Here is a 45,586-nt window from a genome sequence, read left to right as displayed (position 1 = left end):
AAAGGAACCTCGCCCTCCCGGAATCGGGAGAGACGGGGTATCAACATATCTGGCGTTGATTTTTGGCACGCTGTTGAGTTCTCAAGGAACGGACGCTTCCTTTGTACTCACCCGAGAGACTCTCTCGCGGCTTTCCTCCGGGCGCTTCCCTTCGGTGTTTCCGACTCTATCAGATCTTTTTCCGATCCGATTTCCTCGGTGCTTTCCAGGTCAGATGCTTTCGCGCTTCCCTTTCCGGCGGTTCCGACTTTATCAGATCCTTTCGGGCCTGATTCCCAGTCGGAGGGTCTTTGTCGGCGGGCTTTTCGCCTTTCGACGTTCACTACGTTAGCCGATTCCCTCGGGAAACTCATAATCGAGTTCCGTGGGCACGGAATTCAGGCATGCGGGCACACCGAATTCGCCCCTGCTGAGGGGAGCCGTAGGTAGTGGGTTGGCCGCTTCCGGCTGCTGACTAAACGCAGTACCCGGTTCAAGCGGCTCGGGCTACATTACGGAGCTCGCGGGGACGCGTCAAGTTCGGCGGCGGCGGGGTGCGTGTGCCCGGTACGGGCTCACTGTGGGGTCGTCGGCGATCCAGTAACGCCAGGGGTGGGTGCCTCCGTCGCCCGCGACGCCGGTGCGGGGGCCGTTTCGTACCTGGTCGGGGGCTGCGGGAGTACCGGTCAGGATGGCGAAGGGACTGTCGGGACCGCCGCAGACGTCCGCACCGTCGAGGGCCCGGTCCACGCCCAGGGCCATGGTCAGGCGGGCCGGACCTTTGGCCAGTTCCCTGTCGCTCCGGGCCGAGACTCGACGTTTGCGGGCGAGTTCAGCGCCGACTGTGACGTCGCCGGCCCGCAGCAGCACCGCGCTCGCCCGGCCCTCCGGGCCGCACACCAAGTTCATGCAGTGCCACATGCCGTAGGTGAAGTAGACGTACACGTGGCCGGGCGGACCGAACATCACGTCGTTTCGGGCTGTGCGACCGCGGTAGGCGTGGGAGCCGGGGTCGTTCTCTCCGTCGTATGCCTCGACCTCAGTGAGGCGGAGTTCGATCGGACCGTCCGGGGTGGTGCGTACGAGGACGCGGCCCAGGAGGTCCGGTGCGACCTCAAGGACAGGTCGGTCGAAGAACTCCCGGGTGAGGGGCGTACGGTCGGGGGTCGCGATCATGGCGTAGGAGCGTAGTCCAGACGGGTGGGTACCGGCGGGTGGTCAGGTGGCGTCCGCCTTGGAAGGGTAAGGGCGCGGAACCGGGCGCGGCTGGATCGCGTTTCTAGGGATCAAGGATCCGTACGGAACAGGGCTTCATAGACGGCACAGGCGTTGCCTGGGGAGGAAGAGACATGGGGTTCAAGCGGCTGCTCGCGAGCCTGGGAGCCGGTGGTGCTTCGGTCGAGACGGTGCTGACCGAGGTCAACGTCGTGCCGGGCGGCGTCGTCCAGGGTGAGGTGCGTATCCAGGGCGGCTCGGTGGATCAGCAGATCGAGGGACTCTCGGTCGGGCTGCAGGCCAAGGTCGAAGTCGAGGGCCAGGACACGGAGTACAAGCAGGACATCGAGTTCACGAAGGTGCAACTCGGTGGGGCCTTCGAGCTGAAGGCCGAGGCGGTCCACGCCGTGCCGTTCGGTCTGGAGATCCCCTGGGAGACGCCGGTCACGATGATCGACGGTCAGGCGCTGCGCGGCATGAACGTCGGTGTGACGACCGAGTTGGCGATCGCCCGGGCCATCGACTCCGGTGACCTGGACCCGATCAACGTGCACCCGCTGCCGGCGCAGCAGGCGCTCCTGGACGCCTTCATCCAGCTCGGCTTCCGCTTCAAGAACGCGGACCTGGAGCGCGGGCACATCCGGGGTACGCGGCAGAGGCTGCCCTTCTACCAGGAGATCGAGTTCTTCCCGCCGCAGCAGTACCGCGGCCTGCACCAGGTCGAGCTGAGCTTCGTGGCGGACGAACACGAGATGGACGTCGTACTGGAGATGGACAAGAAGCCGGGTCTGTTCAGCGAGGGCAGCGACACCTTCCGTTCCTTCCAGGTGGGGCTGAACAACTACCAGGGCACCGACTGGACCGCGTACCTGAACCAGTGGCTGTCGGAGGTCGGCAGCAAGCGCAACTGGTTCTAGGCTCAGGAACCAGCGATTCCGACCCACCAGGAGGTACCGAGGTGACCGAGCCCAGCAGGCCGCCGCTTCCCCATGACTTTCATCCGGTCGTGCCGTCGTTCACGGTCACGAGCGAGGACGTCGAGCCGGGGGCGACGCTGAAGGACGCTCAGGTCTACGCGGCGGGGAACACCTCGCCGCAGCTGCGCTGGGAGGGCTTCCCGCCGGAGACCAAGAGTTTCGCCGTGACGTGCTACGACCCGGATGCCCCGACCGGGAGCGGGTTCTGGCACTGGGTGGTGTTCGACATCCCTGCCTCCGTCACGGAGTTGCCGGCAGGTGCGGGCACGGGAAAGTTCGAGGGGCTGCCGGAGGGCGCGGTACACGCGCGCAACGACTACGGGACGAAGGACTTCGGCGGTGCCGCACCGCCGCCCGGAGACCCGGCGCACCGCTATGTGTTCACGGTGTACGCCGTGGACCAGGAGAAGCTCGGCCCGGACCCGGACGCCTCGCCCGCGGTGGTGGGGTTCAATCTGCGCTTCCACACGCTGGCGCGGGCTCAGCTGATCGGTGAATACGAGGCTGTCGCCGACAGCTGAGCTGATGCGGATCGCCGCAGACTGACGTTCATGGAACGTTTGCTCGCCTCTGGTCTTGGAATTGATCAGAGGCGGGCATTTTTTTATTGCGTTGTCCATCTCGGCGTGCCCGGCCAGAGTTGATCCAAGTCCGCCAGGGGGTGGGCGGTGCGCAGGAGGTGGGCTGGAATGCGGGACACGCTGGTACTGAACGCGAGCTTCGAGCCGCTGTCGACGGTGACGCTCAACCGCGCCGTCGTACTGGTGCTGCAGGACAAGGCCGTCGTGGAGCAGGCCCACCCCGAACTGCGCATGCGCGGAGCCGCGGTCGACATACCGGCGCCCCGGGTGATCAGACTCTGCAGGTACGTACGGGTGCCGTTCCGAAGACAAGCTCCGTGGTCGAGGCGGGGGGTCCTGGTGCGCGACCGGCACAGGTGCGCGTACTGCGGCAGGCGGGCGACGACCGTGGACCATGTGGTGCCGCGTTCGCGGGGCGGTGGGGACACCTGGCTGAACACGGTGGCCTCGTGCGCGGAGGACAACCACCGCAAGGCGGACCGTACGCCGGAGCAGGCGGGTATGCCGTTGCTGCGGCAGCCGTTCGAGCCGACGCCTGCTGATGCGATGTTGCTGGCCCTGGGGCAGGACGACCTTGAGGCTCTGCCGGATTGGCTGGGTCAGTCGGCCGCGTAGGGGTTCATGAGGTTTTCGGGGAACTGCGGGCCGTTCGTAGCTGGTCGCGCAGTTCCCCGCGCCCCTTTCGGGGAGCGACCCCTCAGTCCGTGATCGACGGCTTCTCTCGGCGTTCCATGCCGGTAGCCGGGGCGGGAACCGTGCCCTGGCCGCCTGAACCGCCGGTCATCGGGCCGAAGTTGCCGATGGCTCCGGAGAGGCCCTTGAGGGCGTCGCCGATTTCACTGGGGACGATCCAGAGCTTGTTGGCGTCGCCCTCGGCGATCTTCGGCAGCATCTGGAGGTACTGGTACGAGAGCAGCTTCTGGTCGGGGTCTCCGGCGTGGATGGACTCGAAGACCGTACGGATGGCCTGGGCCTCGCCCTCGGCCTTCAGGGCCGCGGCCTTGGCCTCACCTTCGGCGCGCAGGATCGCGGACTGCTTCTCACCTTCGGCGGTGAGGATCTGCGACTGGCGGATACCTTCGGCGGTGAGGATCGCGGCGCGCTTGTCACGGTCGGCGCGCATCTGCTTCTCCATCGAGTCCTGGATGGAGGTCGGGGGCTCGATGGCCTTGAGCTCCACGCGGTTGACGCGGATGCCCCACTTGCCGGTGGCCTCGTCGAGGACTCCTCGCAGGGCCGCGTTGATCTCCTCGCGGGAGGTCAGGGTCCGCTCCAGGTCCATGCCACCGATGATGTTGCGGAGGGTGGTGACGGTGAGCTGCTCGATCGCCTGGATGTAGCTGGCGACCTCGTAGGTGGCGGCGCGCGCGTCGGTCACCTGGTAGTAGATGACGGTGTCGATGTTGACGACCAGGTTGTCCTGGGTGATCACCGGCTGGGGTGGGAACGGTACGACCTGTTCGCGCAGGTCGATGCGGTTGCGGATGGTGTCTATGAACGGGACCACGATGTTCAGGCCCGCGTTGAGTGTTCGTGTGTAACGGCCGAAGCGCTCGACGATGGCGGCGCTGGCCTGTGGGATGACCTGGATGGTCTTGATCAACGCGATGAAGACCAACACCACCAGAATGATCAGGACGATGACGATCGGTCCCATCGTGGCTTCCCCGTACCCTTCTCCGCTTCGGCGCTTCGGGAGGATCTTATGCTTGTTGAAGATCTTGCTGGACGAGTCTGACAGAACACAGACTCCCAGGTGGGGCCTTCGGCCCAGTTCCGTCGTGCGAGATCACATGATGATCGCCGTGGCGCCCTCAATCTCCACAACGTCCACTTCCTGACCCACTTCGTAGGTCTGAGCGGCGTCGAGAGCGCGTGCCGACCAGACTTCCCCGGCGAGCTTGATCCGGCCGCCTCTGCCGTCGACCCGTTCCAGTACGACGGCGTGCTTGCCCTTCAACGCGTCGATACCGGTGGAGTGTTGGGGCCTCTGGGAGCGGTGCCGGGCCGCGATGGGGCGTACGACGGCGATGAGTGCGACCGAGACGACGGCGAACACGACCACCTGGAGCACGACACCCCCACCGAGCCCCGCGGTCACGGCGCCTGCGACGGCGCCTACAGCGAGCATGCCCAGCTCCGGCATCGCGGTCACGACGAGCGCGACCCCGAGCCCGGCCGCGGCAACCAGCCACCACACCCATGCGTCGATGCTGTCCACATGGCCATGGTAGGACCGCAACGGTCCCGCGGACAGAGCGCGTGATCAAGTTGTGGCTGCCCGGGCCGGGTTGTGCGGTCGGACGGTCCAACTCTCGGGCGGACGCGAGGGCTTGACGGTCAGGTCAGCGGAAGGCCCTGGGCGGTCCAGCGGTCCCCGACCTGTTCGACGACCAGCGGGAGGCCGAAGCACAGGGAGAGGTTGCGCGAGGTGAGCTCCAGCTCCAGCGGGCCCGCCGCGAGGACCTTGCCCTGGCGGATCATGAGGACGTGGGTGAAGCCCGGCGGGATCTCCTCGACGTGGTGCGTGACCATGATCATGGAGGGCGCGATCGGGTCGCGGGCCAGGCGGCCGAGACGGCGTACGAGATCCTCGCGGCCGCCGAGGTCGAGGCCGGCGGCCGGCTCGTCGAGGAGCAGCAGCTCGGGGTCGACCATCAGCGCGCGGGCGATGAGGGTGCGCTTGCGCTCGCCCTCGGAGAGGGTGCCGAACCGGCGGTCCACGTACTCGGTCATGCCGAGGCGGTCGAGGAAGGCGCGGGCGCGGTGCTCGTCGACCTCTTCGTAGTCCTCGTTCCAGGTGGCCGTCATGCCGTAGGCGGCGGTCAGCACGGTCTGCAGGACGGTCTGGCGCTTGGGGAGCTTCTCGGCCATGGCGATACCCGCCACGCCGATGCGCGGGCGCAGCTCGAAGACATCGACCTTGCCGAGGGTGTCGCCGAGGATGGTGGCGGTGCCCTTGCTGGGGAAGAGGTAGCTGGAGGCGAGGTTCAGGAGGGTGGTTTTCCCGGCGCCGTTGGGGCCGAGGATGACCCAGCGCTCGCCCTCCTTGACCGACCAGGAGACCTGGTCCACCAGAGCCCGGCCCTCCCGGACCACGGATACGTCCTCCAGCTCCAGAACATCGCTCATGAGCGCGCTGTCTCCCCTTGCAGTGTCGGCCTGTCTCGGTGTCGGCCTGGTCTCGGCTGTGGCGTACGCCTGTGGGCGCCGCCGCCTGTGGTGCGCGGCCCCCAGGGAAATCTACGCCACCGGTCGGTCGGTCCATCCCATCGGTCGGTCCTTAGGGTGGGGGGCATGCTCTCGGAACCACGTTCAGGACGCCTCGCCGCATGGGGAAATGCCCTCTTGGCCGGACTTGTCTCACCGGATGACGCGGTGCTCGCGATCGTCGGGGAGGACGCCGTGCACCGGGTCGACGGGCTGCCCGGGGAGTCGGGGCCGGTCGGTCTGACGCTGGCACTGGGGCGGCTGCGCTCGCTGGGTGCGAGCGGGTTGCGGGTGGCGCTGCCCGCGCCGGGGCATCCGCTGGGGCTGAGCGGGCCGCCTGAGTTCAATGCGCGGGCGCTGGACGCGGAGCAGGCGGTGATCTGCCGCGGGGCCGCTCTGGGGCTCGTGCCGGAGGTGTACGAGGCCGGGCCGGACGGCGATGTGCATGTGGAGGTCGTCTGGCACTGTCTGGCGGTGCGGGAGGCTCCGCCGGCCGACGTGCCGTCCCTCGGGGAGGCCGAGCGGGAGCTGGCGGAGGCGTTGCGGGAGGCGACGGAGGTGCTGTCGCGGCTGGACGTGGCGGCTTCGGGGCCGGTGGCGGAGGCGGCGGTCGACGCCTACCGGGCGCGGGCCGAGCGCGGGCGTGAGGTGCTGGCGCCGGGGTACCCCCCGCGGGCGGTACGGGTGCTGGAGCTTGCCCAGCGGGTGGGGTTGCTGATCTCGGTGGCGTACGAGCGGGGGCACGGGGGTGCGGTGAGCGCCTCGGAGATGGCCGCGCGGGCGTCGGCCCTGCGGCCCGTGGAGCGGACGGCTCGGCGGGCGCAGGTGGCGGCGTACAACTCCGTGGTGGAGGAGCGGGAGCGGGGGGTGCGCTGAGCGGGGGGTGTTCGCCCCTGCCGCCTCTGCCCTCCCCCGAGCTCTCGGCTCCGCTCGATCGAACAGGGGACCCTCATCATCCCTGGGCGCTGCGCCCCCAGGGGTCTGCCGGGAGGCGGGGGTGAGTGGGTACGCACGACAGACCGGCCTCCGGGAGGCTGCTCCCGCGAGGCCGGTGGTCGTTCGTGGTCCGGGCAGACCTCAGTGATTGACGCCCAGGTTGCCGAAGGCCGGGTTCAGGACGCCGATGACGTTCACGGAGTTGCCGACCGCGTTCACGGGGACGTGGACCGGAGCCTGGACGAGGTTGCCCGAGAGGACACCCGGCGAGCCGATGGCCTTGCCGCTCGCGTGCGCCCCACCGTCGGTCGCGGAAGCCATCCCGGCACCGGCGGCAACCAGGCCACCGGCCACGAGGGTGACGGCAGCGGCCTTCTTCAGGTTCTTCACTTCTCAGTCCTCCTTGGCGATCGCTGCGGCAAGGCGCCGCAGCACGCCATGGAAAACGGCCCGGCCCCGGCAGGGGATACGCCATCCGGGGGACATACACACGACGGTATGAATCTCAGCCTGGAGCGTAACTTTCTGAATTGCCGCTCATGTCATTAATCCCACTGGTCATCCCGTCACACCATGGCGTACCGCCCACAGCGCGGCCTGGGTGCGGTCGGCCAGGTCCAGCTTCATCAGGATGTTCGAGACATGGGTCTTGACCGTCTTCTCGGAGAGGACGAGGGCGCGGGCGATCTCGCGGTTCGAGCGGCCGTCCGCGATCAGGCCGAGCACCTCGCGCTCCCGCTCGGTGAGTGAACCGCCTCTGCCCTGGCCCGAGTTGGCCTCCTCCTGGGAGAGGAGAGCGCCGGCCACCTCCGGCTGGAGCAGGATGTGCCCGGCGTGCACCGACCGGATGGCGCCCGCGAGCGCATCGGGGTCCACGTCCTTGTAGACGTACCCGGCGGCGCCGGCACGCAGGGCCGGGACCACCGTGCGCTGCTCGGTGAAGCTGGTGACGATCAGCACGCGCGCGGGGTTGTCGAGTGAGCGCAGCCTGCGCAGGGCCTCGACGCCGTCCATGCCCGGCATCTTGATGTCCATGAGGACGATGTCGGGCCTCAGCTCCTCGGCGCGGGCGACTCCTTCGGCGCCGTCGGCCGCCTCGCCCACGACCTCGATGTCGTCCTGCACCTCCAGGAAGGTGCGCAGTCCGCGCCGGACCACCTGGTGGTCGTCGACGAGCAGCACCTTGATTGCGTCAGCCACCAGGGACCTCCATTTCGATCGTGGTGCCCTTTCCGGGCGCCGACTCCACCGTCAGGCGGCCGCCGACCCCGCTCGCCCGGTCGCGCATGGAGACCAGCCCGAGGTGGCGTCCCGCGCGGCGTACGGTCGCCGGTTGGAAGCCGCTGCCGTCGTCCCTGACGCGCAGGACCGCCGTGGCGTCGCGCCGCTCCAGGGTCACCTCGACCCGATCGGCCCCCGAGTGGCGCAGCGCGTTGTGCAGGGCCTCCTGGGCGACGCGGAGCATGGCCTCCTCCTGTGCGGCGGGCAGGGCGCGGACGCCGCAGCTGGTGAAGGTCACGCGCGCGGTGTGGGCGCGGTCCAGGACGTGGACCTGGGTGCGCAGGGTGGCGACGAGGCCGTCCTCGTCGAGGCCCGCGGGGCGGAGCTCGACCACGGCGGCGCGCAGTTCGTCGGCGGCCTCGGCGGCGAGCATGGCCACCTGGTGGAGCTCTCCCTTGGCGCGGCGGGGGTCGCGGTCGACCAGGGCGGCCGCGGCCTGGGCGGTCAGGCGCAGGGAGAAGAGCTTCTGGCTGACGGCGTCGTGCAGTTCGTGAGCGAGGCGGGAGCGCTCCTCGGCGATGGTGAGCTCGCGGCTGCGCTCGTAGAGCCTCGCGTTCGTCAGGGCGATCGCGGCGTGCTGGGCGAGGATCGACAGCAGTTCCTCGTCCTCCTCGGTGAATCCGCAGCCGCCCACCGGCTTGGGGCACCGCTTGTTGGCGAGGAAGAGGGCGCCGATGACCTCGTCGCCGTCACGGATGGGCAGGCCCAGGAAGTCGGCCAGATCGGGGTGGGCGCTCGGCCAGCCCTCGAAACGGGGGTCCTTGCGCACATCGGCCAGGCGCTCCGCCTTGGCCTCGTGGAGCATCGCGGCCAGGATGCCGTGCTGGCGCGGGAGTGGGCCGATGGCCTTCCACTGCTCGTCGGTGACGCCGTCGACCACGAACTGGGCGAAGCCACCGTGGTCGTCGGGCACGCCCAGTGCCGCGTACTCCGCGTCGAGCAGCTCGCGTGCGGAGGCCACGATCGTCTTGAGGACGTCGCGCACCTCCAGGTGTCTGCTCATGGCCAGCAGCGCGGAACTCACCGCGGCGAGGCCGGACCGTGGACCTTGGCTCATGACCTCACGGTACCTGCGGGGTGTGACACCGCGGATCGGACCTGTGACGGCCTCCGCCTGGGCCGCGGGCCCTAGGGCGAAGGGCCCTGGCGCATTGCGGCCCGCGCACGAGGCGGGCGGGACGGCCCGGTTCCTACGGTGAAGGCGTCCGCTGAGGCGGGTTCGGCGGCCGGTGCCTGAGGGCGGTCGGCGGCCGGGAACACACGCCGGGAGCGGCGGTCACGCGACGAGGGGACGGATGGCATGCCAGTAGCGATCATCACGGGAGCTTCGAAGGGGCTGGGGCAGGCACTCGGCGCCGCCCTGGCGGAACGCGGCTGGGACCTGGTGCTCGACGCCAGAACCGCGGACGTGCTCCAGGAGACGGCGAAGGAACTGTCGGCGTACGGGACCCGGGTGGAGGCCCTGGCGGGGGACGTCACGGACGCCGGGCACCGGGCCGCTCTGGTGGCGGCGGCACATCGGCTGGGCGGTGTGGACCTGCTGGTGAACAACGCGAGCGCGCTGGGCGCCGAACCGCTCGTACGGCTGGACGAGCTGCCGCTGGAGGGGCTGAGGCGGGCGCTGGAGGTGAACGTGGTCGCCGCGCTGGGTCTCGTCCAGGAGGCGCTGCCGCTGCTGCGGGCCTCCGGGGCGGGCGCGGTCATCGACGTCAGCTCGGACGCGGCCGCGGAGGCGTACGAGACGTGGGGCGGGTACGGGGCGTCGAAGGCGGCACTGGACCACCTGTCGGCGGTGCTCGCCGAGGAGGAGCCCGGGCTGCGGGTGTGGGCGGTCGATCCCGGGGACATGGCCACGGACCTGTATGCGGCGGCCGTACCGGACGACGACGATCCCCGGCCGGAGCCGGCCGACGTCGTACCGGCCTTCCTGCGGCTGATCGACGAGCGTCCGGCCAGTGGCCGCTATGGTGCGCCGTCCCTGCTGGAGCGTCGATGACGACCGCGCTGCGGGTTCCGGAGGAGTTGTCGGCGCGAGTGCCGGCCGAGCAGCGCGGACCCGGCCTGGAACGGGACGCGGTGCGGCTGCTCGTCTCGCGCGGCGCCGAGGTGTCGCACCACCAGTTCGTGGAGTTGCCGCGGCTGCTGCGGGCCGGGGACCTGCTCGTCGTCAACACCTCCCCCACGCTGGCGGCCGCTGTGGACGGTCATGTGGGGCACGCGCGCGTGGTGGTGCATTTCTCGACGTGGGGTGACGACGGGCGGTGGGCCGTCGAGCTGCGGGATCCGGACGGGACGGGCACCACGCGCGCGCGTGCGGGAGGACCCGCGGGGACAGAGGTGCGCCTGCCCGAGGACGTACGGCTGGTAGTGGAGGAGCCGCTGAGCGCGGACAGTGCTCGGCTGTGGTGGGCGCGCGTGTCGGCCCCCACGGGTCCGGACGACGGTCCGGACGTGCTGGGGCTGCTGCGGGAGCACGGGCGGCCCATACGGTACGCGTACACGGAACGGGACCAGCCGCTGTCGGCGCACCAGACGGTGTTCGCGCTGCTGTCGGCCGACGGGGCAGGCAGTGCGGAGATGCCGAGTGCGGCGCGGCCCTTCACGGCGCGTCTGGTGGCGGAGCTGGTGAGCCGGGGCGTGCAGTTCGCGCCGGTCACGCTGCACACGGGGGTGGCGTCGACCGAGGCGCACGAGCCGCCGTACCCGGAGCGCTTCGCGGTGCCGGAGGCGTCGGCCCGGCTGATCAACGCGGCGGGAGCCGGAGGGGGGCGGATCGTCGCGGTGGGTACGACGGCGGTGCGGGCCGTGGAGTCGGCGACCGGGCCCGACGGGGTGGTGCGGGCCACGGAGGGCTGGACCGGTCTCGTGGTCACCCCGGAGCGCGGGGTGCGGGTGGTGGACGGGCTGCTGACCGGACTGCACGAGCCGGAGGCCTCGCACCTGCTGATGCTGGAGGCGGTCGCGGGACGGGCGGCGGTCGACCGGGCGTACGAGGAGGCGCTGCGCGGGCGCTACCTGTGGCACGAGTTCGGGGACGTGCACCTCATTCTCCCGGAGCGCGCGATCGACAACGTCGACAGCGCCTGCTGAGGCCGGCGCGCGGGTCTCGGAAACGCCGCAGGGCGGCACCCCACCGGGGGTGCCGCCCTGCTCGTGCCGGGACACGGTGTCCGGGAACTACTTGCGCATGACCTCCGGCTCGTGGCGGCGCAGGAAGCGGGCCACGAGGACGCCACAGATCGCGCCGAGGGCAATCAGGGCGATCATGTCCAGCGTCCAGATGCCGACCGTGTGGTCCCACAGCGGGTCGGTCTGGGTCGGATCGTCCTTGTTCGGGTTGACCAGGTTGAAGTCCAGCGTGGCGCCCGCGGCGGCGACGGCCCAGCGGGACGGCATCAGGTACGAGAACTCGTTGACGCCCAGGGCGCCGTTCAGCGTGAAGAGGCAGCCGGTGAAGACGACCTGGATGATCGCGAACATCACCAGCAGCGGCATGGTCTTCTCGGACGTCTTCACCAGCGCGGAGATCACCAGACCGAACATCATCGAGGTGAAGCCGAGCGCCATGATCGGCAGGCAGAGTTCCAGCTTGGTGAGGGTGCCGAGGACCAGGCCCTCCGCGGGGACCTCGCGCGCACCGAAGCCGATTCCGCCGACGATCAGGCCCTGGACCATGGTGATCATGCCGAGCACGATGACCTTGGACATCAGGTAGGCCGAGCGGGACAGGCCCGTCGCGCGCTCCCGTTCGTAGATCACCCGTTCCTTGATCAGCTCACGGACGGAGTTGGCCGCCCCGGCGAAACAGGCGCCGACGGCGAGGATCAGAAGGACGGTGGTGGCGGTGCCGTTGGGCGCCCTCAGACCGCCCGCGCGCGGCTCGTTGGGCAGCAGGTCGTTGCCGGATTCGATGAGCAGGCTGACCGCGCCGAGCACGGCGGGCAGGATCAGCATCAGGGCCAGGAAGCCCTTGTCGGACACGATGACCGAGACGTACCGCCGGACCAGGGTCAGCAGCTGCGAGCCCCAGCCCTGCGGCTTGGGCTGGCGCATCTGCTGTGGCGGAGGCATGTGTACGGACTGCGGGGCGACCGCGTCGATGTCCGCGGCGTACATCTGGTAGTGCTGCGAGCCCTTCCAGCGGCCCGCCCAGTCGTAGTCGCGGTAGTTCTCGAAGGCGGAGAAGACGTCGGCCCAGGTGCCGTAGCCGAAGAAGTTGAGGGCCTCCTCCGGCGGGCCGAAGTAGGCGACGGCACCGCCGGGCGCCATCACCAGAAGCTTGTCGCACAGCGCGAGTTCGGCCACCGAGTGAGTGACGACGAGGACCGTACGGCCGTCGTCGGCGAGGCCGCGCAGCAGCTGCATGACGTCGCGGTCCATGCCCGGGTCGAGACCGGAGGTCGGCTCGTCCAGGAAGATCAGCGACGGCTTGGTGAGCAGCTCCAGGGCCACGGAGACACGCTTGCGCTGGCCGCCGGACAGGGACGTGACCTTCTTGTCCTTGTGGATGTCCAGCTTCAGCTCGCGCAGCACCTCGTCGATGCGGGCCTCGCGCTCCTGGGCCGTGGTGTCGGCGGGGAAGCGCAGCTTGGCCGCGTACTTGAGGGCCTTCTTGACGGTCAGCTCCTTGTGCAGGATGTCGTCCTGCGGGACCAGACCGATGCGCTGGCGCAGCTCGGCGAACTGCTTGTACAGGTTCCGGTTGTCGTAGAGAACGTCGCCCTGGTTGGCCGGGCGGTAACCGGTGAGGGCCTTCAGCAGCGTCGACTTGCCGGAGCCGGACGGGCCGATGACCGCGATCAGCGACTTCTCGGGGACACCGAAGGAGACGTCCTTCAGGATCTGCTTGCCGCCGTCCACGGTGACCGTCAGATGGCGGGCGGAGAAGGAGACCTCACCGGTGTCGACGAACTCCTCGAGGCGGTCGCCGACGAGACGGAACGTGGAGTGGCCGACGCCGACGATGTCGTTCGGGCCGAGCAGCGCCGAGCCGCTCTTGGCGATCGCCACACCGTTGACGAACGTGCCGTTGTGCGAACCGAGGTCACGGATCTCGTAGCGGCCGTCGGGCGTGGCGTGGAACTCGGCGTGGTGGCGCGAGACCTGGAGGTCGGAGACGACGAGTTCGTTCTCCAGCGCGCGGCCTATGCGCATGACGCGGCCGAGGGCCAGCTGGTGGAACGTGGTCGGGCTGCGGTCGCCGTAGACCGGCGGCGCCCCCGCGACACCACCAGGTCCCTGCTGTGCGTGGCCCGCGGCCGGGCCCTGCTGGTGCGGGACCTGCGACTGCTGCGGCTGCCAGCCCTGCTGCGGGGCCGACTGCTGGGGTGCGGCCTGCTGCGGGGCCGACTGCTGGGGTGCGGCCTGCTGCGGGGCCGCTTGCTGGGCCGCCCACGCCGGGTTCGCCCCCTGGGCCGCGTACGGCTGCTGCGGCGGCTGCGCCTGCTGCTGTGCCTGGGGCGTGGCGGCGGATGCGGCCGAGCCTTTCAGGCTCAGGCGCGGGCCGTCGGTCGCGTTGCCGAGGTGCACGGCCGAGCCGGGGCCGATCTCCAGGTGGTGGATCCGCTGGCCCTGCACGAACGTGCCGTTGGTGCTGCCGTGGTCCTCGATGACCCAACTCCGGCCGCTCCAGCTGATCGTGGCGTGACGCCAGGACACTCTGGCGTCGTCGAACACGATGTCCCCCTGCGGATCGCGTCCGAGCGTGTATGCCCTGGACTGGTCGAGCGTCCAGGTTTGTCCATTGGATTCGAGTACGAGTTCCGGCACTCCATGCCCCACTGAGTTGTCCCCCGAATTGCCCCCATCACGGGGAGTCTAGGGATGTCGAACATCGGGGGGAACTATTTCAGGCTCGGCCCCCTGACTGAAATCCGGGCCTTGCGAAGCCCCCGAACCGGGGCGTCGGCCGGTCCCGTTGACGGGGTGGAAACCGGGCCGGAGAGTGGTAATCCGACGCGAGGGGGACATCCGCGGTGGAACGCCGCGGTGCGGATCGGGGGGTCTGACCATGAGTACGGGTACCTCGCACCAGGCCAGGAGCATCCCCTGGGGTGACGTCCTGCTCTCCGCGATCGCCGCCGTGAGCTGGGCGTTGATCGGTATGGCGGCGACGGCCGCGCTCGGTCTGCATCTGCTCGAAGCGGACTCGGCGGGCTCGCTCGGGCCGATGACCGCCGCGGTTGTGGCCCTTGGTGCGGGGGGTTCCGTCACCCCGTCGGGCGATGTCTCCGTCTTTGGCCTGGAAGGAGCGGACGCGACCACCGCCATCGAGATCTCGCCACTCGGTGTGGGGCTCGTGGGGGCGGTCCTGCTGTCGTGGTTCTTCCTGCGGTCCCTGCGCGGGGCGGGGGCTGTGATCGCGCCCGCCGAACTCCTCGCGCGCGCGGGCACGCTGCTCGTGCTGTTCGTCGCCGTGCTGGGCGGGCTCACCTGGGCCGGCCACAGTGTCATCACCCTCGACGGCGGCTCGCTGGGGCTCGACGACGTGCCCGGCGGGGACCGGTTGGGCGACGTCGAGGTGCCCGGTCTCGGAGACATCGGCGGGCTGTTGCCGGACCGGCTGGGCGACCTCGCGAACGCCCAGGCGAAGGTCGGCTTCACGGTGGACACAGGGCCCACGTTGCTGGGCGGCCTGATCTGGTGCGCGGGCGTCCTGGTGATCGCTCTGCTGGCCTCGCGCCGCACTCCCCTGCCGCCCGGCTGGGCCGCGGTGCACAAGGTGGTGCGGCCCGCCGTGTCCGCCCTGGTCAGCGTGTTGTTGATGGCGGTCCTCGCGGGCCTCGCGGCGGCGGCGTACGCGGCGATCGGCGACGACAACCCCGAGCGGATCGCGGGCGCGGCTCTGCTCGGTGCGCCGGGCGGGGTCTGGCTGGGCATCCCGATCGGTCTCCTCGTGCCGTGGAACGGGCGGGCCACCGGTGAACTGGCCCACCTGCTGCCCGACCCGCTCGACGAGCTGCTCCGCGCCGACTCCGGCCGCCCCGTCACGCTCGGCCGGCTGGCCGAACTGGACGGCAGGGTCTGGCTGTTGGGGGTGGGGGCGGCCCTCATGATGCTGTTCGCGGGGGTACTGACCGCCGTACGTACGCCCTATGTACGGGAATCGTCTGCCGTCGTCGGGGGAAAGCGGCCGGGTGCGGATGGACCAGGCGGGGGTCCGCTCGGGTTCGCGGGGCGCTGCGCAGTTCGGCTCGGGGTCGCGACGGCGCTGACACTGCCGCTGCTGGCCTGGCTGACGGAGGTGTCCGTGGACGCCTCGCTGTCGGTGCTCGGGTTCGACGCCTTCGGGGCCGGCATAGAGCTCCACGGGGACGTGGGGATGGCGCTGCTGCTGGGGGCGCTGTGGGGTGCGGGCGCCGGGGCCGCCGGGGCGTTGCTCGCGTGCGCGAGCGGGGCTGCGGGACGGAACGCTTCGGCTTGGGCGTGGGGGGCGCAGGGGCCGCATCCGTCGCAGGTATCACAGGGATCGCAGGGATCACGGATGTCGCAGGGATCGCAGGGATCACGGATGTCGCAGGGGTCGCAGGGATCACCATCAGGGCCCTACACGCCGAGTGCGTCGTACCGGCCGCCGAACCCGGACACCAATCCGTACCTGCGGCTGCCCGGGGAGCCACGGAGGCCCGGGGACGGGCGGTCGTCCTCGGGGGGCGCCTCGCAGCCCTGGGGCGGGGAGCAGCCCGGTGGCGGGGATCGGTCTGGTGGCGGGGATCAGTCCGGCGGCGGAGATCGGTCCGGCGGTGCCCCGCCGCCCGGTGCCGCGGGGCCCGCGCAGGAGCCCGACCTGTACGGGGCACCCACCGTGTCCCGGCCGTTCCCCCCGCCACCGCGGAGGCCTCCGCGACGCCCCCGGCCGGGTTCACGCGACTGGCCGGAGCCGCCGCCTCCCCCGGACGACGTGCCCCCGCCGCCTCCGTCACCGCCGAGGCCGCGGGGGCGTTGAGGGACCGGGAAGCGGGAAACCGTGAAGGACCAATGGCGCCGGGATTCGTGGACCGCCGCCCCGCGCGGCGCCGCGGATCAGAGGCACGGCGCCCACGATCCAGGCGTACGTCATCCGCCCGCAACCCAGTGTTCGCCGTCCGCTGGGGGGACCTCGGAGGCGACGCGCACTGAGTGCCGGATACGGTGGGAGCACCATGAGCGCTTCGCAGACCTCTGACGCCCCTACTCTCCTCGTCAAGATCTTCGGCAAGGACCGGCCGGGCATCACGGCCGGTCTCTTCGACACCCTCGCCGCCTACTCCGTCGACGTCGTCGACATCGAGCAGGTCGTCACCCGTGGCCGGATGGTGCTGTGCGCGCTCGTGACCGAGCCGCCCGGCGGGCGCGAGGGCGATCTGCGGGCCACCGTCCACAACTGGGCGGAGTCCATGAAGATGCAGGCGGAGATCATCTCCGGCCTCGGCGACAACCGCCCGCGTGGCCTCGGGCGCTCCCTCGTCACCGTGCTCGGGCACCCGCTGACCGCCGAGTCGACGGCCCGGATCGCCGCGCGGATCACCGCGACCGGCGGCAACATCGACCGTATCTTCCGGCTCGCCAAGTACCCGGTGACCGCGGTCGAGTTCGCGGTGTCCGGTACGGAGCCGGAGACGCTGCGCACGGCTCTCGTGACCGAGTCGGTGGCGCTGGGCGTGGACGTGGCGGTGGTGGCGGCCGGGCTGCACCGGCGGGCCCAGCGTCTTGTGGTCATGGACGTGGACTCGACGCTCATCCAGGACGAGGTGATCGAGCTCTTCGCCGCCCACGCCGGATGCGAGAAGGAGGTCGCCGAGGTGACGGCGGCCGCGATGCGCGGGGAACTGGACTTCGAGCAGTCACTGCACGCGCGCGTGGCGCTCCTCGAAGGGCTCGACGCCTCGGTGGTGGACAAGGTGCGCAGCGAGGTACGGCTCACGCCGGGGGCGCGCACACTGATCCGTACGCTGAAGCGGCTCGGCTTCCAGGTCGGGGTCGTCTCGGGTGGGTTCACCCAGGTCACGGACGATCTGAGGGAGCGGCTCGGGCTCGACTTCGCGCAGGCCAATACGCTGGAGATCGTCGACGGCAAGCTCACGGGCAGGGTCGTCGGCGAGATCGTGGACCGGGCGGGCAAGGCGCGGCTGCTGCGGCGCTTCGCGGCCGAGGCGGGCGTGCCGCTGGCGCAGACGGTGGCGATCGGTGACGGTGCGAACGACCTGGACATGCTGAACGCGGCCGGGCTGGGCGTCGCCTTCAACGCCAAGCCGGTGGTCCGGGAGGCCGCGCACACCGCGGTGAACTTCCCCTTCCTCGACACGGTCCTCTACCTGCTGGGTGTGACCCGGGAAGAGGTCGAGGCGGCGGACATGCACGACGGGGACGTCTGACGCGTCTGAGCCCGTTCCTGGCCCCCGTCCTGGACTCGTCCGACCCAGCACGAGTGGCTGTACGGGGGCGTAGAGAGCCGTACACCGTACAGGCGGCACGAGCAGGCCGCTCGGAGCGTACAGAGCTGTGGTGAAAAGGGCCCGGCACCGATGCGGTGCCGGGCCCTCGTCGTTGCGGTGCGTGCCCCTACTCCGTGGGCGCCCAGTAGTCGAGCAGCGTCGCCACGCCCGGCTCCAGGCCCTTCCAGGTGGCGTCGAAGGAGAGCACGGCGAAGGCCGCGGCGGGGAAACCGCGGCGGCTCATCCGTTCCCGGGCGTCGCTCTCGGAGCGGCCGGCCAGGATGTCGGCGAGGCCCTGGACGCCGGGGTTGTGGCCGATCAGGAGGATGTTCTGGGCGTCGTCGGGGAGCTCGTTGAGCACCTCGATCAGCTCGCCGGGCGAGGCCTCGTAGATCCGCTCCTCATAGACCGTTTTCGGCCGATGGGGCAGCTCCTGGACGGCGAGCTTCCAGGTCTCGCGGGTGCGGACCGCGGTGGAGCAGAGGGCCAGATCGAAGGGGATGCCGGAGTCGGCCAGCTTGCGACCCGCGACGGCGGCGTCCATGCGGCCCCGGTCGGCGAGAGGCCGCTCGTGGTCGGTCACCTGGGGCCAGTCGGCCTTCGCATGCCGGAAGAGAACAATCCTGCGGGGTTCTGCGACGCTCATGGGTCCCAGCTTCGCATGAAACACGCCATGGGGCGCAGGGAGTTGACGAGCGCCGCTGCGCCCCTTGTCAGGGCATGCCGTGCAGCAGGGCCTGCTGTATCAGCTCGAAGAGGTGGGTCAGCGCCGGGTCGGTGGTCGCCGCCTGGGCGTCCGAGGGGTTGAGGATCATGAGCAGGAGGGCGACGAAGGCGAGCATGGGCAGGACGAAGGCCCACCAGGGCAGCCGGACGCCGACGCCGCCCGTGGTCGCCGGGTGGGGCCGGGTGTGCGTACGGGCCGACATGCCGCCTCCGTGGGTCCTTGAGTGCTCCGTGGGCCGCTTCCTCGCGGCCACATCTCGAAGCTACGGAATGCGAGCCCCGCGACCCATCCGGTGATCCACCCACTTCACCCTGACCCTCGCCCCCTAGGGGATGGTGGGGCCAGCCCCACCATGAGCCCGCCCAGGACGCCCAAAGGCTCGCGGGCGCGGGACGGCCACGCGGATCGTCAAGGAAAGGCGAACGTCAGGGCGAGGCGATCGTCAGAGCAACGGCATCGTCACAGCGCGGCCATCGTCACGGCGAGGCGATCGTCGCGATGACTCCGATGATCACGAAGATGGCGAAGAACGCGCCGAACACGATCAGCATCTTCTTCTGGCCGTTCTGAGGGTTCGGCTCGAGCACAGGCATGTCGTCAGTCTCGCACCTTCGTCCGCCCGGCCGCCGCCGGGGGTCGGGCGGACGGCGGGATCAGCGCGCCGCCCGGCTCAGCGCACGGCTCTCGGCTCGGCGCGCGGCCTCGTCCTCCACGGTACCGGGCCGGCCCGCCAGAACGCCCACCACGATCTGCGGGATCATCAGGCCCGTCATCAGGGCGATCGGCAGGCCCCAGCCGCCGCTGTGCTGGTAGAGGACGCCGACCAGGAGCGGGCCCGGGATCGAGATCAGGTAGCCGGTGCTCTGCGCGAAGGCGGACAGCTTGGCGACGCCCGCGGAGGTCCTCGCCCGCATCCCCACCATCGTGAGAGCCAGCGGGAAGGCGCAGTTCGAGACGCCGATCAGCATCGCCCACGCCCAGGCACCGCCCGCCGGGGCGGCGTACAGACCCGCGTACCCGGCGAGGCCGCATACGCCCAGGACCACCACGATCGGGCCCTGGTGGGTCAGGCGCGTGGCGAGCCGGGGGATCACGAAGGCCAGCGGCACGCCCATCACCATCGTGACGGCGAGCAGCAGGCCCGCCGTGCCGGCCGGGACGCCCGCGTCGCGGAAGATCTGCGCCATCCAGCCCATCGCGATGTAGGCGGCGGTCGCCTGGAGCCCGAAGAACACGGCGAGCGCCCAGGCCGTACGGCTCCGGGTGATGCGCGGCGCGTCAGGGTCCTGCCGAGGCGACGGCACGCTCCGGGCGGCGTCGGTCGTGGTGACGGTCCCCCGCGCGCGTGCCATCGCCATCCACGGCAGCGTGGCCGCCGCCGCGAGGACCGCCCACGCGACGAGGCCCGACCGCCAGCTCCCACCGAGGGCGTCGGTCATGGGGACGGTGAGCGCCGCCGCGAGCGAGGTGCCGAGGGCGAGGGCCATCGAGTACAGGCCGGTCATGGAGCCCACGCGGTCGGGGAACCAGCGCTTGACGATCACCGGCATCAGGACGTTGCTGACGGCGATGCCCATCAGGGCGAGAGCGGTGGCGGCCAGGAAGCCCGCGGTGGTCCCGGCGTAGGGCCGGACCGCCAGGCCGGTGGCGATCGCCAGCATGCCCGCGCAGACCACCGCACCCGGCCCGAAGCGGCGGGCGAACCGGGGTGCCATGGCTCCGAAGAGCGCAAAACAGAGCGGCGGTACGGAGGTGAGGAGCCCGGCGACGCTGCCGCTCATGCCGAGCCCGTCGCGCACCTCTTCGAGGAGGGCTCCCAGGCTGGTGATGGCAGGGCGCAGGTTGAGGGCCGCGAGGACGATGCCGACGACCACGAGACGGGGCCCCCACGCGCGCGTGGGGGCCGTTTCGCCCGGAGAGGCGGCGTCCGGGGAGCCGGCCGGGCCGCGGACCCCGGGCCCAGTGCCCGCCGGGCCGTGTGCCCGGGGTTCGGTCCGGGTCGTGGGGGCCGTCGTCGTCCGTATCTCCTCGCGCGTCATGCCACCCATCATAGAATCATGGGATGATTGGTTGTCCACTCCCTGCGCTTCGCCGCCGGGGACTTCGTGCGAAGGTAACGCCATGCCGCTGAGCCATCCCCGCCGTTCGGCGCTGTCCGAGCAGGTCATCGCCGCGCTGCGGAACCAGATCGCCTCGGGTGAGTGGCCGGTCGGTTCCCGCATTCCCACCGAGCCCGAGCTGGTCGAGCAGCTGGGTGTGGCGCGCAACACGGTCCGCGAGGCCGTACGGGCCCTCGCGCACAACGGCCTGCTGGACATCCGCCAGGGTTCCGGCACGTACGTCGTCGCGACCAGCGAGCTGGCCGGAGTAATGCACCGACGCTTCGCGGACGCCGATCCGGAGCACATCGCCGAGCTGCGCTCCGCGCTGGAGTCGAGCGCCGCACGGCTGGCCGCCGAGCGGCGCACCGAGAAGGACCTCAAGCAGCTCGACGTCCTCCTCGTCCGGCGCGAGGAGGCCTGGGCGTCGGGCGACGCCGAGGCCTTCGTGGCCGCGGACGCGACGTTCCACATGGCGGTGGTGGCCGCGTCCCACAACGACCCCATGACGGCGATGTACGCGGATCTGGGCGAGGTGCTGCGGGACTGGCTGCGCTGGGACGTCGGCCAGGAGCTGACCCCGGGGACGTACATGGAGCACACCCGGCTCGTCGACGCGATCCGCGCGGGCGACGCGGAGGCGGCCGCCACGGAGGCCGCGAGCTATCCGTTCACGTGCCGTCCGGAGCGTCCGGGTCGTCCGGGTCGGCCGAAGAGGGCAGCAGCCTCTGGTGGCTGACCCACGCCGAGCGGACCTCCTTCCAGCAGCGGCCGGTGAGCCGCTCGGTCCGCGCGGGACCGACGTCCACCGGGGAGGCGTCGCTGTCGATGTCCCACCAGCGGTCGCACTCGATGTGGAGGCGTACGCGGTCGATGTCCACGTAGGCGTTGTGGCAGTACGCGACCACGCGGGAGCCGGTGATGTTCGTGCGGCACTCCGCCCCGAACGGATCGCCCTCGGCGGGCGGTCGGGCACCCGCGGGAGCATGGGGCACGGCCTCGTACGACAGCACGATCAGGAGGGCGGCGACGACCGCGGTCACCGGGGCGACGATGCGGAACAGACGCACAAGGGAGACCTCCTCGGCCGAGCTGGGGAGGACCACGTGGTGAACCCCTGATCACGTGGTGAAGGCGTAATCCCAGAGTGCGAGTCGTCCCCGTCGTCCGCCCGGCCGGATGGGCCGAACGGGGGACACAGGGCGACGCGCCGAGGGCCCGCATCCACGGGGACGCGGGCCCTCGGTCATCGGCCGGGCCTCAGCGGCAGCGGTCACGCACCGATCGCGTGCAGACCGCCGTCCACGTGGATGATCTCGCCGGTGGTCTTCGGGAACCAGTCGCTGAGCAGGGCGACGACGCCCTTGCCGGCCGGCTCGGGGTCCTTGAGGTCCCACTCCAGCGGGGAGCGGTGGTCCCAGACCGAGGCCAGCTCGCCGAAGCCGGGGATGGACTTGGCGGCCATCGAGGCGAGCGGGCCCGCGGAGACGAGGTTGCAGCGGATGTTCTGCTTGCCCAGGTCGCGCGCCATGTAGCGGCTGGTGGCCTCCAGGGCGGCCTTGGCCGGGCCCATCCAGTCGTACTGCGGCCAGGCGTACTGGGCGTCGAAGGTGAGACCGACGACCGAGCCGCCGTTCTGCATCAGCGGCAGGCAGGCCATGGTCAGCGACTTCAGGGAGTACGCCGAGACGTGCATGGCGGTCGCGACGGACTCGAACGGCGTGTTGAGGAAGTTGCCGCCGAGGGCGTCCTGAGGCGCGAAGCCGATGGAGTGCACGACGCCGTCCAGACCGCCGAGCTCCTCACCGACGACGTCGGCCAGCCGCCCGAGGTGCTCGTCGTTGGTGACGTCGAGCTCGATCACCTTGGTGGGCTTCGGGAGCTTCTTGGCGATGCGCTCGGTCAGGGTCGGCCGCGGGAACGCGGTGAGGATGATCTCGGCACCCTGCTCCTGCGCCAGCTTGGCGGTGTGGAAGGCGATGGAGGACTCCATCAGCACGCCGGTGATCAGGACACGCTTGCCCTCAAGGATTCCGCTCATGGTTCAGTGACCCATTCCCAGTCCGCCGTCTACGGGGATGACGGCTCCAGTGATGTACGAGGCGCCGTCCGAGGCGAGGAACCGCACCGTCGCGGCGACCTCCTCGGGCTGCGCGTACCGGCCGAGCGGCACCTGCGACACGATGTTCGCGCGCTGCTCGTCGGTGAGGACCTTGGTCATGTCGGTGTCGACGAAGCCGGGCGCGACGACGTTGAAGGTGATGTTGCGCGAGCCGAGCTCACGGGCCAGGGAGCGCGCGAAGCCGACCAGGGCGGCCTTGGAGGCGCCGTAGTTGGCCTGCCCCGCGCCACCGGACAGACCGATGACCGAGGAGATGAGGACGACGCGGCCCTTCTTGGCGCGCAGCATGCCGCGGTTGGCGCGCTTGACGACACGGAAGGCGCCGGTGAGGTTGGTGTCGATGACCGAGGTGAAGTCCTCCTCGGACATGCGCATAAGCAGCTGGTCCTTGGTGACGCCGGCGTTGGCGACGAGGACCTCGACGGGGCCGTGCTCGGCCTCGATCTCCTTGTAGGCCTGCTCCACCTGCTCGGTGTCCGTGATGTCGCACTTGACGGCGAGGAAGCCTTCCTTCTGAAGAGCCTCCGGGTCACCGGAACGGTATGTGATCGCGACCTTGTCGCCGGCATCGGCGAAAGCGCGGGCGATGGCGAGGCCGATGCCCCGGTTGCCTCCGGTGACGAGAACCGAGCGGCTCAACGGATCACCCTTTCAATAGCGGTCCGAACGCCCGCCCGACCAGCTGGCGGACAGGCGGCTTCTCCAAAAACCTATCGGTCCGCCCTGCCGCGCAGGGAATCGGGCACCGACAGTGGCACGGGGGACTCACTGTCGGGTCCCTACAGAAGGAGGCGCCCGCCAGACGGATCGGGGCGTGAGGAACTCGGCCGCTGAACGGAAAGATGTGGGCGTGGTGCCCGCGCGCGCGACATGATCGGACCCGACAGGCGACGACAGCAGGGAGACCTCGGTGCCTCATTCCATCGACGAAGCCTTCACGGCGCTGCCTCTACGGGCCTTGGCCGACGCCGCCCTGGCACGCGCGCGTGCCCTGGGGGCCGAGCACGCGGACTTCCGGTTCGAGCGGGTGCGCAGCGCGGCCTGGCGGCTGCGGGACGCCAAGCCGGCCGGGTCGTCCGACACGACCGACCTCGGGTACGCGGTGCGGGTGGTGCACGGCGGGACGTGGGGGTTCGCGTCCGGTGTGGACCTGACCATGGACGCGGCCGCGAAGGTCGCCGCGCAGGCCGTGGCCATGGCGAAGCTGTCCGCGCAGGTGATCCGGGCCGCCGGGTCCGAGGAGAGGGTGGAGCTGGCCGACGAGCCGGTGCACGCCGAGAAGACGTGGGTGTCCTCGTACGAGATCGATCCCTTCACCGTGCCCGACGAGGAGAAGTCGGGGCTGATGACCGAATGGAGCGCGCGGCTGCTCGCGGCCGACGGGGTCGACCACGTGGACGCCTCGCTGCTCACCGTGCACGAGAACAAGTTCTATGCGGATACGGCCGGGACCGTGACCACCCAGCAGCGGGTGCGTCTGCATCCGCAGCTCACCGCCGTGTCCGTCGACGAGTCCAGCGGTGAGTTCGACTCCATGCGCACCCTCGCGCCACCGGTCGGCCGCGGCTGGGAGTACCTGACGGGCACCGGCTGGGACTGGGACGGGGAACTGGCCCGGATCCCGGAGCTGCTCGCCGAGAAGATGCGGGCGCCGAGCGTCGAGGCGGGCGTCTACGACCTGGTCGTGGACCCGTCCAACCTGTGGCTGACGATCCACGAGTCCATCGGGCACGCCACGGAACTGGACCGCGCGCTCGGCTACGAGGCCGCGTACGCCGGCACGTCCTTCGCCACCTCCGACAAGCTCGGCAAGCTGAAGTACGGCTCCGAGCTCATGAACGTCACCGGTGACCGCACCGCCGAGCACGGCCTCGCGACGATCGGGTACGACGACGAGGGGGTCGAGGGGCAGTCGTGGGACCTGGTGAAAGACGGGACCCTGGTCGGCTACCAGCTCGACCGGCGCATCGCCCGGCTCACCGGCTTCGAGAGGTCCAACGGCTGCGCGTACGCCGACTCCCCCGGCCATGTGCCCGTGCAGCGCATGGCGAACGTGTCGCTCCAGCCGGACCCGGCCGGGATGTCGACCGAGGACCTGATCGGGAGCGTCGACCGCGGGATCTACGTCGTCGGTGACCGGTCGTGGTCCATCGACATGCAGCGGTACAACTTCCAGTTCACCGGGCAGCGGTTCTTCAAGATCGAGAACGGGCGGATCACGGGTCAGCTGCGGGATGTCGCGTACCAGGCGACGACCACTGACTTCTGGGGATCCCTGGCCGCCGTCGGCGGACCCCGGACGTATGTCCTCGGCGGTGCGTTCAACTGCGGCAAGGCCCAGCCCGGCCAGGTCGCAGCCGTCTCGCACGGCTGCCCGTCGGCTCTGTTCAAGGGCGTCAACATCCTCAACACCACGCAGGAGGCCGGTCGATGAAGGTCCAGTCCACGATCGGCTGGGGGTCCGGGGGTTACCCCCCGGGAAAACCCAGTCTCAACACGACCCAGGAGGCCGGTCGATGAGCGCTGCCGCGTCGACGAACCGTACGAACAAGCCGCACGAGGTCGTCGAGCGCGCCCTGGAGCTGTCCCGGGCCGACGGCTGTGTGGTGATCGCCGACGAGCACTCGACGGCCAACCTGCGGTGGGCGGGCAACGCGCTGACCACGAACGGGGTCACGCGCGGGCGCACACTGACGGTCATCGCGACCGTCGACGGCAAGGAGGGCACGGCTTCCGGCGTCGTGTCGCGGTCCGCCGTCACCGCCGACGAGCTGGAGCCGCTCGTCCGCGCCGCCGAGGCCGCCGCGCGCGGGGCGGGTCCTGCCGAGGACGCCCAGCCACTCGTGTCCGGCATCCCGGCGTCGCCCGACTTCACGGACGCGCCCGCCGAGACCTCGTCCGCCGTGTTCGCGGACTTCGCGCCGGCGCTCGGGGAGTCGTTCGCCCGCGCGCGGGAGGGCGGTCGCGAGCTGTACGGGTTCGCCAACCATGAGCTCGTCTCCAGCTACCTGGGTACGTCGACGGGGCTGCGCCTGAGGCACGACCAGCCGAACGGCACCCTGGAGCTGAACGCCAAGTCCCCGGACCGTACGCGCTCGGCGTGGGCCGGCAGGTCGACGCGCGACTTCAAGGACGTCGACCCGGCGGCGCTGGACGCGGAGCTGGCCGTACGGCTCGGCTGGGCCGCCCGGCGGGTCGAGCTGCCCGCCGGACGGTACGAGACGCTGCTGCCGCCCACGGCCGTGGCGGACCTGCTGATCTACCAGTTGTGGTCGGCGTCGGGCCGGGACGCCGCCGAGGGCCGCACGGTCTTCAGCAAGCCCGGCGGGGGCACACGGATCGGTGAGAAGCTGACCGAACTGCCACTGACGCTGCGCAGCGACCCGAACGAGCCGGGGCTGGAGTCCTCCCCCTTCGTGCTCGCGCACTCCTCCGGTGACGACGCGTCGGTGTTCGACAACGGACTGCCGCTGACGGCGACCGAGTGGGTCGGCGGGGGCGAGCTGCGGCACCTGACGACCACCCGGCACAGCGCGGGTCTGACCAGGCTGCCGGTGACGCCGTCGATCGGGAATCTGATCCTGGACGGGGGCGAGGACCTCTCCCTGGAGGAGATGGTCGCGAACACCGCGCGCGGGCTGCTGCTGACCTGCCTCTGGTACATCCGCGAGGTCGACCCGGCGACGCTGCTGCTGACCGGGCTGACCCGGGACGGCGTGTACCTCGTGGAGAACGGCGAGGTCACCGGCGAGGTGAACAACTTCCGGTTCAACGAGTCGCCGGTCAACCTGCTGGGCCGGGCCACTCAGGCCGGGCGCACGGAAAAGACGCTGCCCAGGGAGTGGAGCGACTGGTTCACCAGGGCCGCGATGCCCGCGCTGCGGGTGCCGGACTTCAATATGAGCTCTGTCAGTCAGGGCGTATAACCTCGTAGCGGTAGTCACTCGACTGCCCGCTGATCACCAAGGAGACACGAGAACCGTGACGGACATCGTCGACGAGCTGAAGTGGCGGGGCCTGTTCGCTCTGTCCACCGACGAGGACGCTTTGCGCAAGGCGCTCGCGGACGGTCCCGTCACGTTCTATTGCGGCTTCGACCCGACGGCGGCCAGCCTGCACGTGGGTCACCTGGTGCAGGTCCTCACCATGCGCCGGCTCCAGCAGGCGGGCCTGCGTCCGCTCGCCCTGGTGGGCGGGGCGACCGGCCAGATCGGCGACCCGCGCCCCACGGCGGAGCGCACGCTCAACGACCCGGAGACGGTCGCGAACTGGGTGACCCGGCTGCGCGGGCAGATCGAGCCGTTCCTGTCCTTCGAGGGCGAGAACGCCGCGGTGATGGTGAACAACCTGGACTGGACGGCCGGAATGTCGGCCATCGAGTTCCTCCGGGACATCGGCAAGCACTTCCGCGTCAACAAGATGCTGACCAAGGACTCGGTCGCCCGGCGCCTGGAGTCCGAAGAGGGCATCAGCTACACGGAGTTCAGCTACCAGTTGCTCCAGGGCATGGACTTCCTGGAGCTGTACCGACGGTACGGCTGCACGCTCCAGCAGGGCGGCAGCGACCAGTGGGGCAACCTCACGGCCGGGCTCGACCTGATCCACAGGCTGGAGCCGCACGCCCAGGTGCACGCACTGGCGACCCCGCTGATGACCAAGGCGGACGGGACCAAGTTCGGCAAGACCGAGGGCGGCGCCATCTGGCTCGACCCGGAGATGACGACGCCGTACGCGTTCTACCAGTTCTGGCTGAACGTGGACGACCGGGACATCTCCACGTACATGCGCATCCTGTCCTTCAGGTCCCGTGCGGAGCTCGAGGAACTGGAGCGGCAGACCGAGGAGCGTCCGCAGGCCCGGGCCGCGCAGCGTGCGCTGGCCGAGGAGCTGACAACGCTGGTGCACGGCGCGGACCAGACGGCCGCGGTGATCGCAGCGTCCAAGGCCCTCTTCGGTCAGGGTGAGCTGGCCGACCTCGACGACCGGACCCTGGCCGCGGCCCTCTCCGAGGTGCCGCACATCCAGGTCGCAGAGCCCGGTCTCGTCGTGGATCTCTTCGCCGAGGTCGGGCTCGTGCCCAGCAAGTCGGCCGCGCGGCGGACGGTGAAGGAGGGCGGGGCGTACGTGAACAACGTGAAGGTCACCGCGGAGGACTCCGTCCCCGCCAAGGAGGATCTGCTGCACGGGCGGTGGCTGGTGCTGCGGCGCGGGAAGAAGAACCTCGCCGCGGTGGAGGTCACCGGAGCCTGACCGCTCCGTGGGAGGGGCGGGCCGCGGGGAGCTCGGCGCTGGTTCTGCGCTCTTGCCGTGCGCACCCGTAGTGGGTGGTGGCGCCCACGCGGCGGGGCCGGACATCGACACGGCCCCGCGCTCCCGTCGACACGGACCCGAGTTCCTGTCGGGCGCCCCTCTCACCCCTTCCGTTTGCGGCCCCGTACCGACATGTACGCCATGTCGCCGAAGAAGACGATCACGATCGCCGCCACGAGCTGGAAGATGTGCCGGCCCCAGTCGATGCCCGGGGTCTCCGCGATTCCGAAGCCTCGGGCCACCGCGTTGCCGACGACGGCGCCGAGCATGCCGAAGATGGTCGTGAGCCAGAGCGGGCTGTGCTGCTTGCCCGGAATGATCGCCTTGGCCAGCAGCCCCAGGACGAGTCCCACGATGATCGCCCACAACCAGCCCATGGCTGCCTCCTCTTACGGCTCGACGTGAGCGGTACGCCCAGTCTCGGCCGGTTCGGAGTACGGCGCATGCCGGGCACAGCCGTACGCGGGAGTGCGCAGGCCGTGCGCTCCGGCAACAGGCGCCCCGGTCTCGTAGGCGGCGCGGACGCGGCGTAACGTGGAGGTTGTTCGGATCGCGGTCCCTGACCGGGTCCGGGCCCGGGTACGTGCCGGGGGAGCGTCCGATGCAGGCGGGTGGTGGAACGTGATGCGGAAGCGGAGCGGCGGCCAGGTCTTCCGGATCACCGGGGCCAGGCAGGGGCTCGACGACGACGTGCGCGGCAGGCAGCGGCGGTATGTCATCTCGATGTCGATCCGCACGCTGTCCGTGATCGCGGCGGCGGTCCTGTGGAACGTCGAGCGGCACGTGGCGATCGTCGCGCTGGTGCTCGGTGTGGTTCTCCCCTACATCGCGGTGGTGATCGCCAACGCGGGCCGGGAGAACACGCCCTCGCTGCCGTCGACGTTCGTGCGGGCCCCTCTGAAGCCGATGATCGAGCCCCCGTCGGACGGCGCCCCCGACCAGGGCGAGGCCGGCAGTGGGACGGGCTTCGCGGAATCGGTCCGGGAGGACGCCGCCGACCCCGCGGCCGCCTCGGCGGCGAGCCCCAGAAAGCCGTCCTGACCTCCGGAAACGGCAGGAAAGCGGAATCCGTTCGGCCGCCCGGCCCACGAAAAGCTCAGAACAATCGTGTTGTTCCGGTGCCGGGCGACGGGTTCCCCGTGACATACTTCGTACGCGCTCCGCATCCCCCGTCGGAGCGACAGACCGACGCCGGGCAGCTCCCCCCGTGGCTGCTCGGCGTCGCCTTTTCCCGGCACTTTTCCGTGGTGCGGGGCACGTTAGGGTCGGGGTGTGATGCTGAACGTCCCCGGTTCTGAACCGTCCTCACCCATCTGCTCCGCCAAGGGCTGCCGAGCCGACGCGGTGTGGGTGCTCGCGTGGAACAACCCGAAGCTGCACACCCCGGAGCGCCGCAAGACATGGCTCGCGTGCGAGGAACACCGTGAGCATCTTTCGCAGTTCCTCGGAGTGCGGGGGTTCTTGAAGGATGTCGTGAAGCTGACGGAGTGGCAGGCCCCCGAGGGCAGCGAGAGCCAGGGCGACGAGAGCTAGGGCGACGAGGCTGGATCGGCGAGGGTTGGACCGGCGAGGGCTCGTCAGCCCCCGATCGCCGACATCGGCCGGTCCGGCTGGACGAACGACGGGTCGTCCAGGCCCGCACCCGCCTTCTTGCCCCACATCGCAAGCCGCCAGATGCGGGCGATCTCCTCGTCGGGGGCACCGGAGCGGAGCGCGGCGCGCAGGTCGGTCTCCTCGCGGGCGAACAGGCAGGTGCGTATCTGGCCGTCGGCCGTGAGCCGTGTACGGTCGCAGGCCGCGCAGAACGGACGGGTGACCGAGGCGATCACGCCGACGCGGTGGGGGCCGCCGTCCACGATCCAGCGCTCGGCGGGGGCGGAGCCCCGTTCGTCGGCGCCCTCGGGTGTCAGCTCGAAGCGGGTGCGCAGGGAGGCCAGGATGTCGCCGGCGGTGACCATGCCCTCGCGCTTCCAGCCGTGCTGGGCGTCCAGGGGCATCTGCTCGATGAACCGCAGTTCGTAGTCGTGCTCCACGGCCCAGGCCAGCAGGTCCGGGGCCTCGTCCTCGTTCAGGTCCGGCATCAGGACCGAGTTGACCTTGACCGGGGTCAGGCCGGCCTCGCGGGCGGCGTGGAGGCCGTCGAGGACGTCCTTGTGGCGGTTCCGGCGGGTGAGGGTCTTGAAGACGTCGGGGCGGAGGGTGTCCAGCGAGACGTTCACCCGGTCCAGGCCCGCCGCCCTCAGGGCCGGTGCCGTGCGCTTGAGGCCGATGCCGTTGGTGGTGAGGGACATCTGGGGGCGCTGCTCCAGGGCGGCGACGCGCTCCACGATGCCGGCCAGGCCGGGGCGGAGCAGGGGTTCGCCGCCGGTGAAGCGGACCTCGGTGATGCCCAGCATCCGGACCGCGATGTCTATGAGGCGGACGATCTCGTCATCGGTGAGCAGGTCGGGCTTGGCCAGCCACTGCAGGCCCTCCTCGGGCATGCAGTACGTACAGCGCAGGTTGCACCGGTCGGTCAGCGAGACCCGTAGGTCGGTGGCCACTCGGCCGTAGGTGTCAATGAGCACGTGGGCCCCCTCCCGTGAACGGATCACCAATACTCCGACATCTGCGAGCCTACGTGACAGGACTGACAACACCAGTGGCCCTCGCCCCACGAGACGCGGCGGGGCCGCCGTAGATCCCCACGACGGCCGAAAACCGACGGCCCGTAGATCTCTGCGACGGCCCCGCGCGCTGTCGCGTTCTGTACCGGTGTACCGAAGCCCCGGCGGAACGCGCCCCTGAAGGGGAGCGCTCAGTGGGCCCCGGTGCCGGTGAGGGAACGCACCTCCAGCTCGGCGTACTTGCCGGCGTCGGGCTCCTCCTTGGACAGGACCGTGCCCAGCCAGCCCATCAGGAAGCCGAACGGGATGGAGATGATGCCCGGGTTCTTCAGCGGGAACCAGGCGAAGTCGACGTCCGGGAACATCGCCTTCGGGTCGCCGGAGACGACGGGCGAGAACAGCACCAGGCCCACGGCCACGATGAGACCACCGTAGATCGACCACAGCGCGCCCTGGGTGGTGAACTTCTTCCAGAACAGGCTGTAGAGGATGGTCGGCAGGTTGGCGGACGCGGCGACCGCGAAGGCCAGCGCGACCAGACCGGCCACGTTCAGATCGCGGGCGAGGGCACCCAGGGCGATGGAGACGATGCCGATGAACACGGTCGCCCAGCGGGCCGCCTTCATCTCCTCCTTCTCGGTGGCCTTCCCCTTGCGGATGACGTTGGCGTAGATGTCGTGCGCGAAGGAGGACGACGAGGCGAGGGTGAGACCGGCGACCACGGCGAGGATCGTCGCGAAGGCCACCGCCGAGATCGTCGCGAGCAGGATCGCGCCCCAGGCCGAGTCGACGCCGCCGAGGTGCAGGGCGAGCAGCGGTGCCGCCGTGTTGCCGGACGGGTTGGACTCGATGATCTCGTCCTGGGAGATCAGCGCGGCGGCGCCGAAGCCGAGGGCGATGGTCATCAGGTAGAAGGCGCCGATGATGCCGATCGCCCAGTTCACGGACTTCCGGGCGGCCTTGGCGTTGGGCACCGTGTAGAAGCGGATCAGGATGTGCGGCAGACCGGCGGTGCCGAGGACCAGCGCGATGCCGAGCGAGATGAAGTCCAGCTTGGAGGTGCCGGTCGCGCCGTACTGCAGGCCGGGCTCCAGGAAGGCTGCGCCCTTGCCGCTGTTCTCGGCGGCCGAGCCGAGCAGGTCGGAGATGTTGAAGTTGAACTTCAGCAGCACCAGGAAGGTGATCAGGAGGGTGCCGCCGATGAGCAGCACGGCCTTGACCATCTGGACCCAGGTGGTGCCCTTCATGCCGCCGATGGAGACGTACACGATCATCAGGAGGCCGACGAGGGCGACGATGGCGATCTTGCCCGCGTCCGAGGTGATGCCGAGCAGCAGCGAGACGAGGACGCCCGCGCCCGCCATCTGGGCCAGCAGGTAGAAGATCGAGACGACGATCGTGGAGGTGCCGGCCGCCGTGCGCACCGGGCGCTGGCGCATGCGGTACGCGAGGACGTCGCCCATCGTGTAGCGGCCGGAGTTCCTGAGCGGCTCGGCCACCAGGAGCAGCGCCACCAGCCAGGCGACCAGGAAGCCGATGGAGTAGAGGAAGCCGTCGTAGCCGAAGATGGCGATCGCGCCCGCGATGCCGAGGAACGACGCGGCCGACATGTAGTCGCCGGAGACCGCGAGTCCGTTCTGGAAGGCGCTGAACTGGCGGCCGCCCGCGTAGAAGTCGGCGGCGTCCTTGGTCTGACGGCCCGCCCAGACGGTGATGACGAGCGTCGCCACGACGAACGCCGCGAACAGGGAGATGATCAGCGGGCGATGCTCGCTGGCGTTGTTCGTGGCGGCGAGAACGGTCTGCTGTACGGGGCTCATGCGCCGCCCTCCATCTCGGACTTGATGGCCTCGGCCTTGGGGTCGAGCTTCGCGGCGGCGTGCCGCGAGTACCACCAGGCGATGAGGAACGTGGTGACGAACTGGGCGACGCCGAGGACGAAGGCGACGTTGATGTTGCCGAACAGCTTGGTGCCCATGAAGTCGCCCGCGTAGTTGGAGAGCAGGACGTACAGCAGGTACCAGGCGATGAAGGCGACGGTCAGCGGGAAGGCGAAGGAGCGGTGGGAGCGGCGCAGTTCACCGAAGTCCGCGCTCTCCTGCACCCGGACGAACTCCTCTGTCGGGGGGAGTTGGTGCTCTGCCTTCGAGGGGGGCGGTGCGTCGGTTGCCACGGAGTCTCCTCGCGTTGCGGTTTCGGTTGTCCCGGTGGTCGGGGGTGATGTGGGGGACGGGTCGGTTTCGGACATATGACGGCTCTGATCCTCAGGTAGATGTGGATCACGCCGGCCGGCGAGGTGCAGGTGCCCGGTGCGTGATCCGGCAGGGGGCCCGATCGTGCTCGGGCTCCCTGCTCAACGTCACGGCGGCGCGCGGGAACCGGTTCAACTCCCGCACGGTTCTTTTCGCAAGAGGTTCACCAGCGGTTCGTAAGCGGTCGGGACCGGTCACCGGCCCCGCTCGAGCGAGGGGTTTCCCTGTACTTCGGTCGTCGTCGCCGTAAGTCGTTGCTGGCCAGGGAGGACGGGAGATAGTTTCGGCCTGCAGTACCCGTCATGTACCTGCCCGGGCACCCTTGTGTCACGGGCGGGTTTCGTTTCCGGATGATGTGGAGATCCCATGGCTCAACTGCGCTCAAGACGCCGTCTCGCGCTCGCGGTTCCGGTCGCTCTCTCGCTCACCGCCTCCCTCGGCTTCCTGCCGGGTGTCGCCTCGGCCGCGCCGCTCACCTCGGCCCCCTCCGCCTCGGCGACCGAGGACGGCCCGAACCTGGCGTACGTCGTCAACACGACGACGGCCAAGCGGACCATCGCGGCCGTCGAGAAGGCGATAGCCAAGGCCGGTGGCACCGTCGTCATCACGTACGACAAGATCGGCGTGATCGTGGTCCACTCGGCCAACCCGGAGTTCGGCGCGCAGATACGTGCCGTGCGCGGTGTGCAGTCCGCGGGCGCCACCCGGACCACTCCCCTGGTCGCCGCGGGCACCACGGACGAGGGTGCCGCGGACTATCTGACGGCCGAGGAGGCCGCCAAGGTGAAGGCCGCGTCGGCGGACGTCCCCGGGAGCGAGCCCCTCGAGGCCGACCAGTGGGACCTGCGGGCGATAGGCGCCGACAAGGCCGCGAAGATCAACCCGGGCAGCAGCAAGGTCACCGTCGCCGTGATCGACACCGGCGTCGACGACACCCACCCGGACCTCGCCCCGAACTTCTCCGCGTCCCAGTCGGCCAACTGCGTCGGCGGCGTCGCGGACACCAGCGAGGGCGCCTGGCGCCCGTACACCGCGGACGACTACCACGGCACGCACGTCGCCGGTGAGATCGCCGCGGCCCGCAACGGCATAGGCGTCGCCGGTGTCGCCCCGGGCGTGAAGGTGTCCGGCATCAAGGTGAGCGACCCGGACAACGGCCTGTTCTACCCGGAGAACGTCGTCTGCGCCTTCGTGTTCGCCGCCGACAAGGGCGTGGAGATCACGAACAACAGCTACTACGTCGACCCGTGGCTCTACAACTGCGTGGACGACCCGGACCAGAAGGCCATCGTCGACGCGGTCAACCGGGCCCAGCTGTACGCGCAGAAGAAGGGCCTGCTGAACGTGGCGTCGGCGGGCAACTCCAACCACGACCTCGCCTCGGACGCGATCGTCGACACCACGAGCCCCGACGACTCCACCCCGGTCGAGCGCACCATCGACCCGTCCGAGTGCTTCGACGTGCCGACCCAGCTGCCGGGTGTCGTCACGGTCAGCGCGACGGGCGTCCAGAACCTCAAGTCGTACTACTCGACGTACGGCAAGGGCGTCATCGACGTCGCGGCCCCCGGCGGCGACCGGCGCTACCAGCTCCCGGACACCCCGTCGAAGGACGGCCGGATCCTCTCCACCATGCCGAACGGGCAGTACGCCTTCCTGCAGGGCACCTCGATGGCGTCGCCGCACGTCGCGGGCGTCGCCGCGCTGCTGAAGTCCACCCATCCGCGGGCGGACGGCACCGAGTTGCAGCGGCTGCTGAAGGCGCAGGCCGACAAGCAGGCCTGCCCCGAGTCGTACGACCAGGACGGCGACGGCAAGCAGGACGCCGTGTGCGAGGGCGGCCCGAAGGCGAACGGCTTCTACGGAGCCGGGATCGTCAACGCGCTCAAGGCCGTCAAGTAGGCGCAGCCATCGGCTGATCGCTCTTCCGCACAGCTCGTACGGGCCCGCACGGCTCGTACGGGGCCCGCACGGCTCGTACCGCTCGTCCGCGAACGAACTGGAGACATCATGACAGCGCCTCGCAAGCGCTCCCGCCGTGTGGTGGCGATCCCGCTGGGGATGGCCATGGCGACGGCGCTCGCCGTCCTGCCGAACACGACGGCGTCGGCCTCGGTGGCGGCTCCCCAGGAGGCCGCCGCTGACGCCACCCCGCTCAGCTACGTGGTCAACGTCAGTCCCGGGCACGGCACTTCCTCGCAGGTGAAGAAGGCCATCGCCAAGGCCGGCGGCACGATCGTGACGTCGTACGACCAGATCGGCGTCATCGTCGTGCACTCCTCGGATTCCGGGTTCGCCGCGGCGATCCGCAAGGTGCGCGGCGTGGAGTCGGCCGGTGCCACGCGCACCGCGCCGCTGCCCGCGCAGTCGACGACCGACCTGGGCGCGCCGAAGGTGCTGACCGCCCAGGAGGTGGCGGCCGCCGACGCGGAGGCCGGGCAGGACCCGCTGCAGCCTCTGCAGTGGGACCTGCCCGCCATCAAGGCGGACAAGGCGCACGAGAAGTCGCTCGGCAGCCCCGACGTGACGGTCGCCGTCATCGACACGGGCGTCGACGACACGCACCCCGACATCGCGCCGAACTTCGACCGCGAGGCGTCGGTGAACTGCGTGACGGGCAAGCCCGACACCGCCGACGGGGCCTGGCGGCCCGGGGCCGACGAGAGCCCGCACGGCACGCATGTCGCGGGTGAGATCGCGGCCGCCAAGAACGGCGTCGGGATGACCGGTGTGGCACCCGGGGTGAAGGTGTCCGGCATCAAGGTGTCCACGCCGGCCGGCTTCTTCTACACGGAGGCCGTGGTCTGCGGGTTCGTGTGGGCGGCGGAGCACGGCGTCGACGTGACGAACAACAGCTACTACACGGACCCCTGGTACTTCAACTGCAAGGACGACCCGGACCAGAAGGCGCTCGTCGAGGCCGTCACCCGGGCGTCCCGGTACGCGGAGCGCAAGGGCGCGGTCAACGTCGCGGCGGCGGGCAACGAGAACTACGACCTCGCCGCCGACGAGATAACCGACCCGTCGTCCCCGAACGACACGACTCCGTCGGACCGTGTGATCGACCCCTCGGAGTGCCTCGACATCCCGACCCAGCTACCGGGTGTCGTCACGGTCGCGTCGACGGGCGCGAAGGGCATCAAGTCCTCCTTCTCCAACCACGGTCTGGGCGTGATCGACATAGCGGCCCCCGGCGGCGACTCGACCCGCTACCAGACCCCGGCCCCGCCCGCCACCAGCGGCCTGATCCTGGGCACGCTGCCCGGCGGCAAGTGGGGCTACATGGCCGGTACGTCGATGGCGTCCCCGCACGTCGCGGGCGTCGCCGCGCTCATCAAGTCGACGCACCCGTACGCCTCGCCGGCCCTGGTGAAGGCGCTGCTGTACGCCGGGGCGGACGCCACAGCGTGCACGGACCCGTACGACATCGACGGGGACGGCAAGGTCGACGCGGTGTGCGAGGGGCCGAAGAACCGCAACGGCTTCTACGGCTGGGGCATGGCCGACGCACTGGACGCGGTGACGAAGTAGGGCTTCACGTAAGGGCGTTGGGCCGGGCGGTGCTGGTGCCGCCCGGCCCTTTCGCTGCCCCACGTCAACGTGTTGGCCGGGCACACACCGCATAGTGCACCTATGGATGCTGTGAACACGGAGTTCGTGTGGGAGGCGCTGGGCGGCGATCCCGCGCTGCTCCCGCGCGTGTCGGAGGTCGTACGGGACGGGGCGCTTCCGGCGCGGCTGCCCGTGCGGGAGCTGGCGCGGGCCTGTGTCGGGGCCTGCGCGCTGGCCGCCGCCGAGCTGGGGGCGCGGCGGGCCGGGCTCGCCGAGGTGCCCCGGGTGCGGGTGGACGACGGGGCGGTCGCCACGGCCTTCGTGAGTGAGCGGCATCTGCTGGTCGCCGGGCGGCAGCCGGTCACGTTCGCGCCGCTGTCGCGGTTCTGGCGGACGGCGGACGGGTGGGTGCGGACGCACGCCAACTACCCGCATCACCGGGCGCGTCTGCTGGGCGCGCTGGGGCTGCCCGGGGACGCGTCGGCGGAGACGGTGGCCTCGGCTCTGGCGGAGCGGTCCGCGACGGACGTGGAGGACACGGTGTACGGCGCCGGAGGGCTCGCGGTCGCCCTGCGCACACCGGAGGAGTGGGCAGGGCACGAGCAGGGACGGGCCGTCGCCGCGGGGCCGCTGCTGCACCGGGAGGTCGTCGGGGCCGGTCCTGTGCGGCGGCTCACCGGTGAGTCGGGGCGGCCTGCGGCGGGCGTGCGCGTCCTGGACCTCACCCGGGTCATCGCGGGCCCCGTCGCCACCCGCACCCTCGGCCTGCTGGGCGCGGACGTTCTGCGCGTGGACTCCCCCGGGCTGCCCGAACTCCCCGACCAGCACGCGGACACCGGCTTCGGGAAGCGGTCGACCACGCTCGACCTGGCCGACCGTACGGACCGCCGCAGGTTCGAGGAGCTGCTCGCCAGGGCGGACGTGGTGGTGACCGGCTACCGGCCGGGCGCCCTGGACCGGTTCGGGCTCGCCCCTCAGGCGCTGGCCGAGCGTCGGCCCGGGCTCGTGGTGGCACAGTTGTCGGCGTGGGGCGCGCACGGGCCGTGGGCGGGGCGGCGGGGCTTCGACAGCCTGGTGCAGGCCGCCACCGGGATCGCGATGACCGAGGGCTCGCCCGGGCAGCCGGGTGCGCTGCCCGCGCAGGCCCTCGACCACGGCACCGGCTTCCTGCTGGCCGCGGCCGTACTGCGCTCGCTCACCGAGCAACGGGAGGAGGGCGGCACACGGCTCGTCCGGTTCGCGCTCGCGCGGACAGCAGCCTGGCTGATGACGGGCAGCAAGGGCGAAGGCCGGGGCGAAGGCGGGCCCGCCGACGCCGCGTACGACCGTACCTGCGCCTCTTACGACGGTCCCGATGCCTGGCTCGCCGAGACCCGCAGCTCTCTCGGGAGACTGCGGTACGCGCTGTCGCCGGTGTCCTTCGACGGCGGGCCCGCCGACTGGTCGCGCCCGCCCGGGGCGTGGGGCGCGGACGAGGCGTGCTGGGCTTGAATCGCCGGGCGGCCCGAAGCGTACTCATGGGCGGAATCCTGTACGGCCAGTTGTTTTCCATGACTTGCCCTGTTCTGTGGCAACTGGCGAAGCTCTGGGGGTGAGCTTGACCAGACCGACAGCCGACGCCCTGCGTCCCGGCGCCGGGCGCGCCGTCGCCGTCCTTGTCCTGGTGGCCGTAGCCGCCCTGATCCCGTTGCTCGGGCCGCGCGTCGCACTGGACGGCACGGGCGAGGCGGCGGCTCCGGGGGCCGGCGGCATAGCCGTGCTGCGCACGGTGCTGTTCGCGGCGCTGTGCATACCGGCGGGCGAACTGTTCGCGGCGTGGCTGGCACGCCGGGTGCCGGGGGCGCCCGCGGAGGCACCGCGCAGTTGGGCGCCGTACGCGGCCGCCGCCGGTTTCGTCGCCGCGCTGGGTCTCGCCTCGGTCGTGGCGACCGGCAACCTGGTGCCGGGGAGCCTTGCCGACATCGACGTGGGGGGCCTCTACGAGACCCGGGACGGCAAGCTCGCCCTCCTGGAGGTCAACGCGTTCGCCGCGGCCGGACTGTGCGCCCTCTCGCGCCGCCCCGCCACCCAGGCGTGGCCGCTGGCCGCGGTCGCCGTCGCGGAGGCCCTGCGCGCACATCCGACGACGGAGCACACTCCGCTGGCCGGCAGCGGCCTGACGCTGGTTCACGTGGTCTGCGCCGCCCTGTGGGTGGGCGGCCTGCTCCACGTCCTGCGGATGCTCCGGCGGTGGGGCGGTACGGAGGCGGGTGCCGCGTTGTTGGGGCTCTACGCGCGCGTGGCGGCCGTTCTCCTGGCCGCCATCACCGCCACTGGGGTGTGGAGCACGCTGCGCCGTATGCCACCGGACACGGTCCTGGAGCAGCTGACCACGACGGCGTACGGGCGCGTCCTGCTGGCCAAGGTGCTTCTCGTGGCCGTCGTCGCGGTCCTCGCGCTGGTGGCGCGCGTCCGGCTGGCCCGCGCGAGCGACCCGCTCAGCGCCTGCTCCCCCGCGCGTGCGGAGGTGGTGGCGCTGGCGGCGGTCGTCGCGGTGTCGGCGGTGCTGACGGCGCTTCCGGTGCCGATCCGATGGTGAACCGGTGCGTCGTGAACCGGTGACCCCGTATGCGACTGCCCGGCGCCCGCGCGGAGTTGTACGACGCCTCCCCTGGGAGCTGCTCGGTCACGGTGAACTTCCGTACGGGGACGCCGAAGCGGGGGGCCACGCGCGCGTGTGCCGCCCCGCCGGGGCTTGTTCGGGACGGTGGCCGTCCGGACTGTCGGTCGGGGCCCGTATCCTCAGTGACCATGCTCGAAGACCGTACGACCGCGCCGTCCGACACCCCTTGGCCGGCCGCGTATCCGCAGGGGTACGCGGTCGTCGACGTGGAGACCACGGGCCTGGCCCGGGACGACCGCATCATCTCGGCGGCCGTCTACCGGCTGGACGCGCGCGGCGAGGTCGAGGACCACTGGTACACGATGGTGAACCCGGAGCGTGACCCGGGCCCGGTGTGGATTCACGGTCTGACGAGCAAGATGCTCGAAGGAGCCCCTCTCTTCCAGGACATCGCCGAGGAGTTCTCGGCCCGCCTGGCCGACCGTGTGCTCGTGGCGCACAACGCGGTCTTCGACTGGTCGATGATCGCGCGGGAGTACGCGCGCGCGAACCGCGAGGCGCCGGTGCGACAGCGGCTGTGCACCATCGCGCTCTCCAAGGAGCTGGGCCTGCCCCTGCCCAACCACAAGCTGGAGTCGCTGGCCGGCCACTTCGGCGTCGTACAGCAGCGGGCGCACCACGCGCTGGACGACGCGCGGGTGCTGGCCGAGGCGTTCCGGCCGAGCCTGCACACAGCGGTGAGCCGGGGCCTGCGGCTGCCGCTCCTCGAATGCCGGCCGTTGACCGAGTGGTCCGGCTCCGCGCACATCGGACAGCAGTCCTCCGGGGGCTACGGGCCCGGGACTTGGCGCCCGTCCCGTAAGCGGCCCCCGTGCCCGTATCCCAACCCGGGGCGCTACGAAGAGGGCAAACCGCTCAAGCAGGGCATGCGTGTCGCCTTCTCGGGGGACACGTCGGTCGACCGTGAGCTGCTTGAGGACCGTGCCGTGGAGGCCGGACTGCATGTCTCGACGAGCCTGTCCCGGCTGACCAGCCTCCTCGTCACCAACGACCCCGACTCCGGCACGTCGAAGGTGGTCAGGGCCCGGCAGTACGGGACGCCGGTGCTCGACGAGGCGGCGTTCGGGCAGCTGCTGCGAGACGTCGAGCCGGCGGCGGGCCAGGGGGCGCCGGCGGCGGGCCGAGGGGCGCCGGTCGCGGAGGGGTGAGAGGGGTGACAGGCGCGCAGGGGTGACCCGGGCGTACGGGTGATTGCCGGGCGACTCGCCCCGCGCCCGCTCGCCCGTGCCGCGTCCGCGCCGCACCCTGTGGCGCATGACACGTTGCGAAGTCTGCGGAAACGACTACGGCATGACCTTCGAGGTGCACGCGCAGGGCGCGGTGCACGTCTTCGACTGCTTCGCCTGTGCGATCCACCGCATGGCGCCCATCTGCGAGCACTGTCGCGTCCAGATCATCGGCCAGGGCGTCGAGGCCGACGGCAGCTGGTTCTGCGGTGCCCACTGCGCCCGGGCGGAGGGCAAGGTGGGGATCGTCGACAAGGTCTGAAGCGGCCCCCACCCGCATACGCCCCATGACCGAGTTGTACGGTCGTGGGGTGTACCGCTTCCTGTTGTCCCGGCAGTGGGTGATCCTCACGCTGGTCGCCCTCCTCCTCATCCCCACGATGATCAGGCTGGGCATCTGGCAGATGCACCGCTACGAGGAGCGCACCGCCAGGAACGAGCTGGTCTCCGACGCGCTGGACGCGCGGCCGGTGCCCGTGGAGAGGATGACCTCCCCCGGACACACCGTCACCAGCAAAGAGCGGTACCACAGCGTGACCGCGAAGGGCCGCTTCGACACCGGCGACGAGGTCGTCGTCCGTCGCCGCACCAACTCCGACGACGCGGTGGGCTACCACGTCCTGACCCCCTTCGTCCTCGACGACGGCAAGGTCCTGCTCGTCAACCGGGGCTGGATCCCCGCGGACGGCCCGAGCCAGACCGAGTTCCCCGAGATCCCCGAACCGCCCCGCGGTGAGATCACCGTCACCGGGCGGCTCATGCCCGACGAGACGACCGAGGCCAGCGGCATCAAGAACCTCCAGGGGCTGCCGGACCGGCAGATCATGCTGATCAACAGCGAGCACGAGGCCCGCCGCCTCGGCGCCGAGGTGCTCGGCGGCTACATCGTGCAGACGGCGCCCGCACCGAAGGGCGACACCCCTGAGCCTCTCGGCAAGCCCGGCAGCGAGGACGCCGCGCTGAACTACGCGTACGCCATCCAGTGGTGGCTGTTCGCCGCCGGAGTCCCTGTGGGCTGGGTCATCCTGGTCCGTCGCGAGCGCCGTGACCGTGCGGCGGCGGCCTCCGCGCCCGCGGAGGACAAGGAGACGGCCCCGGCTCCGGCGTAACCGCCTCTCCTGCCCGGCGGCAGGCGGTACGTCGGGGGCCCCCACCTGGCCGGGGGCCGGGCAGGCGGGTGAGGGAGGATGGGGGCCATGGATCTTGGACTGAAGGACCGTGTGTACGTCGTCACCGGAGCGACTCGTGGGCTCGGCAACGCGAGTGCGCGGGAACTCGTCGCCGACGGCGCGAAGGTGGTCATCACCGGGCGGGACGAGAAGAACGTCACCGACGCGGCGGCCGCCCTCGGCCCGAACGCCGTGGGCGTCGCCGCGGACAACGCCGACCCTGAGACCGCGGCCCGGACCGTCGCTGCCGCGCGCGAGCACTTCGGCGCCTTCGACGGCATCCTGATCAGCGTCGGGGGCCCGGCGCCCGGGTTCGTCGCGGAGAACACGGACGCGCAGTGGACGGCCGCGTTCGAGTCGGTCTTCCTGGGGGCGGTCCGGCTGGCGCGGGCCGCGGCGGCGGAGCTCGGTGACGGCGGTGTCATCGGGTTCGTGCTGTCCGGTTCCGTGCACGAGCCGATTCCGGGTCTGACCATCTCCAACGGGCTGCGCCCCGGTCTCGCGGGCTTCGCCAAGTCCCTCGCGGACGAGCTGGGCCCGCGCGGCATCCGCGTGGTCGGTCTGCTGCCGGCCCGTATCGACACCGACCGCGTACGGGAGCTGGACGGTCTCTCGGCCGACCCGGTGGCGGCCCGCGCGGGCCACGAGTCCCGTATCCCGCTGCGCCGGTACGGCACGCCGGAGGAGTTCGGGCGCACGGCGGCGTTCCTGCTGTCGCCCGCCGCGTCCTACCTGACGGGCATCATGCTGCCGGTGGACGGCGGGTCACGGCACGGGTTCTGAGTCCCCCGGCCTTCAACTCGCCCGGGCTGGCGGGAGGTTGCACCCGGCTTGCTCTGGCGTGGCGTTGGGGGATCAGCTTACCCGCTCCGCCCTGTGCCTGGCCCCATGCATGCGTACCTCGGCGGGGAGCGCGGCCAGTCCGGCCGAGTCCCGGGCGTGCGCGATGGCCTCCGCCGCCAGCCGGTGCAGGGCGTCCCCGGGGTCGATGTGCGGTTGGAGCAGGATCCGCACCCGCGCCTCGGGGGTGCTGCGCCGCCCGGTCAGCCGCACCTGGGCCCGCTCCACGCCGTTCAGCTGCCCCGCCTCACCAGTGAGGGCACCCTCCAGGGCGCGCCCGCGCAGCAGGGCGCCCTCTCCGTCACCGGTGTCGACGAGAACCTCGCCCAGCCGACGGCGCCGCAGCACGGCGGACAGCCACCACACGGCCAGCAGCAGTACGACGGCGAGTACGGCGATGACTGCGGGCCACCACCAGCCCTCGTCCCGCCACCGGGTCCGGGCGGCGGCGCTGAGCAGGACGTCGTGCATCCCGTGGTACACCCACCAGGAGGGCGGCTTCACACCGAGCCCGACGGCGAGCACGGACCCGCCGGCCACGACGAGCACCAGCCCGGCCAGTCCCAGCAGCACCCGGTTGACGATCCTCAACACCGGACCTCACCCCTTCCGTCCGGGTCGGCGAACGTGCACGGCCAGCGCCGGCGGCCGGGACAGCCCGAGACCCCGGATGCCGTCGGCGAGCGTGGCGTCCAGGTCGGCGCGTACCTCGTCGAGGTCGCGGAAGTGCGCGACCGCGCGGACGTCGACCTTCTTGCGGCCCACCCGGACCTGTACGGCCTGTACGCCCGCCACCTCGATGGCCCGGTCGCGCAGCACCATCCCCGCGGCGCCCCGGTGCAGCCCGGCCCGGACGTCGGTGTGGACGCGCCGCATCGGCAGCACATCGCGCAGCCCGGGTGTCGCGGCGAGCACGAGCAGCCAGGCGCCGAGCGCGACGGCGACTCCGGCGCCGACGAGCACCCATGTGTCGTCGAGGGGGCGTTCGGCGAGCTCCCGGGCGAGGGACTTGCGCCACTGCATGGCCGGCCGGCCGGCGCGGACGGCGACGACGTCGTACAGCAGGAGACCCGAGCCGGCGAGGAGCAGCAGCGCGACGATACCGGCGGGGACACGGCGTGAGGACCAGAAGCGCCTCTGGTCGCCGTTCTCACCGTCGAGAGCGGGCAGCGGGTCGTACGCGGCCGCCGACGTGGCCTGGACCGGGTCGTCGGCGGCAGCCTTCTCCATGACGGGCAGCCGCTGTGTGCCGTGCGTGCCTTCGGAGCCCTGGGACTCGCTCATCGGGTCCTCCCCTGTGCCGCGCCGGGGACGTGCGCGAGGTGCAACCGCTCCACCAGGACCGCCACCTCGGCCACGTCCATCCCCGCCAACGCCTCTACCCGCTGGACCACCTGCCGACGCACGGCGGCGCAGCGGGCGCCGATGTCGGCGGGGTAGTCGAGTTCCAGGCCGACGCGGACGCGCGCGGTGTCCTGGTGGACGACGGCGATGGCGTGCGGGGGCATGGCGTCGGGCGCCAGTGTTCCCAGTGCTTCGCGCGCAGCCTGCGAGGCGATCTTCGCGACGGCGCGGTCGGCGATCCGGGTGGCGCCGCGCTCGGCCGGCGCGAGGGTGGCCCCCGGGCGACGGCCCTCTTCGAGGCGGCTGTCGTCGAGGTGGCTGTCGTCCACGCGGGTCACCGCCGCCGTTCGTCACGCGGACGGAAGAAGTCACCGAGGTCCAGGTCACCCTCCAGGAACCGGCCGACAAAGAAGCCGACGGCACCCAGCGCTGCCACCAGCAGGAAAGCACCGAACCCGCCGAAGTACCCGGCGAAGCCCAGCGCCATTCCGGCGATCATGCCGATCACGGCCAAACTCATGCTGCGCTCCTAGGAGCTCATCGGGGCGTACCGGGGACGGTCCCCGGGCCTACTGGGCTCTTACCCGGGGCTCACGGTGTTTCCCGGGCTACTGAAGCCGAGTCTCCACCTCTTCTTCCTCTTCCTCCGGCAGTTTCACATCACTGACCGCGATGTTGACCTCGACGACCTCCAGGCCGGTCATGCGCTCCACGGCCGCGACGACGTTCTCGCGCACGGCGCGGGCGACGTCGGCGATGGACATGCCGTAGTCGACGACGATCTCCAGGTCGAGTGCGGTCTGCACCTCGCCGACCTCGGCCTTCACACCCCGGGTGACCGCCTTCGTCCCGCCGGGCACTCGGTCGCGTACCGCCCCGAAGGTCCGTGACAGCCCGCTGCCCATGGTGTGTACGCCGACCACGTCGCGCGCGGCGAGCCCGGCGATCTTCTCGACGACCCCGTCGGCGATGGTGGTGCGCCCGCGGGTGGCCGGGTCGCCGCCACCGCGCCGGGTGGTCCTGCGGGCGCCGGTCGCGGCCGGCGTCTCCGCCTCGGGCTTGTCTGTCCGGTTCCGGTCCGTCATGTCGCTCATGCCGTACGTCCCTTCCGGTTGTTCTTCTCTGCTCACAGTAGGTGCGGTCGCGTGGTCGTGCGCCGGCATGCGGCAGGCTGGAGCAATGACGGCGGACGGATGGGCGAAGACGGTACGGCAGCAGATCGGGCTCGGCAGAGTGCTCCCGCTGGGCGGCCCGCGTGACGGCGCGTGGATCACGGAGAAGGCGGCCGGCTCGGTCCTGCGCCGCGCGGCGGGCTCGACGCGGGGGCTCCGGCTGGGCGCGCTGCGGATCTCCCTCATCGACCCGGACGCGCCGTACGACCCCGCCGTGCCGCCCCCGCCGAGCGCACTTCCTCCGGGGCCGCTGCGGGTCGGTGCGGACTTCCTGGCGTCGGCGGACCCCACGGCCCCGGCCGCCGAACCCCTCCCGGCGACGGCGGCCCGCCTGCGGGCAGCGCTGGCCGCAGCGGCGAGGGAGCGCCTCGGCCTGACGGTGTCGGAGGTGGATCTGCGGGTGACGGGTTTGCTGGACGCCGACGAGGATGCCGCGATCCCCGCGGCCGACGCCGGGCAGGCCGACGGCGAGCCCGTGCCCGAGCCGCCCGGCGACGGCGAGGAGTCCCGCGTGGCCGCCGCCGCGCTGTCCGTACCGGGCGTGACCCGCCTGACCGGTGCCCTGGGCGGGCTGGGGCGCGCGGTCCATATCGAGACCGGCCCCGCGCTGCCGCGCCGCCATGTGCGGGTGGAGGTCGCGGTCACGGCGACGGAACGGGCACTGGATGTGGCACGCGCGGTGCGCACGGCGGTGGGCAAGGCTCTGCCGGACCACCCGTCGGTGGCGGTCGTGGTGACGGCGGTGGACTGACGCCCCACGTGGTCCCGGCCCGCACCGGGCAGATTCCCGGGCCTCCGGATCAGATCCCGCGCCCGCGTCCGTCCGTGAGACGGAACCCGCCGCTCGCCCGTGAGACGAAGCCCGCCGCTCGCCCGTCTCTGCGCGAGGTTCCGTCCCGCCCCTGCCCCTGCC

At 71.0% G+C, this 45,586-nt stretch carries 47 protein-coding genes; 23 read left to right on the top strand and 24 right to left on the bottom strand.

Features of this window, described 5'->3' with window-relative positions; genetic code table 11:
* Nucleotides 1-513: 513 nt before the first annotated feature.
* Nucleotides 514-1,155, bottom strand: coding sequence for a DNA-3-methyladenine glycosylase (locus FPZ41_RS16395; protein ID WP_152863317.1), 642 nt, complete (start codon nt 1,153-1,155; stop codon nt 514-516).
* A gap of 173 nt (nt 1,156-1,328) precedes the next feature.
* Between FPZ41_RS16395 and FPZ41_RS16390 the strand changes: the two genes are divergently transcribed.
* From FPZ41_RS16390 to FPZ41_RS16380, 3 genes are all read left to right on the top strand, one after another.
* Nucleotides 1,329-2,111 (top strand): sporulation protein, encoded by a 783-nt coding sequence (locus tag FPZ41_RS16390; protein ID WP_131571895.1) that lies wholly within the window; start codon nt 1,329-1,331, stop codon nt 2,109-2,111.
* Nucleotides 2,112-2,152: 41 nt separating this feature from the next.
* Nucleotides 2,153-2,692: a YbhB/YbcL family Raf kinase inhibitor-like protein gene (locus FPZ41_RS16385; protein ID WP_322620311.1), complete on the top strand. Its 540-nt coding sequence runs from the start codon at nt 2,153-2,155 to the stop codon at nt 2,690-2,692.
* Nucleotides 2,693-2,860: 168 nt separating this feature from the next.
* Nucleotides 2,861-3,367, top strand: a complete 507-nt coding sequence (locus tag FPZ41_RS16380; RefSeq protein ID WP_131571897.1) for an HNH endonuclease — start codon at nt 2,861-2,863, stop codon at nt 3,365-3,367.
* Nucleotides 3,368-3,449: 82 nt separating this feature from the next.
* Here FPZ41_RS16380 and FPZ41_RS16375 read toward each other — a convergent pair whose 3' ends face one another.
* From FPZ41_RS16375 to FPZ41_RS16365, 3 genes are all read right to left on the bottom strand, one after another.
* Nucleotides 3,450-4,409: an SPFH domain-containing protein gene (locus FPZ41_RS16375; protein ID WP_152863315.1), complete on the bottom strand. Its 960-nt coding sequence runs from the start codon at nt 4,407-4,409 to the stop codon at nt 3,450-3,452.
* A 132-nt stretch (nt 4,410-4,541) separates the two neighbouring features.
* The gene (locus FPZ41_RS16370) at nt 4,542-4,973 is read right to left on the bottom strand and encodes an NfeD family protein (RefSeq protein ID WP_131571899.1); all 432 of its coding nucleotides are present in this window, start codon (nt 4,971-4,973) and stop codon (nt 4,542-4,544) included.
* 119 nt (nt 4,974-5,092) lie between these two features.
* Nucleotides 5,093-5,884 (bottom strand): ABC transporter ATP-binding protein, encoded by a 792-nt coding sequence (locus FPZ41_RS16365; protein ID WP_131571900.1) that lies wholly within the window; start codon nt 5,882-5,884, stop codon nt 5,093-5,095.
* A 165-nt stretch (nt 5,885-6,049) separates the two neighbouring features.
* On the opposite strand from FPZ41_RS16365, the gene FPZ41_RS16360 reads away from it, so the two are divergent.
* Nucleotides 6,050-6,838 carry a hypothetical protein gene (locus FPZ41_RS16360; protein WP_152863311.1) on the top strand — a complete coding sequence of 263 codons (789 nt, stop codon included), beginning with the start codon at nt 6,050-6,052 and terminating at the stop codon, nt 6,836-6,838.
* A 201-nt stretch (nt 6,839-7,039) separates the two neighbouring features.
* Here the strand turns inward: FPZ41_RS16360 and chpE are convergent, their stop codons facing one another.
* The 3 genes from chpE to FPZ41_RS16345 all read right to left on the bottom strand — a co-directional run bounded on the left by chpE (nt 7,040) and on the right by FPZ41_RS16345 (nt 9,236).
* A complete protein-coding gene (gene chpE / locus FPZ41_RS16355) occupies nt 7,040-7,288 on the bottom strand; it encodes a chaplin ChpE (protein WP_322620310.1) in 249 nt (82 codons plus the stop codon).
* A 168-nt stretch (nt 7,289-7,456) separates the two neighbouring features.
* Nucleotides 7,457-8,098 (bottom strand): response regulator, encoded by a 642-nt coding sequence (locus tag FPZ41_RS16350; protein ID WP_131571157.1) that lies wholly within the window; start codon nt 8,096-8,098, stop codon nt 7,457-7,459.
* Complete coding sequence (locus FPZ41_RS16345; protein ID WP_152863307.1) at nt 8,091-9,236, bottom strand: GAF domain-containing sensor histidine kinase; 1,146 nt, start codon at nt 9,234-9,236, stop codon at nt 8,091-8,093. Before FPZ41_RS16345 ends, FPZ41_RS16350 begins: the two co-directional genes overlap by 8 nt.
* 243 nt (nt 9,237-9,479) lie before the next feature.
* Here FPZ41_RS16345 and FPZ41_RS16340 point away from each other — a divergent pair, with 243 nt between their 5' ends.
* Together FPZ41_RS16340 and FPZ41_RS16335 are read left to right on the top strand one after the other, a co-directional pair.
* Nucleotides 9,480-10,175, top strand: coding sequence for an SDR family NAD(P)-dependent oxidoreductase (locus FPZ41_RS16340; RefSeq protein WP_152863305.1), 696 nt, complete (start codon nt 9,480-9,482; stop codon nt 10,173-10,175).
* Entirely contained in the window at nt 10,172-11,269 is a 1,098-nt protein-coding gene (locus tag FPZ41_RS16335) for an S-adenosylmethionine:tRNA ribosyltransferase-isomerase (RefSeq protein WP_152863303.1), read from the top strand. Before FPZ41_RS16340 ends, FPZ41_RS16335 begins: the two co-directional genes overlap by 4 nt.
* An 87-nt stretch (nt 11,270-11,356) precedes the next feature.
* Here the strand turns inward: FPZ41_RS16335 and FPZ41_RS16330 are convergent, their stop codons facing one another.
* The gene (locus FPZ41_RS16330; RefSeq protein WP_322620309.1) at nt 11,357-13,948 is read right to left on the bottom strand and encodes an ABC transporter ATP-binding protein/permease; all 2,592 of its coding nucleotides are present in this window, start codon (nt 13,946-13,948) and stop codon (nt 11,357-11,359) included.
* A gap of 241 nt (nt 13,949-14,189) precedes the next feature.
* On the opposite strand from FPZ41_RS16330, the gene FPZ41_RS16325 reads away from it, so the two are divergent.
* Together FPZ41_RS16325 and serB are read left to right on the top strand one after the other, a co-directional pair.
* The gene (locus FPZ41_RS16325; protein ID WP_152863301.1) at nt 14,190-16,124 is read left to right on the top strand and encodes a streptophobe family protein; all 1,935 of its coding nucleotides are present in this window, start codon (nt 14,190-14,192) and stop codon (nt 16,122-16,124) included.
* A 196-nt stretch (nt 16,125-16,320) separates the two neighbouring features.
* Complete coding sequence (gene serB / locus FPZ41_RS16320; RefSeq protein WP_152863299.1) at nt 16,321-17,532, top strand: phosphoserine phosphatase SerB; 1,212 nt, start codon at nt 16,321-16,323, stop codon at nt 17,530-17,532.
* Between the two features lie 187 nt (nt 17,533-17,719).
* Here the strand turns inward: serB and FPZ41_RS16315 are convergent, their stop codons facing one another.
* From FPZ41_RS16315 to FPZ41_RS16300, 4 genes are all read right to left on the bottom strand, one after another.
* Nucleotides 17,720-18,238 carry a SixA phosphatase family protein gene (locus tag FPZ41_RS16315; RefSeq protein ID WP_131563835.1) on the bottom strand — a complete coding sequence of 173 codons (519 nt, stop codon included), beginning with the start codon at nt 18,236-18,238 and terminating at the stop codon, nt 17,720-17,722.
* Nucleotides 18,239-18,305: 67 nt separating this feature from the next.
* Entirely contained in the window at nt 18,306-18,521 is a 216-nt protein-coding gene (locus FPZ41_RS16310) for a hypothetical protein (protein WP_152863297.1), read from the bottom strand.
* A 274-nt stretch (nt 18,522-18,795) separates the two neighbouring features.
* Nucleotides 18,796-18,912, bottom strand: coding sequence for an SGM_5486 family transporter-associated protein (locus FPZ41_RS49510; protein ID WP_152863295.1), 117 nt, complete (start codon nt 18,910-18,912; stop codon nt 18,796-18,798).
* 60 nt (nt 18,913-18,972) lie between these two features.
* Nucleotides 18,973-20,370, bottom strand: coding sequence for a CynX/NimT family MFS transporter (locus FPZ41_RS16300; RefSeq protein ID WP_152863293.1), 1,398 nt, complete (start codon nt 20,368-20,370; stop codon nt 18,973-18,975).
* Nucleotides 20,371-20,440: 70 nt separating this feature from the next.
* Here FPZ41_RS16300 and FPZ41_RS16295 point away from each other — a divergent pair, with 70 nt between their 5' ends.
* Nucleotides 20,441-21,157, top strand: a complete 717-nt coding sequence (locus FPZ41_RS16295) for a FadR/GntR family transcriptional regulator (protein ID WP_152863291.1) — start codon at nt 20,441-20,443, stop codon at nt 21,155-21,157.
* On the opposite strand, the gene FPZ41_RS16290 is transcribed toward FPZ41_RS16295, so the two are convergent.
* The 3 genes from FPZ41_RS16290 to fabG form a co-directional block, all read right to left on the bottom strand.
* Nucleotides 21,090-21,488: a hypothetical protein gene (locus FPZ41_RS16290; protein WP_322620313.1), complete on the bottom strand. Its 399-nt coding sequence runs from the start codon at nt 21,486-21,488 to the stop codon at nt 21,090-21,092. The genes FPZ41_RS16295 and FPZ41_RS16290 overlap by 68 nt on opposite strands.
* A 203-nt stretch (nt 21,489-21,691) precedes the next feature.
* Complete coding sequence (fabI, locus tag FPZ41_RS16285) at nt 21,692-22,459, bottom strand: enoyl-ACP reductase FabI (protein WP_152863289.1); 768 nt, start codon at nt 22,457-22,459, stop codon at nt 21,692-21,694.
* A gap of 3 nt (nt 22,460-22,462) precedes the next feature.
* Nucleotides 22,463-23,179 carry a 3-oxoacyl-[acyl-carrier-protein] reductase gene (gene fabG, locus FPZ41_RS16280; RefSeq protein ID WP_152863287.1) on the bottom strand — a complete coding sequence of 239 codons (717 nt, stop codon included), beginning with the start codon at nt 23,177-23,179 and terminating at the stop codon, nt 22,463-22,465.
* Between the two features lie 271 nt (nt 23,180-23,450).
* On the opposite strand from fabG, the gene FPZ41_RS16275 reads away from it, so the two are divergent.
* The 3 genes from FPZ41_RS16275 to tyrS all read left to right on the top strand — a co-directional run bounded on the left by FPZ41_RS16275 (nt 23,451) and on the right by tyrS (nt 27,790).
* Nucleotides 23,451-24,974, top strand: coding sequence for a TldD/PmbA family protein (locus FPZ41_RS16275; RefSeq protein ID WP_322620308.1), 1,524 nt, complete (start codon nt 23,451-23,453; stop codon nt 24,972-24,974).
* Nucleotides 24,975-25,056: 82 nt separating this feature from the next.
* Nucleotides 25,057-26,466 carry a metallopeptidase TldD-related protein gene (locus tag FPZ41_RS16270; protein WP_152863286.1) on the top strand — a complete coding sequence of 470 codons (1,410 nt, stop codon included), beginning with the start codon at nt 25,057-25,059 and terminating at the stop codon, nt 26,464-26,466.
* A 55-nt stretch (nt 26,467-26,521) separates the two neighbouring features.
* On the top strand, nt 26,522-27,790 hold the full coding sequence (gene tyrS, locus FPZ41_RS16265; protein WP_322620307.1) for a tyrosine--tRNA ligase: 1,269 nt from the start codon (nt 26,522-26,524) through the stop codon (nt 27,788-27,790).
* A gap of 161 nt (nt 27,791-27,951) precedes the next feature.
* On the opposite strand, the gene FPZ41_RS16260 is transcribed toward tyrS, so the two are convergent.
* Nucleotides 27,952-28,227 (bottom strand): GlsB/YeaQ/YmgE family stress response membrane protein, encoded by a 276-nt coding sequence (locus FPZ41_RS16260; protein WP_152863282.1) that lies wholly within the window; start codon nt 28,225-28,227, stop codon nt 27,952-27,954.
* A gap of 247 nt (nt 28,228-28,474) precedes the next feature.
* Here FPZ41_RS16260 and FPZ41_RS16255 point away from each other — a divergent pair, with 247 nt between their 5' ends.
* Both FPZ41_RS16255 and FPZ41_RS16250 read left to right on the top strand, forming a co-directional pair.
* Nucleotides 28,475-28,891, top strand: coding sequence for a DUF3099 domain-containing protein (locus FPZ41_RS16255; protein WP_152863280.1), 417 nt, complete (start codon nt 28,475-28,477; stop codon nt 28,889-28,891).
* Nucleotides 28,892-29,125: 234 nt separating this feature from the next.
* On the top strand, nt 29,126-29,383 hold the full coding sequence (locus FPZ41_RS16250) for a hypothetical protein (protein ID WP_152863326.1): 258 nt from the start codon (nt 29,126-29,128) through the stop codon (nt 29,381-29,383).
* A 44-nt stretch (nt 29,384-29,427) separates the two neighbouring features.
* Here FPZ41_RS16250 and moaA read toward each other — a convergent pair whose 3' ends face one another.
* The 3 genes from moaA to FPZ41_RS16235 form a co-directional block, all read right to left on the bottom strand.
* Nucleotides 29,428-30,417: a GTP 3',8-cyclase MoaA gene (gene moaA / locus FPZ41_RS16245; RefSeq protein WP_322620306.1), complete on the bottom strand. Its 990-nt coding sequence runs from the start codon at nt 30,415-30,417 to the stop codon at nt 29,428-29,430.
* Nucleotides 30,418-30,647: 230 nt separating this feature from the next.
* The gene (locus FPZ41_RS16240; RefSeq protein ID WP_152863276.1) at nt 30,648-32,276 is read right to left on the bottom strand and encodes a solute symporter family protein; all 1,629 of its coding nucleotides are present in this window, start codon (nt 32,274-32,276) and stop codon (nt 30,648-30,650) included.
* Nucleotides 32,273-32,629, bottom strand: coding sequence for a DUF485 domain-containing protein (locus FPZ41_RS16235; RefSeq protein ID WP_322620305.1), 357 nt, complete (start codon nt 32,627-32,629; stop codon nt 32,273-32,275). Before FPZ41_RS16235 ends, FPZ41_RS16240 begins: the two co-directional genes overlap by 4 nt.
* Before the next feature lie 445 nt (nt 32,630-33,074).
* Between FPZ41_RS16235 and FPZ41_RS16230 the strand changes: the two genes are divergently transcribed.
* The 8 genes from FPZ41_RS16230 to FPZ41_RS16195 all read left to right on the top strand — a co-directional run bounded on the left by FPZ41_RS16230 (nt 33,075) and on the right by FPZ41_RS16195 (nt 42,100).
* Entirely contained in the window at nt 33,075-34,610 is a 1,536-nt protein-coding gene (locus FPZ41_RS16230) for a S8 family serine peptidase (RefSeq protein ID WP_152863272.1), read from the top strand.
* Nucleotides 34,611-34,718: 108 nt separating this feature from the next.
* On the top strand, nt 34,719-36,239 hold the full coding sequence (locus FPZ41_RS16225) for a S8 family serine peptidase (RefSeq protein ID WP_152863270.1): 1,521 nt from the start codon (nt 34,719-34,721) through the stop codon (nt 36,237-36,239).
* A 102-nt stretch (nt 36,240-36,341) separates the two neighbouring features.
* Nucleotides 36,342-37,751: a CoA transferase gene (locus FPZ41_RS16220; RefSeq protein WP_152863268.1), complete on the top strand. Its 1,410-nt coding sequence runs from the start codon at nt 36,342-36,344 to the stop codon at nt 37,749-37,751.
* Nucleotides 37,752-37,851: 100 nt separating this feature from the next.
* Nucleotides 37,852-38,838 (top strand): CopD family protein, encoded by a 987-nt coding sequence (locus FPZ41_RS16215; RefSeq protein ID WP_322620304.1) that lies wholly within the window; start codon nt 37,852-37,854, stop codon nt 38,836-38,838.
* A 212-nt stretch (nt 38,839-39,050) separates the two neighbouring features.
* Nucleotides 39,051-40,070 carry a DEDDh family exonuclease gene (locus tag FPZ41_RS16210; RefSeq protein ID WP_152863266.1) on the top strand — a complete coding sequence of 340 codons (1,020 nt, stop codon included), beginning with the start codon at nt 39,051-39,053 and terminating at the stop codon, nt 40,068-40,070.
* 106 nt (nt 40,071-40,176) lie between these two features.
* Nucleotides 40,177-40,410, top strand: coding sequence for a hypothetical protein (locus FPZ41_RS16205; protein WP_131563854.1), 234 nt, complete (start codon nt 40,177-40,179; stop codon nt 40,408-40,410).
* 49 nt (nt 40,411-40,459) lie between these two features.
* A complete protein-coding gene (locus FPZ41_RS16200; protein ID WP_322620312.1) occupies nt 40,460-41,257 on the top strand; it encodes an SURF1 family cytochrome oxidase biogenesis protein in 798 nt (265 codons plus the stop codon).
* Nucleotides 41,258-41,344: 87 nt separating this feature from the next.
* Complete coding sequence (locus FPZ41_RS16195) at nt 41,345-42,100, top strand: SDR family oxidoreductase (protein ID WP_152863262.1); 756 nt, start codon at nt 41,345-41,347, stop codon at nt 42,098-42,100.
* Nucleotides 42,101-42,172: 72 nt separating this feature from the next.
* On the opposite strand, the gene amaP is transcribed toward FPZ41_RS16195, so the two are convergent.
* The 5 genes from amaP to FPZ41_RS16170 all read right to left on the bottom strand — a co-directional run bounded on the left by amaP (nt 42,173) and on the right by FPZ41_RS16170 (nt 44,595).
* A complete protein-coding gene (amaP, locus tag FPZ41_RS16190) occupies nt 42,173-42,751 on the bottom strand; it encodes an alkaline shock response membrane anchor protein AmaP (protein ID WP_322620303.1) in 579 nt (192 codons plus the stop codon).
* Between the two features lie 6 nt (nt 42,752-42,757).
* Complete coding sequence (locus FPZ41_RS16185; protein ID WP_152863260.1) at nt 42,758-43,441, bottom strand: DUF6286 domain-containing protein; 684 nt, start codon at nt 43,439-43,441, stop codon at nt 42,758-42,760.
* The gene (locus FPZ41_RS16180) at nt 43,438-43,830 is read right to left on the bottom strand and encodes an Asp23/Gls24 family envelope stress response protein (protein ID WP_322620302.1); all 393 of its coding nucleotides are present in this window, start codon (nt 43,828-43,830) and stop codon (nt 43,438-43,440) included. The genes FPZ41_RS16185 and FPZ41_RS16180 overlap by 4 nt, the downstream gene beginning before the upstream one ends.
* 5 nt (nt 43,831-43,835) lie before the next feature.
* Nucleotides 43,836-44,021 (bottom strand): hypothetical protein, encoded by a 186-nt coding sequence (locus FPZ41_RS16175; RefSeq protein WP_131563859.1) that lies wholly within the window; start codon nt 44,019-44,021, stop codon nt 43,836-43,838.
* Nucleotides 44,022-44,109: 88 nt separating this feature from the next.
* Entirely contained in the window at nt 44,110-44,595 is a 486-nt protein-coding gene (locus tag FPZ41_RS16170) for an Asp23/Gls24 family envelope stress response protein (protein WP_194236113.1), read from the bottom strand.
* An 85-nt stretch (nt 44,596-44,680) separates the two neighbouring features.
* On the opposite strand from FPZ41_RS16170, the gene FPZ41_RS16165 reads away from it, so the two are divergent.
* Nucleotides 44,681-45,424: a nucleopolyhedrovirus P10 family protein gene (locus FPZ41_RS16165; protein ID WP_152863258.1), complete on the top strand. Its 744-nt coding sequence runs from the start codon at nt 44,681-44,683 to the stop codon at nt 45,422-45,424.
* Nucleotides 45,425-45,586 lie beyond the last annotated feature (162 nt).

The sequence above is a fragment of the Streptomyces acidicola genome (assembly GCF_009377235.1).
In the GTDB taxonomy this organism is placed as follows: domain Bacteria; phylum Actinomycetota; class Actinomycetes; order Streptomycetales; family Streptomycetaceae; genus Streptomyces; species Streptomyces acidicola.
The sequence above is the reverse complement of the archived record's forward strand: the minus strand, read 5'-3'. Positions and strand labels throughout refer to the sequence as shown.

What these genes read in the sequence shown, in the direction of transcription:
- fabI (WP_152863289.1), bottom strand. Translation starts at nt 22,459, where the DNA reads ATGAGCGGAATCCTTGAGGGCAAGCGTGTCCTGATCACCGGCGTGCTG.
- FPZ41_RS16255 (WP_152863280.1), top strand. Translation starts at nt 28,475, where the DNA reads ATGCGGAAGCGGAGCGGCGGCCAGGTCTTCCGGATCACCGGGGCCAGG.
- FPZ41_RS16205 (WP_131563854.1), top strand. Translation starts at nt 40,177, where the DNA reads ATGACACGTTGCGAAGTCTGCGGAAACGACTACGGCATGACCTTCGAG.
- FPZ41_RS16225 (WP_152863270.1), top strand. Translation starts at nt 34,719, where the DNA reads ATGACAGCGCCTCGCAAGCGCTCCCGCCGTGTGGTGGCGATCCCGCTG.
- FPZ41_RS16315 (WP_131563835.1), bottom strand. Translation starts at nt 18,238, where the DNA reads ATGAGCGTCGCAGAACCCCGCAGGATTGTTCTCTTCCGGCATGCGAAG.
- FPZ41_RS16395 (WP_152863317.1), bottom strand. Translation starts at nt 1,155, where the DNA reads ATGATCGCGACCCCCGACCGTACGCCCCTCACCCGGGAGTTCTTCGAC.
- FPZ41_RS16295 (WP_152863291.1), top strand. Translation starts at nt 20,441, where the DNA reads ATGCCGCTGAGCCATCCCCGCCGTTCGGCGCTGTCCGAGCAGGTCATC.
- FPZ41_RS16300 (WP_152863293.1), bottom strand. Translation starts at nt 20,370, where the DNA reads ATGATGGGTGGCATGACGCGCGAGGAGATACGGACGACGACGGCCCCC.
- FPZ41_RS16345 (WP_152863307.1), bottom strand. Translation starts at nt 9,236, where the DNA reads ATGAGCCAAGGTCCACGGTCCGGCCTCGCCGCGGTGAGTTCCGCGCTG.
- FPZ41_RS16165 (WP_152863258.1), top strand. Translation starts at nt 44,681, where the DNA reads ATGACGGCGGACGGATGGGCGAAGACGGTACGGCAGCAGATCGGGCTC.
- FPZ41_RS16195 (WP_152863262.1), top strand. Translation starts at nt 41,345, where the DNA reads ATGGATCTTGGACTGAAGGACCGTGTGTACGTCGTCACCGGAGCGACT.
- FPZ41_RS49510 (WP_152863295.1), bottom strand. Translation starts at nt 18,912, where the DNA reads ATGCCTGTGCTCGAGCCGAACCCTCAGAACGGCCAGAAGAAGATGCTG.
- FPZ41_RS16325 (WP_152863301.1), top strand. Translation starts at nt 14,190, where the DNA reads ATGAGTACGGGTACCTCGCACCAGGCCAGGAGCATCCCCTGGGGTGAC.
- FPZ41_RS16390 (WP_131571895.1), top strand. Translation starts at nt 1,329, where the DNA reads ATGGGGTTCAAGCGGCTGCTCGCGAGCCTGGGAGCCGGTGGTGCTTCG.
- FPZ41_RS16375 (WP_152863315.1), bottom strand. Translation starts at nt 4,409, where the DNA reads ATGGGACCGATCGTCATCGTCCTGATCATTCTGGTGGTGTTGGTCTTC.
- FPZ41_RS16260 (WP_152863282.1), bottom strand. Translation starts at nt 28,227, where the DNA reads ATGGGCTGGTTGTGGGCGATCATCGTGGGACTCGTCCTGGGGCTGCTG.
- FPZ41_RS16240 (WP_152863276.1), bottom strand. Translation starts at nt 32,276, where the DNA reads ATGAGCCCCGTACAGCAGACCGTTCTCGCCGCCACGAACAACGCCAGC.
- FPZ41_RS16340 (WP_152863305.1), top strand. Translation starts at nt 9,480, where the DNA reads ATGCCAGTAGCGATCATCACGGGAGCTTCGAAGGGGCTGGGGCAGGCA.
- FPZ41_RS16380 (WP_131571897.1), top strand. Translation starts at nt 2,861, where the DNA reads ATGCGGGACACGCTGGTACTGAACGCGAGCTTCGAGCCGCTGTCGACG.
- FPZ41_RS16250 (WP_152863326.1), top strand. Translation starts at nt 29,126, where the DNA reads ATGCTGAACGTCCCCGGTTCTGAACCGTCCTCACCCATCTGCTCCGCC.
- FPZ41_RS16210 (WP_152863266.1), top strand. Translation starts at nt 39,051, where the DNA reads ATGCTCGAAGACCGTACGACCGCGCCGTCCGACACCCCTTGGCCGGCC.
- FPZ41_RS16220 (WP_152863268.1), top strand. Translation starts at nt 36,342, where the DNA reads ATGGATGCTGTGAACACGGAGTTCGTGTGGGAGGCGCTGGGCGGCGAT.
- FPZ41_RS16170 (WP_194236113.1), bottom strand. Translation starts at nt 44,595, where the DNA reads ATGAGCGACATGACGGACCGGAACCGGACAGACAAGCCCGAGGCGGAG.
- FPZ41_RS16270 (WP_152863286.1), top strand. Translation starts at nt 25,057, where the DNA reads ATGAGCGCTGCCGCGTCGACGAACCGTACGAACAAGCCGCACGAGGTC.
- FPZ41_RS16360 (WP_152863311.1), top strand. Translation starts at nt 6,050, where the DNA reads ATGCTCTCGGAACCACGTTCAGGACGCCTCGCCGCATGGGGAAATGCC.
- FPZ41_RS16365 (WP_131571900.1), bottom strand. Translation starts at nt 5,884, where the DNA reads ATGAGCGATGTTCTGGAGCTGGAGGACGTATCCGTGGTCCGGGAGGGC.
- FPZ41_RS16185 (WP_152863260.1), bottom strand. Translation starts at nt 43,441, where the DNA reads ATGAGCGAGTCCCAGGGCTCCGAAGGCACGCACGGCACACAGCGGCTG.
- FPZ41_RS16175 (WP_131563859.1), bottom strand. Translation starts at nt 44,021, where the DNA reads ATGAGTTTGGCCGTGATCGGCATGATCGCCGGAATGGCGCTGGGCTTC.
- FPZ41_RS16230 (WP_152863272.1), top strand. Translation starts at nt 33,075, where the DNA reads ATGGCTCAACTGCGCTCAAGACGCCGTCTCGCGCTCGCGGTTCCGGTC.
- serB (WP_152863299.1), top strand. Translation starts at nt 16,321, where the DNA reads ATGAGCGCTTCGCAGACCTCTGACGCCCCTACTCTCCTCGTCAAGATC.
- FPZ41_RS16310 (WP_152863297.1), bottom strand. Translation starts at nt 18,521, where the DNA reads ATGTCGGCCCGTACGCACACCCGGCCCCACCCGGCGACCACGGGCGGC.
- FPZ41_RS16335 (WP_152863303.1), top strand. Translation starts at nt 10,172, where the DNA reads ATGACGACCGCGCTGCGGGTTCCGGAGGAGTTGTCGGCGCGAGTGCCG.